The following is a 44,377-nucleotide window of genomic DNA, read 5'->3' on the forward strand; positions in this document are numbered from 1 at the left end:
CCGCCGCCCACCCCGCCGCCCACCGCCCGCGCCACGCCGCGCTCGACGGCACCACCCCCGACGACCACGCGACCGCGGTGGGTGCAGAGGACGCGCCCGCCGCCGAGGCCGCCAAGGACCGACTGCTGGGCGTGCTGCTGCCCGACCCGCAGGCCGCCGTCCGCGCGCTCACCGACACGCCGGGCGACGGCCGGGGCGACGTCACCGCGCTGCTGCGCGCCGGGCTGACCCCCGCGCAGGTCGCGCGGCTGGTCGGCGTGGACGAGCGCGTGCTGGCCACCGTCGTCGCCCGAGGCCTCGGGCTGATCCCGGCCGATCAGGCACCTGATCAGGCGTCCGGGGCCGGCGTCGCCACCGGCGAGAACCGCACGGACGACCCCGGCCGCAGCTGGGCGAACACCGCCAGCTCCCCGGGGTCGACGACGCCGACGACGGGGTAGCCGCCCGTGGTCGGGTGGTCGGCGAGGAAGACGACCGGCTGCCCGTCCGGCGGGACCTGCACCGCCCCGCCGACCAGGCCCTCGCTGCGCAGCTCCTCGCCCCGACGGTCGGCGGCCCTCTCCAGCGCCGGGCCCTCGAGGCGCACGCCGACGCGGTCGCCGGTCGGCGCGACCGTCCACGTCCCCGCGCGCAGGCGTCCCGCGGCGTCGTCCACCCAGTCCGGCCGCGGCCCCAGGTGCACGCGCACCGTCACCGCGTCGGGCGCCGCCGAGACGCCGAGCGCCCCGGTGCCCACCGGCGGGATGGTCGTCGGCGGACCGAGCGGCAGGCGCGTCCCCACCTCGAGCGGCGCCGGCCCGAGCCCCGAGAGCGTGTCGGCGCTGCGGCTACCGAGCACCGGGTCGACGGCGATCCCCCCGCCGACCGCGAGGTAGCCGCGCAGCCCGGAGGTCGGCGACGGCACGACCACCTCGTCGCCGGCGGCCACGTGGACCGGCTGGTGCGACGGCGCGGTCCGCTCCCCGCCGGCCGCGCGCCGGATGCGCAGGCCGCCGGGCGGGCCGGTCAGCGCCACGGTCGCCGCGGCGCTCACCCGCACGGCGAGCCCGCCGAGGAGCACCTCGAGCCCCGCGTCGTCGGGCCCGTTGCCGACGAGGCGCTGCGCCAGCGCGTGGGCGGGCCCGTCGAGCGCGCCGGCGGACGGCACGCCGATGTGCGCCCAGCCGGGCCGGCCGCGGTCGACCACCAGCGCCTGCGGTCCGACGGCGGTGACCTCGAGCTCGCGGCTCACCCGGCGTCCCGGAAGCGCACGGTGGTGCCGGGGACGAGCAGGGCGGGCGGGTCGCGGTCGGGGTCGAAGAGGGTCGGCGCGTCCTGGGCGAGCCGGCCGATGAGCCGCCAGCCGCCGGGGGAGGTGCGCGGGTAGACCCCGCCGAACTCGCCGGCCACCCCCACCGCGCCGGCCGGGATGCGCGGGCGCGGGGTGTCGAGCCGCGGCTGGTGCAGGGCCTCGGGCAGTCCCGTGAGGTAGGCGAACCCCGGCGCGAAGCCGCCGAACGCGACGGTGAGCTCGGCGCCGGTGTGCGCGGCGACGACGTCGGCGGTCGACCAGCCCGCGTCCCGCGCGACGAGCTCGAGGTCCTCGCCGTCGTAGTGCACCGGCAGCTCCACGGTGCCCGCCGCGCCGCGATCGGGGGTGGCGGTCAGGTCCACGCCGTCGAGCAGCGCGCGCACCGCCCGCAGCGCCTCGCGCGCTCCGGGTGCCGTGACCAGCACCGTCCGGGCGGCCGGCACGACGTCGACGACGCCCGGGAGCTCGCCGCGGTCCAGGGCCTCGCGCAGCGCCGCGCCCGCCACGGCGACCTGGTCGAGGCCGTCGAGGTCGACGACCAGCGCCTCCGGACCCACCGGCCGGACGTCCACGGACTCCTCCGCCCCCTCCGCCGCCTCAGCCGACGATGCGGCGCAGCCGGGCGGAGGTGTGCGGCTGGAGCGGCTGGCCCTCCATCGCGCGCTCCTCGACGTAGGCGAGGTCGCCGTCCTCGACGATGCCGTAGAGCCGCGTCGCCCCGTTGACCTCCTTGGCGCTGGAGGTCCGGGCGATGGCGTCGGTCTGCAGCTCCCAGGACGTCTGGGTGCGGCTCGCGCCGTAGTAGAGCTCGATGATCCCGGTGTGGTGGGCGAGCAGGAGCTCGATCGTCCCGTCGGCCTGCGCGCGCCACCAGCCGACCTCGCGGGCCGCGGGGCGCACGACCGTGCCGCCCGGCCCGTCGAGGATCCACGAGCGCGCCTCCCACGACAGGAACGGCCGCCCGTCGTGCGCCACGGTGATCTGCTGGCCGAAGTGGAACGGGCCGTCGATCGTCGGGTAGACGACCTCGCCCTCCCCGCGCCACACCCCGACCAGCGGGAGCAGGCCCAGGAGGGCGTCGTTGAGGTCGGGGCCCAGCCGCAGGTTCGCGGTGTCGTTCTCGACGGGCAGGTCGGGCCACGGCGGCAGGTTGGCGTCGCGCGTGTGCTGGGCGCGCTCGCTCGCGGCCCGGATGGCCTCGTTGCCGCTGGTGCCCTCGGGCACCTCGCCGCCCTCGTCGGCGAAGGGGGCGTCGCTCATCGTTCCTCCTCGACCGTGAGCAGCTCGTCGCGGAACAGCCGCCGGGTCAGCACGACGCCGCCGCCGAGGATCCCGGCGCTGCACGCGGCGAGCAGGACCGTGTAGAACCACGCCACCGGACCACCCTAACGACACCGCCCGCCCGCCCCGCCGCGACGGGCGGGACGAGCGGGCGGCGTGGTCGTCGAGTGATCGACGTACCGATACGGACGTCGAGTGTCAGCGACGGCACGTCGCTGACACGGCGTCAGGCGACCTGGACCTCGGTGGTGAAGAGGCCGGGCCCGCCGACGGACACCTCGGTCTGGCCGTTGCCCGAGCGCGAGAGCGCGCGGACGGTCCAGGTGCCCGGGCGGGCGAAGAAGCGGTAGTCGCCGGACGCGGACGAGACGACCTCGGCGGTGAACTCGCCGGTGCCGTCCAGGAGCCGCACGTAGGCGCCGCCGACGGGCGAGCCGCCGTTGGTCACCTTGCCGACCAGCACCGACTCCTTGGAGAGGTCGGTGCCGGCGGGCAGCTCGGCGGACTGCTCAGGGGCACTGCACATCAGGACTTCCCATCCCCGGTCTCGATCGGCACGCCGATGAGCGAGCCGTACTCGGTCCAGCTGCCGTCGTAGTTCTTGACGTCGGTCTCGCCCAGCAGCTCGTGGAGGGCGAACCAGGTGTGCGAGCTGCGCTCACCGATGCGGCAGTACGCGATGGTCGGGCGCGACGAGTCCAGGCCCTGCTCGGAGTAGAGGGCGCGCAGCTCGTCGTCCGACTTGAACGTGCCGTCCTCGTTGGCGGCCTTCGACCACGGCACGTTGAGCGCCGAGGGGATGTGGCCGCCGCGCTGCGCCTGCTCCTGCGGCAGGTGCGCCGGCGCGAGGAGCTTGCCGGAGAACTCGTCGGGCGAGCGGACGTCGACCAGGTTCTTGGTGCCGATCGCGTTGACGACCTCGTCGCGGAAGGCGCGGATCGAGGTGTCCTGCTCCTGGGCGCGGTACTGCGTCTGCGACCGCTGCGGGACCTCGGTGTCGAGCTTGCGCCCGTCGAGCTCCCACTTCTTGCGGCCGCCGTCGAGCAGCTTGACGGCCTGGTGCCCGTAGAGCTTGAAGTACCAGTAGGCGTAGGCGGCGAACCAGTTGTTGTTGCCGCCGTAGAGGATGATCGTGTCGTCGTTGCTGATGCCCTTGCCGGACAGCAGCTGCTCGAAGCCGGACTTGTCGACGAAGTCGCGGCGCACCGGGTCCTGGAGCTCGGTCTTCCAGTCGAGCTTGACCGCGCCGGGGATGTGCCCGCCCTCGTACGCGGTGGTGTCCTCGTCGACCTCGACGAAGACGGTGTTCGGGGCGTCGAGGTTCTGCTCGGCCCAGTCGGCACTGACCAGGGCGTCCTGGCGGCTCATGTGCGGTACTCCTCGGGGGTTCATCTCGGGATACAGGGGTCCTGCGACACGGCGACGCACGCGACCGGCACCCGTGGCCGGCGGACTCCGTCGGGGGAGGGCGACCTGGTGGACGGTCCGGGACGCGAGGTCGACCGGGAGGGTCAGCGACAGAGGCTGGAGTCGACGCGGCACAGGTCGATCGCGCGCCGCTGGGTGAGCCCTCCGTCCACGGGCGTCACGCTACCGAAGAATCGGGCAGGGACCGAGCGCTGACCGCGGGCGATGTCACCCGTTCGTTCCCCGAGGTCAGCCCGTGCGGCGCAACGGGGCCAGCGTGCCGACGAGGTCGGCCCGGCGGGGGACGCCGACGGTGCGCGCCAGCTCGACGCCCGCGGGGTCGACGACGAGCGTCGTCGGCGTGCGCCGGATGCCCAGCAGCCGCACCAGTTCCGGGCGCACCGACACGTCGACCTCGCGGACGGTGACCCCCGGGTGCTCCGAGGCGACGTCGGTGAGCACGGCGCGCGAGGCGCGGCAGTCCGCGCAGAACTGCGAGGACAGCTGCAGGAGGGCGAGGCCGCCGGGCGGGGCGACGAGGTCGCGGGGCAGCACGCCGCCGACCGGGCCGCCGGGACGGGGCGCGACCGGTCGCAGGTCGCGTCGGGTGCCCTCGGGCCCGGGGTCGGGAACGGGGTCCGGGACGGGCTCGGGGGCGACCCGGCGGCGTCGGCCGCGCAGGACCACGAGCACGAGGCCGGACAGGAGCACCACGACGACGGCCAGCACGGCCACGAGCACCCAGCCCGACACCCGATCCTCCCGACAGCCGCTGCGGACTCCCCGCGCCCTGTTCGCGCAGCGTAGCCGGGGCGTGGTGGGCGCCGACGCGCCGGGCACCGACGTGACGTGGAACGCGCGAGCGGGTGACAGCGCGGTGAACTGGTCTATCGTCCTCCCCACGATCGCGGAGGGAGACACGCGTGGAGCTGCTGCTGCTCACCGCCGACCCCGAGCCGACGTCAGTGTTGCCGTCGCTGGCCCTGCTACCCCACGGACTCCGGACCGCGGCCCCCGAGGTCGCGGCCCTGCTGGATGCCGGTCCGCACGACGCCGTGCTGGTCGACGCCCGCCACGACCTCGCCGCCGCCCGCAGCCTGTGCCGCCTGCTGGGCTCGACCGGCCTCGACGTGCCGGTCATCGCCGTGCTCACCGAGGGTGGCCTCGTCGCCGTCTCCCTCGAGTGGGGCGTCGACGAGGTGCTGTTGCCCGGTGCCGGCCCGGCGGAGATCGACGCCCGCCTGCGCCTGCTGCGGGCCCGGCGCGCCTCCGACGGCGCGGGCGCCGAGGGCGCGCTGGTGCTGGGCGAGCTCGTCATCGACGAGTCCACCTACACCGCCCGCCTGCGCGGGCGCCCGCTCGACCTCACGTACAAGGAGTTCGAGCTCCTCAAGTACCTCGCCCAGCACGCCGGCCGCGTCTTCACGCGCGCGCAGCTGCTGCAGGAGGTCTGGGGCTACGACTTCTTCGGCGGCACCCGCACCGTCGACGTCCACGTCCGGCGCCTGCGGGCGAAGCTCGGCTCCGAGCACGAGCAGCTCATCGGCACCGTGCGCAACGTCGGCTACAAGTTCGTCCGCCCGATGCGGGGCGTCCTCGGGACCTCCCGCGCCACCGCCGGCGACGACGCGGGCGCCGAGCGCCTCGAGCGCGCCGAGCCCGACGAGGAGGAGGCACCGGGCGCCCCGGCATCCCGGACCCCGGCGACACCGGTGCCGCGGTCGACCGGGTCGTGGGACGAGGCGCGGGTCGTGCGCCCCGCCGCCTGGGCCCGCGGCCTGTAGACACACCGCGGTGAGCGTCCCGGAGCGGGCCCGCACGACGACGGGCGGGCCCGCTACGGTCGGCGGCGTGCTGACCAGCCGGTGGATCACGGGGGCGACCAGCGCGGCGGACGCCGACGCCGTGCGCGCCCTGGTCGGCGCCGTCGCCACCGCCGACGGCGTCGACGCCTACGCCGAGCCGGCCCGCCGCGACATCGCGGCCCTGGGCTCCGGCGGCGGGCGCCCCGGCACGCGGCACCTGCTCGTCCACGACGAGGACTCCCTCGTCGGCCACGCGCTGCTGGACACCGAGCACCCCGACGACCCGGTCGCCGAGCTCGCCGTCGTCCCCGCGCGGCGCCGGGAGGGCGTCGGGGCGGTGCTCGTCGACGCCGTCGTCGAGGCGGCCCCGCAGGCGCGGTTCTGGGCGCACGGCGACCACCCGGGAGCCGCGCACCTGGCCGAGCGCGTCGGGCGCCGCCGCGTCCGCGAGCTCTGGCGGATGCGCCGGCCCGCCCCCGGGCACGAGGCCCCGCCGCTGCCCGAGCTCGTCGCCCCCGACGGGACCGTCATCCGCCCGCTGCGGGTCGGCCGCGACGAGGACGCCGTCGTCGCGGTCAACAACCGCGCGTTCTCCTGGCACCCCGAGCAGGGCGGCTGGACCACCGCCGACGTCGCCGAGATCGAGGCGGAGTCGTGGTTCGACGCGGCGGGCGTGCTGCTCGCGTGGGACACGGCCACCGAGGAGCTCCTCGGCTTCCACTTCACGAAGGTGCACGCGGTGTCGGCCACGGTCGCCGAGCCGCTGGGCGAGGTCTACGTCGTCGGCGTCGACCCGTCCGCCCAGGGGCGGGGCCTCGGCAAGGCCCTCACGCTCGCCGGCCTGCACCACCTGACCGACCGCGGGCTGCGCACGACCATCCTCTACGTCGAGGGCGACAACGCTGCGGCCATCGCCACATACCGGGCGCTGGGCTTCGAGCGCGACGCGGTGGACGTCTCCTACCAGCGCTGACGTGCCCGGCAGCGCGTGATGATGCTCTCTTCAACGACCCTGTTCACCTCGCGTTCATACGCGCAGCTCCGGGCGTTCCCCCGGTCTCCTTAGGGTCCGCGTCCGGCGTCGACGCCGGCGCCGCGACGGCCCACCGCGGTCTACACCGGCCACGGAGGGCACGACCCAGACACGGAGGAACCCTGTGAGGTATCAGCGGCGCGCAGCGGCGGTCGGTCTGATCGCCGCCGGAACGCTCCTGTTCAGCGCCTGCGGCAGCGACAACGCCGGGGGCGGCGGCGAGCAGGGTGGAGCCAACGCCGCGGCCTGCGGTGGCAAGCAGAACCTGCGGGCCAGCGGCTCGTCGGCCCAGGCGAACGCGATCACCCGCTTCGTCACCTCCTTCGAGCAGGCCTGCCAGGGCCAGACGCTCGCCTACACCCCCAGCGGGTCGGGCGCGGGCCGCAACGAGTTCATCGGCGGCCAGACCGACTTCGCCGGCTCGGACTCGGCCCTGTCGGGCGAGGAGGCCCCGCGCGCCGAGCAGCGCTGCGCGTCGCCGGCGTGGAACCTCCCGCTGGTCTTCGGTCCCATCGCGGTCGCCTACAACGTGCCCGGCGTGACCGACCTGGCGCTCGACGGCCCGACCCTGGGCCGCATCTTCAACGGCGGCATCACCACCTGGAACGACCCGGCCATCGCCGCCCTCAACCAGGGCCGCCAGCTCCCGGCCGCCCCGATCATCGTGAACTTCCGTTCCGACGAGTCGGGCACCACGCAGAACTTCCAGCGCTACCTCAACGCCGCCTCGAACGGCTCGTACCCGCAGGAGGCCGAGCAGACCTTCTCCGGTGGCGTCGGCGCGGGTGCGCGCGGCAGCCAGGGCGTCGCCGACGCGACCCGCAACACCCCGAACTCGATCACCTACGTCGAGTCGTCGTTCGCCACGCGCGCCGGACTGGGCGTCGCGAACATCATCAACGCCGGCGGCGGTGCCCCGGTGCCGCTGAACCCGCAGACCGTGGGCGCGGCCATCGAGGGCGTGCAGGTCTCCGGCCAGGGCAACGACCTGAAGCTGGACCTGAACTCGCTGTACACCACCTCGACGCCCAACGCCTACCCGATCGCGCTGGCGACCTACGAGATCGTCTGCTCGAACTACCAGGACGACGCCACCGCCCAGGGCGTCAAGGCGTTCCTCACCACGGCACTGTCGCCGGACGCCCAGGCGGGTCTCCCGGACGCCGGTTACGTGCCGCTGCCCGATCGCTTCAAGCAGCGTCTGACCGACGCCGTCAACGCGATCCAGTGACGTCCCGGCCGCGGCCCGCCGGCGATCCCGGCGGGTCGCGGCCCCGTCGCCCGCACCGAACCGAGAAGGGTATGCGAGCGTGAGCGAGCGCATCGAGCAACGAGCTCCCGGCTCCGAGGGCGAGGAGGACCAGATCGTCCCCTCCCCGAGCCCCGTGCCGGAGCCTCCCGAGCGGAAGGCGCGGTCGAGCCGACGTGGTGAGTCGGTCTTCCGCTTCCTCGCCTCGGGCTCCGGTGTCCTCGTCGTCGCGGCGGTCGCGCTGATCGGTCTGTTCCTGCTGATCCAGGCCGTCCCGTCGCTGATGGCCAACAACGCCAACTTCTTCACCTCGCCCGAGTTCAGCACCGGCGACGAGAACAACCTCTCGTTCGGTATCCGCGACCTCTTCCTGGTCACGGTGTTCTCGTCGGTGTTCGCGCTCGTGCTGGCCATGCCGGTCGCGCTCGGCGTCGCGCTGTTCCTCACGAACTACGCGCCCAGGCAGCTGTCCCGGCCCTTCGCCTACGTCGTCGACCTGCTCGCCGCCGTGCCGTCGATCATCTACGGCCTCTGGGGCATCCTCGTGCTGGCGCCGGCGATCGAGCCGATCGCGCGCTGGCTCAACACCGACCTCGGCTGGATCTTCCTCTTCCGCACCGGCAACCTCCCGGTCCTCTCCGGCACGATCTTCACCGGCGGCGTGGTCCTCGCGGTGATGATCCTGCCGATCATCACCGCGGTCAGCCGCGAGGTCTTCGCCCAGACGCCGCGCTTCCAGATCGAGGCCGCCAAGGCCCTGGGGGCGACGCGCTGGGAGGTCATCCGCATGGCCACGCTGCCCTACGGGCGCAGCGGCTACATCGCCGGCTCGATGCTCGGTCTCGGGCGCGCGCTCGGCGAGACGATCGCGGTCCTCATCGTCATCCGCGCCTCGACCTCGCCGATGACCTTCAGCCTCTTCGACGGCGGCTACACGTTCGCGTCGCTGATCGCCTCGGCGGCCTCGGAGTTCAGCCAGCCGCTGCCGACCGGCGCCTACATCTCGGCCGGCCTCGTGCTCTTCGTCCTGACCTTCGTCGTCAACGCGCTGGCGCGCGTCATCGCCGGCGGGAAGGTGAACGGCTGATGACCACCGCGACCGGGACCGACCTCGATCGGCCCGCCTCCGAGCCGCCGACCCGGCAGATCGCCCTCGGCCGGCGGATCAAGGACCACGTCGCCACGGTGCTCGTGAGCCTCGCGTTCCTCATCGCCGTCGTGCCCCTGGTGTGGGTGCTCGTCACGGTGATCGCCCGGGGACTGCCCGCCATCCTCTCGGCGGACTGGTGGGGCTACTCGCTCTCGGGCGTCCTGCCCGAGGAGTACGAGGGCGGCGTCTACCACGCGATCTACGGCACGCTGATCCAGGCGTTCATCGCGACCGTCATCGCGGTGCCGGTCGGCATCCTCGCCGCGATCTACCTCGTCGAGTACGGCCGCGGCCCGCTCGCACGTGCCGTCAGCTTCATGGTCGACATCCTCGCCGGTGTCCCGTCGATCGTCGCCGCGCTGTTCGTCTTCGCCGCGTTCATCTCGATCCTCGGGGCGCCGCAGAGCGCCTTCATGGTGTCGCTGGCCCTCGTGCTGCTGATGCTCCCGGTGGTCATCCGCAACACCGAGGAGATGCTGCGGCTGGTGCCCGACCGGCTGCGGGAGTCCGCCTACGCGCTGGGCATCCCGAAGTGGAAGACGATCCTGCGGATCGTCCTGCCGACCGCGCTGTCCGGCACGGTCACCGGCGTCATGCTGGCGATCGCGCGCATCATGGGGGAGACGGCGCCGGTGCTCGTGCTGGTCGGGTACGCGCGCGCCATCAACTACGACCCCTTCGAGGGCAACATGGCGTCGCTGCCGCTGCTCATGTACAGCGAGCTCTCGAACCCCGAGGCGGCCGGCCAGTACCGGATCTGGGGCGCGGCGCTGACCCTGATCATCATCATCATGATCTTCCAGGTGGGTGCGAGCCTGATCTCGCGCTTCTCCGCGATCCCCAAGTAGAACGGGCGGACAGGACAGCGATGGCCAAGCGCATCGACCTCAAGGACGTCGACATCTACTACGGCGCCTTCCACGCCGTGCAGAACGTCAACCTGACGGTGATCCCGCGCAGCGTCACGGCCTTCATCGGCCCGTCGGGCTGCGGCAAGTCCACCGTGCTGCGCACGCTCAACCGCATGCACGAGGAGATCGCCGGGGCGCGCGTCGAGGGCGAGATCCTCCTCGACGGCGAGAACATCTACGACCGCGGCACCGACGCCGTCGCCGTGCGCCGCACGATCGGCATGGTGTTCCAGATGCCGAACCCGTTCCCGACGATGTCCGTGCGGGACAACGTCGTCGCGGGCCTGAAGCTCCAGGGCGTGCGGGACAAGAAGAAGCTCGACGAGGTCGCCGAGGCCTCGCTGCGCGGCGCCAACCTGTGGAAGGAGGTCAAGGACCGGCTCGACAAGCCGGGCGGCGGCCTCTCCGGGGGTCAGCAGCAGCGCCTCTGCATCGCCCGCGCGATCGCGGTGCAGCCCGACGTGCTCCTCATGGACGAGCCGTGCTCGGCCCTCGACCCGATCTCCACGCTGGCGATCGAGGACCTCATCGCGGACCTCAAGAAGCAGTACACGATCGTCATCGTCACCCACAACATGCAGCAGGCCGCGCGGGTGAGCGACCAGACCGGGTTCTTCAACCTCGAGGCCACGGGCAAGCCGGGCCACCTGGTCGAGATCGACGACACCGAGAAGATCTTCTCGAACCCGACCGAGCAGGCCACCGAGGACTACATCTCGGGCCGCTTCGGCTGAGCGGCTCGCCGTGGATGCAGCGAACGCGCTGTTCGCTGCTTCTACGCGCGCGATGTCCCCGTCGATCACGGGGCCCGGACACACGAGAGCCCCTCCCGCACCGTGCGGGAGGGGCTCTCGTGCGTCCGGACGGCTCAGGCCTCGGGGGTGTTGGGCATCTTGCCGGTGACCATGTAGACGACGCGGCGGGCGACGGCCACGGCGTGGTCGGCGAACCGCTCGTAGAAGCGGCCCAGCAGCGTCACGTCGATCGCCGGCGCGACCCCGCTCGGCCACTCCTTGCTCAGCAGGAGCGTGAAGAGGTGGCGGTGCAGGTCGTCCATGGCGTCGTCGTCGGACTCCATGGTGAAGGCGAGCTCGACGTCGCGGGTGAGGATGACCTGGCGGGCGTCCTGCGCGAGGTCGAGGGCCACGCGGCCCATCTCGGCGAAGTAGGGGGTGACGTCCTCCGGCAGCACCTTCTGCGGGTGGCGACGGCGGGCCGCCTTGGCGACGTGGAGGGCGAGGTCGCCCATCCGCTCGAGATCACCCGCGGAGTGGATCGCGGCGATGACGGACCGCAGGTCGCCCGCGACCGGCGCCTGGAGCGCGAGGAGGCCGAACGCCTGCTCCTCCGCCGCGCTGCGCAGGGCGTCGATCTTGGTGTCGTCCGAGATGACTTCCTCGGCGAGGTCGAGGTCGCCCTCGAGCAGGGCGGTCGTCGCCTTCTTCATGGCCTCGCCGGCCATGAGGGACATCTCGGCCAGCTCCCCGGACAGGGCATCGAGCTTCTCGTGATAGGCCGTGCGCATACCGCGCAACCTACGCGGAGCCGCCGTCGCTCATCCGACCGCGACGTGAACCAGGGATGAACGCGATCTCGAAAGGCCTCGTCAGGGGCGTGACGTCGGTCCTAGGTGCAGGAGGCGTCGGCAGCGGTGATGGTCGGGTTGACCGGCGCCGACGGCGTGCTGCCGGTCGGGCCCTCGCCGGAGCGGACGCCGTCGAAGTCGTCGCCGAGGACGAGCGTCAGGACCCCGGTGCCGGAGCCGCTCGGCTCCAGGGTCGCGGTGGGCACGGCGGCGGCGAGCGTCTGCGCCGCGACGGCCTGGTCGGGCGAGTAGCGGATCGTCGTTGCGCCGCCGGTGGGGGTCGCGGAGCCGGCGGGCTCGGTGACGACGCCGAAGCCCGCGGCGCGGAGTCGCTCGGCGATCGACAGGGCCGTCGGACCGGCCGCCGCCGCCCAGTCGCTGCGCCGGTCGTCGTCGGAGTCGCCGTCGTCCTCGTCGTCCCGGTCCTCCTCGGAACGGGCGTCGGCGCTCTCCCCGGAGCGCTCGTCGTCGCCCCCGTCGTCCGCCGAGCGCGCGTCGACGAGGCGCACCTCGGCGGCCATCGGCGCCGGGGCGGCGGGCGCCCCCGGGTCGCCGGGGAGCGGACGGTCCTCGATGATCGCCGAGAACAGCGCGCGCTCCTCGCCGGGCCGCAGCACCTCGTTGCCGCGGTCGTTGGCGATGCCCGTGGTGGGCACGGTGACGAAGGTGACCGTCCGCGGGTCGAGGCTGCCGAGCGACTGTGTCAGCGTCAGCAGCTGGTCCGAGCCGATGTTCTCGCCGAACGTCGAGCGCGACACCGCCGCGACGAGACCCTCGAGGCGGCTCGGGTCGAGCAGCGTGCCCGCGGAGAGCACCGAGCGCAGCAGCGCGCCGAGGAACCGCTGCTGGCGCTGGATGCGGCCGTAGTCGCTGGACGGGTCACCCTGCACGTGCCGCGCCCGGACGTAGTCGAGCGCCTGCTGACCGGTCAGCACCGTCGGGCCGGCCTGCGGGAGGATCTCGCCGAGCACCGAGTCGCGCACCGGGCGCTCCGTGCAGATCGGCACGCCGCCCACCGCGTCCACCATGCCCTGGAAGCCCTGGAAGTCGACGCCGAGGAAGCGGTTGATCGCGAGGCCCGAGAGCTCCTGCACCGTCCGCGTGACGCAACGGGGGCCGCCGGCGGCGTACGCCGAGTTGAGCTTGACGCGCGGCGCGGGTGGGAGCACCTGCGGGGTGTAGGCGCCCGTGACGGGGTCCCAGCGCTCGCACGCCGGGCGGGTGATCTCCAGGTCGCGCGGGAACGACACGACGATCACGCCCGAGCGGTCCTCGGGGACGTGGACGATCATGATCGTGTCGGTGCGGGCGCCCGGGACGTCGGCCGTGTCACCCGCGTCCTCCGAGGCCGGGGCCCCGGCGCGGGTGTCGGAGCCGACGACGAGGAAGTTCTGGTCGCCGACCTGGGCCGCGGCGTCCTGGATCGCCGACGAGTTCGGGTCGAGCGCGCCGATCTGGCGCACGGCGGCCTCGACCCACGACGCCGCGCCCCACCCGAGCCCGCACACCACGACGACGAGCACCGCGCACGCGGCGGTCGCGAGCCGCGCGACCCGGCGCCAGGTCCAGCGACGCCGCCAGGTGGCGAGGCGCGAGCCCGCGGCGGCGAGGACGGCGGACGTCGCCGCCCAGTCGGCCTCCCGCGCCGGCGCCGCGACCGCGCGCTGGCGTTCCTCGGCCGGGGCGGCGGTGGTGGCCGGGGCAGGCACGTCGTCGGGCCCGGCGTCGCGCGGAGCCGGGTCCGCGGGCGAGGTCGGCGGTGCCGGAGCGGTCGGGGCCCCCGGAGAGGCGGACGTGGAGGCCGCGGCCGACGCGGCGCCGGACCGGGGTGCCGGTGGCGGCGTGCCCTCGGAGTCGCGCGGCGCGGGCGCCAGCGGCACGGGCGGGTGGGGCCGCTCGAGCTGCGCAGGAGGCGGGGCCGGCGGGACGACGGGCGGCACCGGCCGTGTCGGGGGCACCGACGGGTCGTCCGCCTCGGCCGCTGGCGGCGTCGCGGCCGTCGCCACCCCCGCCGTCGGCTCCGGCTCGTCTCGCTCGCCGTCGGGCGGACCGGGCTCGCGGACCGTCGTCGGCACGCGCCGGACCGGCACCCGGCCCGCGGGCAGGGTGACGGCGTCGACCGGCGACCGCGTCGACGGCGGGTCGGCGGCCGCGGGCGACGGGATGCCGGACGAGGGCGTGCTCGGGGCCGCCGGCGCACCGGACCCGGCCGTGGCCGTCGGTGCCGTGACCAGCGCGGCGCCCGGCGGCCGCAGCCCCAGGCGCGGACCGCGCCGGCGCGTCAGCGGCACCATCGTCGGGCGACGCCCGTGGTGCGGCGCCGCGACCGGGATGCGGAAGGGCGCCGAGGCCGGACCGGAGACGGGGGGACGGGCCGCGTCGCCACCGGTCGTCGCGGGGCGGGGGCCCCGGACCGGATCACCGGCGCGGTCGTCGGTCACGCATCTCCTCGAGGGTGGGCCCCCGGCCGTCGCCCACGGTGGTCCGGGCAGGGTCCGGGCTGGTCAGCAGCGGGATACTACGGCGTAGCCCGGGTCCTCCGGCGCGGGGTCCACTACGCCACGCGGACACGCGGGCACAAGACGGACACGGCGACCGCCACACGACCGGGCGACACGACCGACCCGGTCGGCCACCCGGGGGTTCGGCCGGTCAGCCGGTCGGGAACGCGCGACGGGCGGCGGCCGCGATGCCCCGTCGAGCCGCGGCCGCGCCCGCGAGTCGGACGGTGCCGTCGCCGTCCCGGTGGGCCACGGCGTTGCGTCCCGCGCGCTTGGCGACGTAGAGCAGCGCGTCCGCCGCGTCGAGCCCCGGCGAGCCGGGCCGACCGCTGTCGGCGGCGTCGAGGCACGCGACGCCGACGCTGACCGTCACCCGCAGGTCCTCGGCGATCTCGTGCCACGGGTACGCGTCGACGCGCGCCCGGGCCTCCTCGCACACCCGCACCGCGTCCGCGGGCGAGAGCCCGGGCAGGACGAGCGCGAACTCCTCGCCGCCGTAGCGGGCGCAGAACCCGTCGGGCGGCAGCTCCTCGCTCATGAGGTCGACGAGCCGGCGCAGCACCTCGTCGCCGAGGGCGTGGCCGTGGGTGTCGTTGACCTGCTTGAAGTGGTCGACGTCGGCGAGCGCGACGCAGACCGCGCCGCCGTTCGACGAATCGTGACGCAACGTGCTCAGTCGCTCGTCGAGGTAGCGCCGGTTCCAGGTCGCCGTGAGGCTGTCGCGACGGCTCTGCTCGCGGGCCTCCGCCCGCTCGCGGCGGAGACGATCGACCTCGACGCGTAACTGATCGGGCACACCGGCCGGCAGCGTCCGCTCGTCGCGCACGAGCGAGACGGCGGCCTTCATGTGCTGGTACGCGCGGCGCCAGTCGCCCCGGTCGGCGAGGACCTCGGCGGCGGCCTCGTGGGCGCGCGCCTGGTCGGCGCGGCCGTCCGGCGTCAGGTCGCCGGCGGGCACCGCGTCGAGGCCGACGATCGGGGAGGTGGGGAAACCGCAGGTGACGACGGTCTCGGGCGTGACGACGGGCGTCTCGGGCACCGCGACGTCCCCGTCGCGCGCCGGCTCCGCGGTCGTCACCGTGGCGCTCCCGCGTCCACTGAGCAGCCCGGCCAGCCGCACACACACCACCTCCGTCCACCTCTAGTGTCGCCCCGGACCGCCGCGGTGTAACGGTGATTCGCCGCGTCGCCGTCAACTTCAGTCGTCCGGCGCAGGTGACGCTGCGTAGACGGATCCCGCGTCGACACGTTCGGCCCTACTTGAGTCGCCCGCGCCGGTGGTCCTGCGGGGACGGCGGGTGCCGCCGGTGATGTGAGATCGACGTGACCCGCCGCGCCGAGTACGTAGAGTAGCGCCCCGGGCGGGTGTCAGCCGCCGGAGTGCATGACGTCGGCGGCCGTGGGGACGGTGTCGTCCTCGGGGTCGTCGAGCCAGCCCTCGGGCAGCGTGACGTGTGCCGGCGAGCCCTGGCGGCCGCGCGGGCCGTCGGCGTCGGCGGGGAACGGGAGATCGTGGTCGAGGCGGGCCAGCAGCTCGTCGAGCCGGTCCAGCCCGTCGATCATCCCGAGCTCGCGGCGCAGCTCGGAGCCGACCGCGAACCCGTGCAGGTACCAGGACATGTGCTTGCGCGAGTCGCGGACGCCCTTGTGGTGCCCGTGGTGGGCGATGAGCAGCTCGACGTGCCGGCGCATCACCGCCGCGACCTCGCCGAGCGTCGGCGGCGTCGGGATGGGACGTCCCGCCAGCGCCGCCTCGAGCTCGCCGAAGAGCCACGGCCGTCCGAGGCACCCGCGGCCGACGACGACCCCGTCGCAGCCGGTCTTCTCCATCATGGCGACGGCGTCCGCCGCGGCGAAGACGTCCCCGTTGCCCAGCACCGGCGTCGCGGCCGGCAGGGCGTCGCGGAGCTCGGCGATCCGGTCCCAGTCGGCGGTGCCCGAGTAGCGCTGGGAGGCGGTGCGCGCGTGCAGGGCGACGGCGGCGGCGCCCTCGTCGGCGGCGATGCGGCCCGCGTCGAGGAACGTCACGTGGTCGTCGTCGATGCCCACGCGCATCTTCACCGTCAGCGGGAGCCCGCCCCGGCCCGCGGCCTCGACGGCGGCGCGCACGATCGACGCGAACAGCCGCCGCTTGTAGGGCAGCGCCGCCCCGCCGCCGCGGCGGGTCACCTTGGGCACCGGGCAGCCGAAGTTGAGGTCGACGTGGTCGGCGAGGTCCTCGTCGACGATGCGGTCGACCGCCCGCCCGATCGTCACCGGGTCGACGCCGTAGAGCTGCATCGAGCGCGGGGACTCGTCCGCGTCGAAGGCGATCATCTCGGCGGTGCCGGGGTGCTTCTCCACCAGCGCCCGCGCCGTGATCATCTCGCAGACGTAGAGCCCGGCGCCCTGCTCGCGGCAGAGGCGGCGGAAGGCGACGTTGGTGATGCCCGCCATCGGCGCGAGCACGACCGGCGTCGGCAGCTCGAGGGGACCGATGCGGAGCACGACCTCTACTCTCCCAGCTTCTCGGCCCGGATCTCGTGGCCCGCGGACGTCAGGCAGCGACCGGTCTTCAGGTTGAACTTCCAGTTGTGCAGCGTGCAGGTGAGCACGTCGCCGTCGACGGCGCCGAACTTCGAGAGGTCGGCCGACAGGTGCGGGCAGCGGGCCTGCACCTTCCAGCCGTCGAGCTCGATGTCGCGGCCGTCGTCGTTCTGGGCGTCGTACCAGTTCTCCACGTAGTCCATCCGCTCCTCGGACAGACACTTGAAGAACGTGTACAGGTACTCGTTGTACTGGCCGACGCGCGTCGCCGAGAACCGCACCGAGAGGAACAGCGAGTTCGACCAGTCGACCTCGCCGCTCGCGATGTTCGTCGCCACCAGCGTCGCCGGCACACCCCAGCGGTAGCGGCACTGCTCGCCGTTCCAGACGCGGATCTCGCGGGCGGTGAAGTCGAAGGCGAGCGAGAGCGTGCCGTCGGAGTCGACGCCCGGCGTGTCCTCCGGCATGCCCTGCAGGTCCATGCGGACCGGGCCGCCGATGCCGTCGCACATGTGGTCGGCGCGCTTCATCAGCGGCTCGATCCACTCCTTGAGCTGGCGCAGGATGTCCGGCTGCGGGGCCGCCCACTGCGCCTTCTGGGCCTCGATCGCCGGACGCGCCCGCTCGGCGAAGTCGCGCAGGTAGCGCTCCTTGTCGAGGAAGATCGTCTCGATCTCGGCGTCGCTCACCGGGTGCGTCAGGTCGTCGACGGTGCCGTGGCCGATCTCGGCGGTGGTGCCGGGCAGCAGCAGGTGGCCCTGCTGACCCGATCCGGCCGAGTGCCCGAGCTCCCGCATCCGCCCCAGGAACTCCCACTGGTCGGTGAAGATCGACTCGCCCTCGACGCCCTCGTAGCCCAGGCCGTTCCACTTGAACAGCTCGTCGTCGAGGAAGCAGGGCGGGCCGGCGGTCGGGAAGACGTGCGGCGCGCCGACCTCGCGGATGTAGCGCATGGCCCGGTCCTCCTGGCCGATGCGCTTGCGGCGCGCGAACTCGCGCTTGGCGGCCTTCGGCAGGTCGTAGACCATCGGCCACCAGATCGCGCCGGAGAACTGCGTGAAGTGGGCGTCGTAGGCGCCGAACTCCAGCAGCTTCGGGATGTCCAGCGGGTGCGCGTCGTTCTGGTTGACGATCCGCGCGGTGCCGTCGTCCAGCGAGAGCGCGGAGTCGCCGATCGGGCCGTCACCCGGGCCCTTCAGCGACGTGATCATGAACCGCAGGCCGCCGTCGAGCTCTTGCGGCACACCCGTCTCGGTCCGGATGAAGTGCCGGAACCCCAGCGCGCGCAGCTCGTGCTCGAGCTCGTCGGTGGGGTAGTCCGGCAGCAGGACGCGCGCGTCCTTCGAGACGTGGTTGCGCAGGTTCTCCGCGTCGAAGTGGTCGCGGTGCAGGTGGGAGACGTAGAGGTAGTCGCAGTCGCCCAGCGCGTCCCAGTCCAGCTGCGTGTTGTCGGGGAACGGCACCCACGACGCGAAGAACGTCGGGTTCACCCACGGGTCGCACAGCACGCTGCCGGCCGTGGTGTCGAAGCGCATTCCCGCGTGCCCGACTCCGGTCACCCGCACGAGCAGACCACCTCCATGACGTCGCTCGTCACCGATTGTCCGTGGTGGCGTGGCCCACGGCCGCCTCGGGTGGGGTATCCCTGACCAGGTGACCGCCCGACCCGTCGGCAGACCCATCGGCAGAGACCCGATCGCCGCACTGCGTGCCGTCGCCTTCTACCTCGAGCGTGAGCGGGCCGAGACCTACCGAGTGAAGGCGTACCGCTCCGCGGCCGAACGGCTGGCCGAGCTGGACCCCGACGAGGTTGCCACCCGCGCCCGCACCGGAACCCTCACCGACCTCAAGGGCGTCGGGAAGAAGACGGCCGCCGTGGTCACCGAGGTCCTCGACGGCGGCACCTCGGCCACGCTCGCCGAGCTCGAGGCCCGCCACACCGAGCCGGTCGGGGGCGGGGCGGCGATCCGCGCCGCGCTGCGGGGCGACTGCCACACGCACTCGACCTGGTCCGACGGCGGCAGCGACGTCCTCGAGATGGCCCGCACCGCCCGCGACCTCGGTCACGAGTGGATGGTGCTCACCGACCACTCGGAGAACCTCACCGTCGCCAACGGCCTCACCCCCGAGCGGCGCCGGCGGCAGTTCGACGTCATCGCCGAGGTCAACGAGGAGCTCGCGCCGTTCCGCCTGCTGCGGGGCATCGAGGTCGACATCCTCGAGGACGGCGACATCGACGCCCCCGACGACCTCCTCGACGAGCTCGACTTCGTCGTGGCCAGCGTGCACTCCAAGCTGCGGGCGCCGAGCGAGCTGATGACCGCTCGCATGATCGCCGGGGTGTCGCACCCGCTGGTCGACGTGCTCGGGCACTGCACGGGCCGTCTGGTCACCGGAGGGCGCGGCACCCGGCCGCCGTCGACCTTCGACGCCGAGGCCGTCTTCGACGCCTGCATCGAGAACGGCGTGGCCGTCGAGATCAACTCACGGCCGGAGCGCCTCGACCCGCCGCGGGACCTGCTGCGCCAGGCCCTGGCGGCGGGCTGCGAGTTCGTCGTCGACACCGACGCCCACGCCCCCGGCCAGCTCGACTGGCAGCCCTACGGCTGCGAGCGCGCCGAGGAGTGCGAGGTGCCGATCGACCGCATCGTCAACACCCGCTCCGCCGCCGACCTGGCCGCCTGGCGCACCCGGGGTCAGTAAGCCTGGCGTCCACGCTGTCACTGGACGTCAGGAAAGCCCCCACGATCACGCGATGCCGACGACCTCGCCGGTCTCCAGCACCGACTTGAGGTTCGACAGGATGCCCGGCCAGCCCTGCGAGACGCCGCGCAGCATCTCGCTGTCGGGCACGAAGTCGTCGTGGGTGACGGTCAGCTTGACGGCCTGACCGGCCGGCTCGATGTCGAAGGTGACCTTCGAGCGCTTCTCCTGCTGCAGCTCGGCCAGGCGCTCGTCGCTCCAGCCGAACATCTCCGCCATCTCGGGCTGGTAGTTGTGCCAGGTGTAGGAGAGCCGACGCGGCGGGTCGGCCTCGAGCACGTGCTGGTCCCAGTCGTGGTGGGGCTCGCCCTGCATCGACCAGAGCACCTTCGAGCCCTCCCGCCAGTCCGAGCTCGGCCCGCCGCCCTCGAAGTACCGGGTGATGAACGCCGGGTCGGTGAGCGCCTGCCAGAGCTTCTCGGGCGTCGTGCGGATGTAGGTCACGTAGACGAAGTCGTCGGACATCTCGGTCTCCTCGAGCGCCTGTCGGAGGTCGGCGAGGGTCTGCGCCCGCGCCCGGTCGTACCGCCGGATCCACCGGTCGGCGACGTCGTTGATCGGCGCGGCGTTGAGGTGGTGGTGCTTCTCCCGCCCGTGCCACGAGGTGACGACGAGCCCGGCGGCCTCGAGCACGCCCAGGTGCTTCGCGACGGCCTGCCGCGTCATGTCCAGGCCCTCGCCCAGCTCCCGCAACGACTGACCGCCACGGGCGTGCAGGCCGTCGAGCAGCGCCCGCCGACTGGGGTCGGCGAGGGCGCGGAACACCTCGTCCATCACCACTCCGATCGAGCAACCATCCGGTTGCGCGACCAAGATAGGCAACCTGAAGGTTGCTCGTCAACCGTGTGGCGGAACCCGTTTGCGGGGTGATCGCCGCGCGCCTAACTTGGAGGTACACGGGAGAGGAGGTGGTCCAGCGTTGATGAACGACAGGACTCGTGAGGTGTCCGTCAGCTAGCCGTTCGAAGGCCGTGGAATGGCCGGTCCGCGGGCAGTGATCCCGCGGCAGGGCGGCCAGCGAATCCAGGCAGGACACCAGCCCCCGGAGCCCTCGACCCTCGTCCAGTCGAGGCCCGGTCGCCAGTGCGACCGGGAGGACGCTCCGGGGGCCTTCCTGTCTCTCGGCCCTGTACCTGCATCAGGGTCACCAGCGCGCGGCGTGCACCTGGTCGTCTACACCGAACGACGCGCCGTACGGGGCGTCGAACGTCGAGCCGTAGGGACGCTCGCCGGTCACCGCCGCGCCGGCCGTCTCGCCGCGCGGGTCGCCCGCGAGGGGACGGTCGTCGAGCGCGCTCGGCGCGGACGTCGGCGCGGCCCAGCCGCCGGAGGCGGGGAACGGCGCGGCCCAGTCGCCGGTCGCGGGCAGGGAGGTCGACCCCGTCCAGGGACCGTCCTGCGGCGGCGGCGAGGGCCGGGCGATCGGCCCCGACGAGAGCGCGTCACGGGACGCGTCGCGGGCCGGCTCCGGCGGGGTCATGCGGGTCCGGCTCGGTCCGGGGCCGTGCGGGCCGGTGCCCGGCAGGCCGCCCTCGGCGACCCACTTGGCCTCCTGGGCGATGCGGTAGGTCTGGCACGGCCAGCTCGCGCGCCCCCCGGCGTGGAAGCACTCGCGGCAGTGGTGGCGCTCGTCGGGCACGTGCTCGGCGAGCACCTTGCGCCAGACGTCGGGCATCTCGGACATGACCACGGCCATCGACATCTCGGTGGCCTCCTCTCCTGGCGGCCGGCGCGCCGGGTGGTCCAGCGCCCCGTCGGGGCCCGCGGGCTTCCGTGGCGGCGGTCGAGGCGTGGGATCGGGGAGTGCCCGGCCGCTGCTCCGGTCGTGCGTGCCGGAGATCGGGCCTCCGGCGTCTGTTGTTCGTACTCGTTCCCGGCCCGCAGCACGACAGTGACCGGTCCGTGACATCCGGTGACGGTGCGTCAGAGCTGCCCTCGGCGTTTCGCTCCGGCGTGTCGCGGCCGTGCCGCTGTCCCATGGTCAACCGCTTGGCTGACCAGGGGAAACGATGCGCGGGCGTCACGGCGACTCACTCGTCCAGGACCGGTGGCTGCACCGAGTGGGGTCACGGTCCGGGAGCGCGCCGACGTGCTCGAGGTTCCCGCCTGCTCGCCGAACGCACCCCTGGATGCGCTGAACGGACCAATCCGAGGTGCTCTTCGGGCGCTCCCCGGGCCGGCGAGGGACGCGCGGCTAGGCTCGTCCCCGCGGCTCGTGCTGGCCGCCGGGCCTCTAGCTCAATCGGTCAGAGCTACGGACTTTTAATCCGTTGGTTGTGGGTTCGAGTCCCACGGGGCCCACCACTCATGACCTGCAAGTATGAGTCGAACGAACCCTTCCGACGAGCGTCCTCGCGACTCTCGTGGAGCAGATCGTGGAGCATGGCGCGCTGTACTCTTCACGTTATGGCCGCGGGGAGGGGCCGGCGTAGCGCCCGGCGAGGGACGATCGAGGAGCTGCCGAGCGGGTCGTTGCGCGTCTCGCTCTTCGCTGGCACTGACCCAGTCACCGGCCGTCGCATGTACTTGCGCGAGGTCGTTCCGCCAGGTCCGCGTGCTGCTCGGGAAGCGGAAAAGGCCGCGCGCCGGCTCGGGACCCAGCTCGACGAGCGCCGCAGCCCTCGGACCGCGGCGACGGTCAACCAGATGCTCGACAAATACTTCGAGGTCCTCGACCGGGATACGAGCACGATCGGCACGTATGTGGGTTACGCCGACAACCACATCCGGCCCCTCATCGGCTCGGTGAAGGTCGGCGCTCTCGACGGGAACGTCTTCGACTCCTTCTACGCAGAACTCCGACGGTGCCGGGCTCACTGTGACCGAAAGCCGCGCGTTGATCACCGCACGGGCCGCGATCACACCTGCGACCACCGCTGCCGCGCCCATGTGTGTCGGCCCCTAGCGCCCTCGAGCGTCCGCCAGATCCACTTCATCCTCAGCGGCGCCTTGAAGCGCGCTGTTCGATGGGGCTGGATTGCGACGAATCCGATCGACGCAGCTGAGCCGCCCACCGCCCCGAAGCCGAATCCGACGCCACCCTCGCCCGACGAGGCGGCGCGCATCCTCAACGAGGCGTGGAAGGACCCCGACTGGGGCCTGCTCGTGTGGCTCGTGATGGTGACGGGACTGCGGCGGGGCGAGCTATGCAGCGTGCGGTGGCGCGACCTCGACCTCAAGCGCGGATCCCTCACGTTGGCGCGCAGTATCGGGCAACGCGGTCAGCAGCGATGGGAGAAGGACACCAAGTCTCACCAGCAGAGGCGGCTCGCCCTCGACGACGAAACGGTCGCCCTCTTGCTCGCTCATCGTGGACAGTGCGAGGCGCATGCAGCCGCCGTGGCCGTCGCCCTGTCCGAGGACGCCTTCGTCTTCTCGCGAGCGCCCGACGGCTCCACTCACCTCCTGCCTGACTCCGTGTCGCAGCGCTACGCCAAGCTCGTCGCTCGGCTCGGAATAAGGACATCGATCCACAAGCTGCGGCACTACTCGGCAACCGAGCTCATCGCCGGAGGCGTCGATATCCGGACGGTGGCCGGAAGGCTTGGCCATGGAGGAGGGGGGACGACCACCCTCCGCGTGTACACCGCGTGGGTGTCCGAGTCCGATCAGCGGGCGTCGTCGACCCTCTTCTCTCGCATGCCCGCGCGGTCGACGACGACGTCTCGGGCCCGGCCGGAGTCAGACCATCCGAGGTATCCCTACGAGCGCGTCGCCCACGCGATGGTTGAAGAGATCGATGTTGGCCATCTGAGCGTCGGCGAGCTGCTGCCGTCGCTTCCCCGCCTCGCCCAACAGCGTGGCGTATCGATCTCAACTGTCCAACGCGCTGTGAAGCTGCTCGAGGGCTGGGGCTACGTCGAAGTCGTGGCCGGACGAGGCGCGCGCGTCCTGCCGTGAGTCGTGACGGCGCAGTCAAGGTGGACGACCTTGACCAACTGAGCGGGGCATCGGCGACGACGTCGCGTCTAAGCTGCTCGGGATGGGCCTCGAGCCGGCCGACGCCGAAGAAGATGCGCAACGGCTACTTGCCGAGGCCATCCCGCGTCGTTGGTCACACGTTGTAGCTGTCGCTCAGAAGGCGAGACTCATCGGTCGGGAACTCGGCGAGGACGGCGAGCTCCTCGAGACAACGGCTTGGCTGCACGACGTGGGCTACGCACCGAGCCTCGCGGCCATCGGCTTCCATCCGCTTGACGGTGCCCACTATCTCCGCGCCCACGGCGCCCCGCGGCGTGTCGTGGACCTCATCGCCTTTCATTCGTCCGCTTGGGCCGAGGCCCAGGAGTTTGGGGTGGCTGACGAGCTCGCGGAGTTCCACGACGAGCGGACGCGTACCCGCGACCTGCTCTGGTACTGCGACATGACAACCGGCCCGGACGGCACCGACATGAAGTTCGAGGACCGCATGGCCGAGGTTCGCGAGCGCTACGGGCCCGACCACTACGTGACGCGCGCGCTCGACGCCGGCATGGACGAGCGGCTTGCGGCGGTCCAACGGTCCAGAAACTGGCTGACGTCGGTCGGGCTCGCCGATCAGGTGTAGTACGGCGGCGCGTCAGTACGGAATCCGTGGTCGATGCGGAGCCGGATCGAGGGGTGGACGTCGATGTCGCTCAGCCCCGCCCGGGGCACCCATACGACCTCGCTCGACTCGTCGCTCGTCCGAGGTGCACCGGCGACGGCACGCGCTCGGAAGCAGATGGAGAACTCCTGACGGACCTCGCCGTCGTCGTAGGCCATGACATGGTCGGGATTGGAATAGATGCCGACGAGCCCCGTCACCTCGACGACGATCCCGGTCTCTTCCTTGGTTTCGCGAACGACCGTCTGAGTCATCGTCTCGCCGAGCTCATGGCGCCCACCTGGAAGCGCGTAGTAACCGTTGTCGGTACGACGGATCATCAGCAGCCGCTCCTCGTCGTCGAGAACGAAAGCGCTGACGGCGATGACGATGCTGTTTGGTCGAGGGGCGTCCGGGTCGTTGAAGTAATCGGTTCTGGTCACGCCGCTACCACTCGGCCGAGTGCGACTGTTCCCATACGTCCCCAAAGCTACCCTCGTACGTCTCGAAGACGTCGCCTGCCGACAGTCTTCGCACATGCATTGCTGGCGCGTGCGGACCGGGGACGCCGAAGACGTGCATGTTGACGATCATCTCATCGTCGAACCGGAAGATCGAGTTGTACAGCGTGGTCTCGTGGAAGCGGAACTCGACGCCCTTGGTGTTGAGGAGCGGCCGGTAGCTAACGAGGCCGTACCGGATGCGGGCACCCAGCACTCCGGGGCCGAGCTTCTCCTCCGCGCTCCGGCGCTCAGTGGCCTCGCTCTCAGGAGCCCCGAAAGCGACCCGCACCGCGACGCCGGCCTCGGCCTTGGCCTTCATAGTGGTGATGAAGCCGGGCCGCTCATGCAGGAACTGGCCAGCGTGCACCAGCACGTCGATCCGTGCTGACGCCCGCTGCAGCAGGTCGTCCCACAGGCGGCTGGGCACGTCGCTGCGGTGTGGGAACGTCTCGACGATCTCCGAGGTCGCGGCAATCTTCTGCCGCTGAGCCGGCACGGCGTTAGGCCACAGGTACGACTCGCTCCGTCCGACCAGGGCGGCCAGAGCGCCCCGATGTCGGGGGTAGGGAACCCGATCTTGCGTGAGCCACCGCTCGACGGTCTTCGCGTCGACCCCGACCTGGTCGGCTGCCGTGGAGGTCGAGTGCCCAGCGTGCATCAGGGCATCACGGAGACGTTCGTTGGCCATCTCGGACCTCCAGGCCTTGCCTAGGGACGACTTTATTCTAGCGAAGACGTCCCTAGTTGTCCCGCCTGATGGTGTAGGCGTCCCCTGCTTTTTCCGCACTCTTGCGTTGCCTCGCCGCCACTCGGTGAGCACGGAGGAGCTTCGGAGGAAACCGTGACGCTCAACGAAGGGACTGCGACAGCGCCGACGTTCTACGACGTGGCCGAGGTCGCTGCAATGTTCAAGATGTCGCGCATGACGGTGTACCGCGCGATCAATTCTGGTGAGCTGCGGGCGATCCGCATCCGCGGGCGTTTGCTGATCCCGGCAGCGGTGATCGACGGACTCGTCGCGGAGGCGACCGCGGAGCGTTCGGACAGCGACTCGTCGCTGCTCGGGATGTTCGGTGGTGGGCGGCGGTGAGCGTCGGACTACTGATCCTCTTTGCGATTCTCGGTGCATTCATCTGCGCCAAGACGAGGTCAGCAGCCGGTGCGGTGGTGTTCTCCCTCGTTGCCCTGGTGCTATTCATCGGCACTCCGGTCGGGCAGGGCCTGCCAGCGGCCATTGGCGGGTTGATGTCGGCCGTCGATCAAGCCGCGACTCCCGCCCTCTTGGGCGATTCCGGGGCACCAAGGGGCGGCTGAGAACAGCTCCAGCGAGGCCGCTCAAGGCCGCGTGGCCGAGAAATCGAAGCGAGTCACCCGAGGCGACGCAGAACAGACGTGGCCCGCCGAGCGTGAGCCGGCCGTTCCTCCGGCTTCAAGGGCGCCGGTGGCGCCGCTGCGCGGCCGGACGAGTCCGGCCCTTGACCCCGGAGACCTCGACGGCCGGCGGCGCCCGCACGCGGGGTGGAGGCAGCCGGGACGCCTCCACCCGCCATCCGGCGGGACCCATCAACAAACAGCTGCGCGACGGACGCGGCTGACCAACCTCTGAGGAGACCGTCATGAACGAGACGACGTTGACCATCGTCGGGAACCTGACCGATGCCCCGGAGCTGCGGTACCTGCCCAGTGGGGCGGCTCGGGCGGGGTTCACGGTGGCGTCGACGCCTCGGCGCTTCGATCGACAGGCGGGCGAGTGGACCGACGGCGATGCGCTGTTCCTGCGTGGTGTGGCTTGGGGGCCGCTCGCGGAGCACATCGCGGAGTCGCTGAACAAGGGCGACCGGGTGGTGGTGAACGGCCGGCTTCGGCAGCGGTCGTTCGAGACCGCGGAGGGGCAGCGCCGGCAGGTGATCGAGCTCGAGGTCGACGAGCTTGGGGTGTCGCTGCGCTACGCCACGGCCCGCCCTGTGCGTGCGACATCGCCCGCCTCTGCCAGCCACGACGACAGGGCGCCGGAGATCGGGTCGGGCTCGGAGGACGAGCTGGTGGGCGGTCATGGCTGACACGCATTGGCAGGCTCGCGCTGCGTGCCGGGGTGTCGACCCCGAGCTGTTCTTCCCCGAGAGCATTGACGAGGCGGTGGACGAGCCGCTGGTGGGCCGGCAGGTCGAGGCGGCGAAGGCGGTGTGCCGCCGCTGCCCGGTGCGCGAGCAGTGCCTGGAGGAGGCGCTGGAGCGGCTGCCGCACGGGGTCGCGGGCGGGATGACCGAGCTCGAGCGCCGACGAGCCCGCGCGCAACGCGAGCGACTCGGCGAACGCTCCGCGCCGCGCAAGCCGCAGTGGCTGGCGCTGCTCGAGGCGGGCTCCTCGCCGCCGGAGGTCGCCGCGGAGTACGGGGTGAGTGCCCGCACCGTCGCCCGCTGGGCGGCCCGCCTGCCCTCCGAGCTCGCCGCGCCGTCGACCGACCCGCCGACCAGGGTTCGGCGAGGTGGCTCCCGGTGAGCGCGCTCGAGGTGAGTCGACGCGAGCGGGCGGCGTGGTCGACGCGCGCGCATGTGCGGCGGGTCGCGGTGGCCGCGTTCGACACGATCGAGCAGCAGGAGCCGGTTGAGGGCTTCCATGGGCTGTCCCGTCCGGTGCTGGCCGACCCGCTGGCCGGTGTGCGGGCTGGGCGTCTGGTCGCCGAGGTGGCGGCGGGTGCGCTGCGGGACTGGGCCCTTCGAGCCCGCGGTGCCGGACACAGCTGGGACGCCGTCGGCCAGGCCCTCGAGCTTCCCCAGGAGTCAGGGAGTTCCCGCGCGGAGGCGGCGTGGGAGTGGCTCATCGAGCACCGGCCTCCACCGCCCATGGCGAGCACCGCGCCGGGCTCGGCGGTGTGGGTCTGTACGACCTGCCGTGCCCGGGTGCGCGACAGCGGCCCGTTCGCCTCGCACCCAGACGACCGGGAGACGGGCCATCTCGCTGACTGCGCCCGCCGCGCGGCGGCGCTCGACATGTGGCGGATCGACGACGGGCGCCAGGACGAGGAGGGAGACGGCGATGCATAGCTCTCATGGGAAGGCCTCGGTCGCGATGACGGCGGGCACGACCATGCCGCTGCTGCTGGGGATCGAACTGGTCCGCGCCGACATCGCCACCAGGGTGCTCGGGTTCGAGCTCGGGGAGGCGCCGTGCGGCGGGCCGATCACCTGGGCCCTGTTCATCGATGGGACCGTGGCCGGGCGGACCGACGAGCCGATGACCGACGACACCGCGCAGGCGTGGGCGCGCCGGATCACCGGCGAGGGCGTGGGGTTCCAGCTCGCCCACCCGGCCGGTGGCTACTGGCTGGCCGACGCCGCCGAGCTGGTCAATCCGCCCGGTCGCGAGGGCGGGTGGTCCCGGTGATCACCACCGTGCTGATTCTCGGGCTGCTGGTCGGCGCCACCGCCGTGCAACTGCTGCGCGGCGCGCGCCGCTCCGCGCTCGTGTGCGCCTCAGTGGCACTGTTGCCGGCGATCACGTTGGTGCAGGCGCTGTCGTGGCCAGTACTGCTGGTCGCCGCCGCGGTCCTCGCACTGGTGGGATGGCACCGCTGGTCGCGTTCGCGGTCGATCGTGTCGCGCTGGTCGGCCCGCTCACGGCGCCGCGCCGGCGTCGCGTCCAGCCTCGATGTGGCCCGCCACGCGGGCACTCTCGCCACGCGCCGGCGGGCGGGGACGGTGCGGCCGTCGCTGGGCTCGTTGACCCGCCGGGAGGGGTGGGCGACCCCGACGTCGTCGGTGGGGGTGGAGCTGTGCCGGGTCGGGTTGCAGCGGGTGTGGTCCTCGGTCGAGGACGTGACCCTGGTCTTCGGCGGCCCACGGACCGGCAAGACCGGCTGGCTGGCCGGCCGGGTCCTCGACGCTCCCGGCGCCGCGGTGGTCACGTCCACGCGGACCGACCTGCTGGAGCTGTGCGCCCCGATCCGTCAGAAGGCGCGGGGGCCGGTGTTCGTGTTCAACCCGGTCGGGCTCGGCGGGCTGCGTTCGACGATCACCTTTGACCCGCTGACCGGCTGCACCGACCCGGTGACCGCTATGGAACGGGCCACCGACATGGTCGCGGCCACCTCGCGGGCCTCGCACGGTGACGCGGAGCGGTGGGATGCCCAGGCCCGCCGCGTGCTCGCGGCGTTGCTGCACGCGGCCGCATTGGGCCGGGGGTCGATGCGCGACGTGCTCGGGTGGGTGGCCGACAACGACCGCGCCGCCCGCGAGGTCCCCGCCCTGCTCAGAAGGTCGCAGGTGGAGACGTTCGACAAGGCGGCCGAGCAGTTCGTCACCACCAACGACCGCACCCGCACCAGCATCACCAACTCGATCATGCCCGCGCTCGGATGGCTCAACCACCCCGACGCCGCAGCCGCCGCCAGCGCCACCGACCAGCCCTTCGACGTCGAGGCGCTGTTGGCGTCGCAGGCGACGGTGTTCCTGCTGGGGGCTGAGGAAGCCGACACCGGCCCCCTGGTCTGCGCGCTAACGGGCCATATCGCCCGCGAGGCCCGCCGCCTCGCCACCACCAAGCCGGCCGGACGGCTCGATCCGCCGTTGCTGCTGGCGCTCGACGAGGCGGCGCTGATCAGCCCGGTGCCGTTGGAGAACTGGACCGCGGACATGGGCGGTCGCGGGGTCACGATCATCGCCCCGTTCCAATCGAGGGCGCAGCTGCTCGCGCGGTACGGCGAGCACAAGACCGCCACGATCCTGAACAACACCGGCTCGGTGATGCTGTTCGGCGGCACCCGCGACCGCGAGGATCTGCAGTTCTCGTCGATTCTGGCCGGCGAGCGCGACGAGCGGATCACCACCACCGACCTGCACGGGCGGGTCGCCTCGCGGACGGTGCGCAAGGTGCCGGTGCTCGCCCCGGCGCAGATCGCGAACTTGCCCGCCGGGAAGGTCGTCGTCTACCGGCGCGGCATCGCCCCAGTCATCGGCCGGGCCCGCATGGCGTGGGCCCGCAGCGACGTTCGCGCTCTGCACGCGCAGCCCGCCGTGGGCTGGCGGGGAAGTCAGCAGCGGGCGCGCGCCTGGGTCGAGGTCGGGCTTGCGGCGGTGCTACGAAGAGTTGCCGCCCCGCGCCGACACACCTGGCGCTCCCGTGTCGCGGGCCTTTGGCCGCGGATGACCATCCGACGGGACAGCACGAGCGTGCCGGCGCCGCGCCCGCCCTCGGAGGCTGGGCCGCCGCTGGTGATCGACGTCGACCCGGTCGCCCCGCCCGTCCTCGGCGACCACGACCACGGCGTGGACGAGCGGTGGCTGCGATGAGCGTCAGGGGCCTCCAGACCGAGATCGACCACGACCCCAACGGCGACGGCTGCCAGCTCGCCGCGTCCGGCGACGTCCGCGCAAGGGCCGACGCCTTCAGGACCAGGAGCCCTCGATGAGCGACCAGACACCCAACAACGAACCCGGTTCCCGCGAGGTCGTCATCACGGGCCCCGCGTGGCGGGCGCCGGAGCCGGAGCTGCCGGCTCAGCGGCTCACGACCCGGGAGCTGATCGCGCGCGCCGAGTACCTCGACCAGATCGCCCACACCGGCAGCCCCGCCGACCGTGCCGACGCGGTCCGCGAGCTCGACGCGGTGTGGGACGAAGCCGAGCGCCGCGCCGAGAGCCACCCCGCGACGAGCATGCCCGCGCAGGTCGCCGGCTACATCGGGCTGGTCCGTGAGGACGACGACTACGCTCTGGCCGCTGAGACCGCGACCTGGCGCGCCCAGCTCGACGCCCTGCTCCAACCCGTCGACATCCTCGCCGAGGACCGCGAGCCCGCCAGCATCCCGACCGCGCACGACCTCGACGCCGACCGCGCGACGGCCGACCCCGTACGGCCGTGGGGACGCGACGCCGCGCATGAACTGACCTTGGAAGAGCGAGCCGACCGGGCGCAGAGCCTGACCCAGGCCGCCGGGGTCGACGCGGCCGGCCCCGCCATTGCCACGGACCCGGACACCGACATCTACACCGACCCCACCACCGGAGACACCGTCCGTCTCGACGGCCAACCGGGCGCCCCCGCGACGTCGGCTCCGCCGTCGACGTCGGCATCGTCGGCGACGTCGACAGCTACCGAAGCGTCCGACGTCGTTGAGCTGCGCGCATCGGACGAGGCCGCCCACGAGGCAACGGGCGATTGGGACAAGGCGTCCACGATCGCCGAGCGCGACGGCTACGTCGTCTTCGACCCGGCCACCCCCGGCGGGTTCCGCGCCCTCCACACCGACGAGCGTGACGCCCTGGTCGCGGACGCCCGCACCGCACCGCCTCGGTGGACTGCTGACGATCATGAGGCCTACCTCGACAGTCGACGTGGCGCGACCACGGCGTACAACCCGGCCGCGGAGTACGGCGACCCCGGCTGGCGTGAGCCTGCGTCCGACGCCGAAGCCGCCGCCCGCACCGCGTGGCTCGCCGAGAGCACGCCTCCTGCGCCGGGCTGGCCGAGTCGGCCCCTGACCCCGGTCGAGGACGCGCTCGCGCACGCCCAGGAGCGGGGCGTGCTGTCCAACCGCGCGCACGACTCCGACCCCTACGCCTGGGTTGAGTACCAGCGGCTCCACGCCTTGGACCGGCTTGCGCCGCTTCCGGTCTACGACGCGCTCGACGGCCTCCCGCTCGACGAGCACGGCCAGCCCGACACCCTCGCCGGCCCGGACCGGCACGAGGGGGAGCAGGTCGCCCGCGAGCCCCGGGCCGACGAGGCGGCCTTCGACGACCGGGACGCCAGCACTCAGCGCGAGGCCCTCGACGACCCCGACCGGCTGCGCCAACGCATCGAGAACCTGCGTGACTCCCTCGCAGGAGAAGCCCAGAAGAGCGTGCCGGACGAGGACGAGCAGCGGCGCGAGCAGCTCGCCCGCTGGTACGACGACGACCACCGCGTCCAGAGCGACCCCGATCTCGACTCGGGGCAGGACACCCACAGCGGCCACAGCGGCGAAGGCGGCGCGGACGAGCTGGGGTGGGGTCGGTGACTCGCCGCCCACCCGGGCAGCCGGGGCCCGGTGACGGCGAGGACGCGTTCGCGCGGGTCGAGGCCCTGGCCGGGCTGGCTCGTGAGGTCGACGGGTTGCGCCGTGGCCTGGACGCCGTGATCTGCACCCCGACGCGGGTGGACGACCTTGCCCGCACCGTGGCCCAGCTCGCCGACGCCGTCGCCGCTACTCCGGCGCGGCCCGGCCCGACCGTCGCGCCCTCCTGGCTGACCGCGCCGGCCGACAGCGAAGCGCTCGCGGGTCTGGTCGAGGAGCTGTGTCGGTGGCTGCACGCGGTGTTCCTGCGCTATCCCGACGGGGTCGCGGTGCTGCCCGAGTGCTGGCTCTGGCACCCCGACGTCGTCGAGGAGCTCCTCTGGCTCCAGCACGCATGGCGCGCCGCCTACGAAGGCCGCGGCGCGTCGGTCCAGTTGGCGGGGGACTGGCACGACCGTCAACGGCCCGGGGTGGTGCGCCGGCTGAAGACCGCGGTCGGGTCCTGTTCGCGCGAGCGGCACCAGACCCGCCCCGGCTGGGCCACAGCTCCTCTTGGTGCCGCGCCGGTGCCGGGTGTCGAGGCCGCGCCGTCGATCGTCTGGTGGTGGGCCGGCGCCCGCGACCAAGCACCCCCGGAGCCGACCACCGAGGGCACGTCGACCCGCGACGGTTCGGGGATCGGCGCCGCGGCGAACGGCGCCGAGCGCGGGCGGTGGTCGCGGTGACCGCCGCCGAGCAGGCCGAGACCCGCGCGCAGCAGCGAGCCCGCGAAGCCGCCGAGCGCGCCGAGTGGGACCGCCTGACCGCCCGCCTCGGGGTCCTATGGCCGACCTACGACTGCTTCTGCGGCACCCTCGACGACCTGCGCCGCACCGTCGACGACCTCGAGCGCAAGGCCGGCATCCCGCCCACGCAGCGGACCACGCCCCCGGGATCGGTCCGCCGCGAGGGCGATCCAGCGGACCACGCTCGGATGGCCACCGCCCACGCCGCCCAACGCGTATCGGGTGACCTCGACCAGGACCAGAACCGCCGGCAGCAACTGGTCAGCTGGCATGCCGCCGACCGCGGCCACGAGCTCCGCGCCGACGACGCCGTTGCGGAGTGATGGTCATGGGCGACGACGACACCGGGCGCGTCCCGAACGCCTCGGTGACGACCGGTCCGGCGTCAGCCCGGGCGTCGAGCAGAGCGCTGCTGTGGCTGCCGGGCCTGGCGGTCGCGCTCGGCGCCGCCATCGCCACCGCGCACGGGCTGTTCGAGGTCGCCGTCGCCGCGCGGGTGCCGAGCGGGATCGCGTGGCTCTATCCGCTGATCACTGACGGGCTCGCTCTGGTCGCCTACGGCGCCACCGCCCGCCTGCGTGACGGCGCGGCCCGCTACGCGTGGGCCGTCGTCGTCACCGCGGCCGGTCTGTCCGGGCTCGCCCAAGCCGCCTACCTCGCCGGCGGGCCCACCGTCGAGGTCGCCCCCGCGCTGCGGTTCGGGGTCGGTGCGTGGCCGGCCGTCGCGGCCGCGGTCGTCGCCCACCTGCTCTACCTCCTCGCCACCGCCGAGCCAGCGAATGTCGTTCAGCCTGGCAGCGTTCAACCCAGCGGCATTCTGCCCGGGCCGTTCACTGCCCCGACTGTTCAGCCTGAGGTCCTTCCGGCGCCTGTACAGCCGTCGCCGAGTAGTGCCGCTGAGCAGGGCGGCGACGGCGACACCGAGGACGGCCCGGACGACGCACCGCGGGCGCGGACCGCGTCCTCGCCGGCCCGCGACCGGGCCGAGGCCGCCGCGTCGCGGCACGCCCAGCGCCACGGCGCCTGGCCGACCGTGACCGAGCTCGAGACCGCCGCCGAAGTGTCCCGCGGCACCGCCGCCGCCGCGCTCAAAGCGCTCCGCGAGCGACCGCTGCCCCTGCATCTGATCAACACCAGCGACAACGACCCCACCGACGAGGCCCAACCATGACCACCCAGCAGCCGACCACGAGCAAGAACAAGACCCAAGACGAAGAGCAAGAACCAAGAACAGCAACCGACACCGATCACTACACCGAACAGACGACAAGACACGAGCAACAAGACCCAAGAACGAAAAGATCAAGGGAAAGATCAGAAGACGCACACCTAGGCATCACGATCCGAGGGTCCGGGCCGGCCTCCGGCCGGCCCGAATGGCCGCGCGGTGCTAATCATCGCGTACGGCGACCGTTAAAGGTCTTCTCTAGGTCGTCCGGATGCTGAGCGTTGCGGCGGGCTACTCCCCGGACTACCTGCTCAAGGAGGTCGCCACTGGCCGCGAGTCCTACTACACGGGCGCGGTCACCGACGGCGAGCCGCCCGGCCGGTGGTGGGGCGCCGGCGCGGAGAAGCTCGGGCTGAGCGGGCTCGTCGACGCCCAGGACATGCGCGGGATCTACGAGCGCTTCCTCGATCCACGCCACGAGAGCTTCGTCGACCCCAATCGGTGGGACGAGGTCCCGACCCTCGGCCACACCGGACGGCGGTACGCGACCGAGGACGAGTTGTACGCCGCCGCGCTTGAACGCGAGCCTGACGCCCCGGCTGAACGCCGCGCTGAACTCCAGGTCGAGGCGGGCAAGCAGGCCCGGCACAACGTCGCCTTCCTCGACGCCACGTTCAGCGTTCAGAAGAGCGTCACCGTCCTGCACACCGCGTTCGAGGCCGAGGAAGTCAAGGCCCGCACCGCGGGCCACGAGGACGCCGCGGCAGCGTGGGGCGAGTACCGCCAGGCGGTCGAGGACGCCATCTGGGCAGGCAACAACGCGGCGCTGTCCTACCTGCAGGACAAGGCCGGCTACGCCCGGGTCGGGCACCACGGCGGCGCCGCCGGGCGCTGGGTCGACGCGCACGGCTGGGTCGTGGCGTCGTTCTTCCAGCACGACTCCCGCGACCACGACCCGCAGCTGCACATCCACAACCCGATCCTCAACCGCGCCCCGGGCGACACCGACGACGAGTGGCGCACCCTCGACTCCCGCGCGATCCACAAATTCCGGCCCGCCGCGGCCGCCGTCGGCGAGCGCACCACCGAGGAACACCTCGCCCACGCGCTCGGGCTCCGGATGGCCATGCGCCCCGACGGGAAGGCCCGCGAGGTCGTCGGCATCGACGACACAGTCACCGACCTGTTCTCTTCGCGCCGCCGCGCGGTCACTGAGAAGGCCGCCGAGCTCATCGCCGAGTTCGAGGCCCACCACGACCGCGAGGCCAACGGCCTCGAGCGCGATCGGCTCTCCCGTCAGGCCACCATGGCCACCCGCAAGGCGAAGTCCCACGAGGGCGAGACCCGCTCCCAGTTCCTCGACCGGGTCGACGCTCAGCTGCGCGGCGAGGTCGCCGGTGGCCTGCGCTCGGTTGCCGAGGACGTTCTCGCCGCTCGGAACGAGGACCCTCCCGCTGCCGGGGAGTGGTCACCGAAAGAGGTCCTCGAGACCGCGCTGGCCGACGTACAGACCCGCAAAGCCGCCTGGACCCGCGCCGACCTCACCCGCGCGATCAACGACGCCCTGCCCGACACCCTCGGGCTGACTGACGGTCAGGACGTCGCGGGCCTGCTGGACTGGCTCACCGACGAGGGCATCGCCCTCGCGACGCCGCTCGACGCGGCCCGTCCCGGCGACGACGCACTACCTGACGAGCTGCGGCTCGCGAACGGGCGCTCGGCCTACGACGCCCCCGGCGCGAGGGTGTACGCCACCCCCGAGCACGTCCACACCGAGCGAGCCATGGCCGCCGCCACCCGCCGCGGGGACGCCAGCGCAGTCCCGGCCACGCTCGCGAACCGCTTCCTGGGGCAGCTCCGCGAGTCCGGCCTCGAACTCGGTGTCGATCAGGCCGCCGCCGTCCGCGGCGTGCTCACCTCCGGCGCGCGGATCGAGACGCTGGTTGGCCCGGCAGGTACCGGCAAGAGCTTCGTCGTCGGCACCCTCGCCAAGGGGTGGTCCGACCCGCAGCTGCGGGGCAGCGCTGCGGGGCGAGTGGTCGGGCTGGCCACCAGCCAGATCGCCACCGGCGTCCTCGCCGACGAGGGCCTCGACGCTCGCAACGTCAAGCGCTGGCTCGACACCCAGGACCGCCTCGCTCGAGGGGGTGAGGTCGACGACGCCTCGACGTGGCGGCTGCGATTCGGAGACCTGGTCGTGGTCGACGAGTCCGCCATGGCCGACACCACGGCCCTGGCCGCCATCTATGCGCACGTCGAGGCTGCCGACGCCAAGTTGCTCCTGGTCGGCGACCACCGCCAGCTCGCCTCCGTCGGCGCAGGTGGGGCGATGGATCTGCTTTCTCAGGCGGGCGCTCGCTACGAGCTCACCGAGACCCGCCGCTTTCGCGAGGACTGGGAGGGGCCTGCCTCGCTGCGGCTGCGCGACGGCGACCAGACCGTGCTTCGCGACTACCACCGCCACGGGCGGGTTATAGACGCCGGCACCCTTGAGGACGCCGAGGCCTCCGCCAGTAGGGCCTGGCTGGCCGACACCCTCGCCGGGCGCCGGTCGGTGCTCGTGGTTGACACCAACGATCAGGCCGACCGCCTCTCCGCCGCGCTACGCGCCGAGCTCGTCCGTCTCGGCCAGGTGGCCGAGCACGGCGTTCGCCTCGGGCGCGACGGCAACTACGCCGGGGTCGGCGACCTGGTGGCCGCGCGCAGGAACGGCTGGGAGCTGGCGGGCCACGAGGGGAACAAGCAGGGCCCGATCAATCGCGAGACCTACCGAGTCACCGCCATCAGCGAGGACGGTGGGTTCACCGTCGCGCGCGTGCACGGCCGCGAACCCGATGGTCGGGAGGTCCTCGGCGAACCGATCTCGCTTCCGAGCGACTACGTCGCCGCCGATGTCTCCTTGGCCTACGCCGGCACCGTCCACGCCACCCAAGGCGCGACGGTCGAGACCAGCCACCTCGTCGCGGGACCCGGAACCAGCCGCGCTGCAAGCTATGTGGGGCTCACTCGCGGCCGGGACGCCAACACCGCCCACGTCGCCACTATCGGCGGTCCTACCGACCCCGCACAGGGGCTCACCGCCGACCACTCGCTGCACCGGGACCCCGTCGCCGTTCTCGCCAGCGTCATCGCCAGAGACGACCACGCAGACTCCGCCTCCGCGCTCGCCACCGCGACGGAGTCCGCGGCTGACTCCGGCAGCACCCGTACCGCCGGTGAGCTGTTCGCCGACGCGGCCCACCTCGCTGCGACCGAGCGCACCGGCCGCTGGCTCGACGCCCTCGCCGCCGACGGCACCATCACCGACCACGACCGCGCACGGCTCGCCGCCGAGGACGGCGCCGCCTCGCTCACCCGCATCCTGCGCCGTGCCGAGATCGCCGGCGATGCTCCCGACGCCGTGCTGCGCGAGGCCGTCGCCGACCGGCCCCTTGAGGGAGCGCGCAACCTCACCAACGTCATCCACGGCCGCATCCGCGACGCCCACACCTTCGACCCGGCCGGGCGGACCTGGGCCGATTGGGTCCCCGACACCGGACACGCCGACTGGGACCGCTACCTCACCTCCCTCGCCCAGGCCGCCGACCGACGCAGCGCCGAACTCGGCCGGCAGCTCGCGGCCACCCCGCCGCGCTGGCTCACCGACGCCCTCGGTCCCATCCCCGAATCCCTCGCAGACCGCGGGCAGTGGCAAGACCGAGCCAGCGCGGTCGCCGCCTGGCGCGAACTCAGCGGCCACGACGACGCCGAGGACGCCCTCGGCCCCGCACCTGGGCCGGGCAAGGTCGAGGCATACGCCGCCTACCGCTCCGCCTGGCGCGCCCTCGGCCGGCCCGAGATCGACCGCGAAGAACACGAGCTCTCCGACGGCCAGCTCCGCGTCCGCGTCCGTGCCCACGAACGCGAAGCCGCGTGGGCACCCCGCTACGTCGCCAACGAGCTCGCCGGCACCCACCAAGCCGCCACCCGCGCCGGGCACGACGCCCAGCTCCGACGCGCCGTAGCCGACGCCGCCACCGAGCCCGAGGAGCAGACTCGCCTCAGCGCGGAGGCGGAACAGACCGCGACTCTCGCCTCCATCCTCAAAGCACGCGCCGCCGAGCTCAGCGATGTCGACGAAGCCCGCTCCCGGTGGCTCGCCCACACCGCCGGCACCCGATCCGCCGCCGAACGAGCCAAGGCCGAGCTCGCCGCCCGTCACGCCGACGACGAACCCGAGCAGCGCACCACCGCTGCCGAATGGCTCGCCGCCCACCGATCCGCCGTCGCTGACGACGAGGCCCACCGAGACGTCACCGAGGACGACGTCACCGATCGGCCACACGACCTCGACGAGCAGACTCCCGAAGAGAAGCAGCCCGACGATGAACAGGCGAGGGCCGAGCCAGCCGAGGTCGAAACAGCCGAGGACGTCCACGCCGACGACGTCCAAGCCGAGCAGCCGACCGAGGTCGAGCCGGCCGGACCCGACATCCGCGAGGTGGCGTCATCGGAGCCGAGGCCCGTCGCCGAGGACCACGTCCGCGTGCCCACCGCCGACGAGACCTCGGCCGCGGTCGAGAAGGCCAACCGGGCCTTGGCCGAGATCCGTGCTCGCGATGAGGCCGACGCAAAGGCCGAGGCCGACCAGCGCACGGAGCAGCTCGCACAGTGGCGAACCCGTGACGAACTGGTCGAGACCTCGGACGACACCACCGAGCCGACCGACCATGTCGGGTCGGACGATGTCGGGGACCTCGACGAAGTCGACACATAGTCGCCCGAGGTCAGAGTTCGGCCGGGACCTCGGCGTCGAGGGGCGGAGGGCCCTGGCGACGCCATGCCCATCGCAAGGTCGCCCGGACCCCCTCACACCATCCGGGCCGCGATCGCGTGAGCTCTGGCCGCGTCTCCGCGAGCCGCTCAGCAGCGAGGAACTCCGCCTCGATTAACTCCTCATACGCCAAGGCCGTCCGATGAGTCGCCGGCGCCGGCGTCGGGTCAGTCAGGCCGTTCGCCAACCGTGACGGTGCCGTCGCGAGCCACCGGCACGTCGTGGCCACCCCGGCCGCGTACCAGCCCTGGCCACCGCGGGAGAAGTCCTCGTGGTCCCGGTCGGACGCCGCGCGCCACACGGCCACGAAATCGGCGTGTGGCACGCAGATGTTGCCTACCGGGATCGCCGCCACGTCCGCGTCGGTCACGTCCATGCTCGACACGGTGACACTCGGGACTGACAGGCGGAAGCACGAGAGCCTCGAGTACGTCCGGGCGGCGCAGCTCGCGTCGATCGACGCAGCGGGTCCGGACCGTCGAAGAGCGCCATGGCGCGAGTCCGGCGCACTATTCGAGCGGCCGGCGACGCGGGTTGAACAAGGAGCGCGGCATCAGGCCGGACGAGCGCCTGGGCGCGACCTTGGGCACCGCCAATTGGGTGCTCCTTGCGGCCTCTAGTCCGTTTGGACGCGTAACAACTTCGACGTCATGCCCGATATGATTGCGGCACACCACTTGATCAAGGGGGGCTCTTCCCGGGATGCCGAAGTCGACGACTTGGGAACTGCCAGCCCACACTCGCGCGAAACACGACCTGTTGAAGTACTACCTCGGGGGTTGGTTTCCCATCCTCAGCAGGTACAACGAACGTGTGGTGTTTCTCGACGGTTTTGCCGGACCTGGTGTCTACCAAGGAGGCGAACCGGGGTCGCCGCAGATTGCGCTCGACGCACTACTCAAGCACAACTACTTTCCGCAGATGTCAAACAAGCACTTTGTCTTCATCTTCAACGAAATGCAGGCCGACCGATGCGAGAGCCTCGCCGAGATCGTTGCGGAGTTCCAGCGTCAGAACAGCCCCTGGCCCAATAATGTGGGCGTCTCCGTTAACAACTCCAGCTTTGAGGAAGTTGCCAGCGAGATGCTCCAGTACCTGGAGCAACAAAAGGCAAATCTGGCGCCCACCTTCGCCTTTGTCGATCCATTTGGCGTCAAGGGCATCCCCATGGCGTTGCTGGCGCGCCTGCTTGCGTTCCGGCAATGCGAACTGTTCGTCTACTTCGACTTCAACACGGTCAATCGTTTCGCCGCAGCCGGCAACATTGACGATCGCCTGACCGAGCTGTTCGGCATTGACCTCTACAAGAACGCCCGCGATCTGGCGGGTACAGACCGGAAGCTCTTCCTGCACAACCTCTATCAAGATCAGCTCAGAAGTGTGTGCGGCTTCCCCTACGTGCACAGCTTTGAGATGATCAGAGAGGACGGCAAGACCGGGTACTTCCTCTTCTACGGGACCCGCAGCGTCACAGGACTTCGAGTGATGAAGGACGCGATGTGGCGGGTCGATCCCGGTGGAGGGCAAAAGTTCTCTGACTTCTTCGCGGGCCAAGACGTACTCTTCGACGTCGAGGTTGATACCTATCCGCTGAGACTTGAGTTGCAGAGCCACTTTGCGGGGAAGTTGGTGAGTGTAGAGGAGCTTGAGCAGTATGTCCTCGTGAACACACCTTACGCAGCGTCTCATCTCAAGAGGCTCACCCTAAAGCCAATGCAGACTGACGGGCTCATCGCTTCCCCGAATCAGAAGAGGAAAGGGACCTATCCCGCAGGGACTATGATCCAATTCTAGCTGGGGAGTTGGTCCCAGGTCTCGCCATCGAGGACCCGGCCGCCGGCCTTCGGTGTTCGCCCACCCCACTGCTTAAAGAAGAAGGCGACATTTGCGTCAAGTGCTTGATCGCGTATGTTTCTGACCCACCCTTCTTCCATCGGTCGAGCCGATCGCCCACTCTCCCCGCCTGCAATGATCCAGTGGATTTCATGCAGGTCAAGCTCGCCAAGATCGCCCAGAAGGGGCTCGGCCGAGATGAATCGCACACGCGCGGGGACCGAGCGCAAGTGATTCATTCGATCAACGTGGCTGCTCGACTCTACAGTCACGCCTAGCCATAAATTGTCTGGCCATGACAGCCTATCGGCCACGCGAGCGAGGCGCAGCGATCGCTTGGTGAGAACCTGATAGGTGTGCTGTGGAGTCTCGGCGATCACGTCGAAGACGTCCTGGACGTAACTAAGGGGTACTTTGGCGTGGAACAGGTCACTCATGCTGTTGACGAAGATGAGCCGTGACCGCTTCCACTTCTTCGGAGCGTCGAGCGAGTCTGGGTGAAGCGCCAGGCCGAAACCAGGGCCAGACGTGCGCGGGTGCCCGTCTGTCTGATATCGGGGTTGGCCCATCGCTTTCAGTCGACTGGCAAGGGTCAGTGCGTAGCAATTGTCGCAACCATCGCTAACGCGGTCGCAACCTGTAGTCGGGTTCCAGGTTGCTTCCGTCCACTCGATAGTTGAGGCGCCTGCCATGATCGAAGCGTACTCCCTTATTTGATCCTTGTCGAACATGTGTTCGACTTAGCCCCACGCGGGTCGTGCCATTGCAAGGGTGCCCGCCGGGCTTCGTGCACCCAGCACCGGCGGACGCCGTGCCCGGTCACCGCGAGGGGCTCGCGGTCGTCTCGTCCGGGCCGCTGGCGCATGTGGTCGCGCGGGTGGTCGAGTACTACGCGTGCCTGTCGCTGGCTGGCACGATCACCTGCTGCCGAACCGCGCGGGCTGCGCGAGGTCTTCGCGCCCTACATCAATGCCGCCAGGGCGGACTGGTGGTCGCGCCCGAACCGGCACCAGCAGCCGGCGCCGCTCCCCGAGCAGCGGCTATGGCGCCTCGAGCGAGGGAGGCCGGCGCCGCGAAACGCTGAAGGCGATCCGCGATGGGGCCAAGAGCAGCGGATGGGCGGTGGCGACCGTGGGCGCCTGCTGAGCAGCGGTAGGCCGCTGCCCGGTCACGCCGCTCGTTCGCTCATGCGCGTGCCGCTGATCGTGTCCCTCCGGAGCTCGCCGCGCAGCCTCCCGTCGTGCCAGGAGCTGGCAGGACCCCAGCAGGTACGCCCACCCCGATCAGGTTCATCAATCGACATCTCCCGCCGGCCGGTTCCCGACCTGATCGCCGACCGGCTGATGGAGCTGGTGCGCACGGACCCGGCCGAACGGGAGAACCACACACCAGCGTCACGTCAGGACGCCAGCGACCGGCTCGGGCACCGAGATCGGCGGCGGTGCCTGATCTTCGGTTCAGCGGGACCGAGACGCGCAGTGGCCCGAGCCCCGTGCTGAACCTGATGCCCATCCAGCCCCCGCCTCGGCGACAGTTCGAAGGTCCGAGCCAACTGCCGGTCCTGTCGTCATCACCCCTCGTGCTCGTTATCGCTGGCGCCTGAGGGCTGCTTCGAGCCTCGGCTCACGCGGCGTCCTTGTGGCTCGGTGGCGAGAGCGGGGCGCGAGGGGAGCCACCGGGAGGTGCTGGCAGTGCCGAGGCACGCCGCGTGGCACGAAACGACGACGACCGGCGATGCCAGGGAACTGCGAGTGACGGCCCACGAGGACGTTGTCCCTGGTAGAGGCAACGTTCAAGACGATCGTCCAACCCCGCAAGGTGGTGCTCGTTCGAGGTGTGTTGATCGGGTCGGTGCGCTTGTGCCATGCCTACCGAAGCAAGGCGCGGTCAGAGTTCTCGGAAACGGCTGACCGGTGTGGTCGGGGACGCGCACCATCGTGCGGATGGGAGATGAGCACAGCGGCGCGTCGGGCGCGGAGCGGCCCGTGGGGGCGACCGAAGAGATGAGGCAGCCGGCGCCGGACGAGGTGGGGGACGGGTTGCCGTCGGGGGTGACCGAGTTGGCTTGGGGGGACCCGGAGCAGTTCTACGAGAGCTTCTTGGCACACCTCGAGGCAGACGCGGAGCGGTTCCGGGCCTACCGGCAGCAAGGGTCCGAAGCATGAGAGCTGTGGCGTCGAGAGCGGCGATACGGAGGGGTGAACAGCGAAGACGACGCGAGTACGACGACGTCGTCGGCTGCCCGCCCCGCGGACGTGGTGAGGGCGCCGCGCCGCCACGGTTCTCGAGGCCCCAGCGTCCCCACCCCCGGTCGACTCGTCGGGTGGGACAGAGCGAGGCGTACACCAACGCGTCGGACAGGTAGGAGTTGGCTGCCGGGTTCAGGTCGACGGCGAGGTCGCACCGGCTGACGACGCCTCTGAGCCCCGGCCCAGTCGGCACCCAGACGGGCGACCAGGGCCGTGGCGAAGCCGACGTCGCACACCGGACGAAGAGCAGCTCGCCGGGGTCGTTCTCGCCGAGCACCGGGGGAACCACGAGCAGACCGCGCCGCTCCGCGTAGTCGCGCAGCGGTGGGCGGCAGCGGCCGGTGCACTCCATGCGTTCGCGGCGAACGAGCGCCTCCGCGCCACCGTGGAGGCGCTCCCGCACCCACCTGCCACCCTCCCTGGCTTGACCCTCGCTCGGCTGGCCTTCGACGCTCGCCCGCCGTGCTGTTTGAGCGGGTGGCTGCTGGTGCTCCCGGCACCAAATTGGCAAGGTCCGGTGCCACGCTTCGTTTCAATCGCACTGGCGGTCGGGTCACGCGCTGCGGCTCATCCCGCGCGCCTTCCCACGGCCGGTCGCTCGTGGCGTGAGGGGAAAGCATGACGGAGGCAGAAGTAGCCGAACGCGCCAGGCGATACATCCTCGACGGCGGCGATGATGACCTCCAGTGCCTCTTGAGGAACTCCGAGGTTACCGCGGGCATGGCGCGGGGCGCGTTCCGCAGGATCGGGGTCGGCAACGGGTGGAGTGCCATTGACTGCGGCTGCGGCCCGATCGGCGGCCTCGCGGTCTGGCCGAGATGGTGGGGCTCCGCCGGCCGCGTCGTCGGGGTCGACGCCAACGAAGCGGCGGGTGTCTCGTGCCCTCGACCAACGTCTCCGGTCAGCACACTCAGTCAGCACCGGCGCCAATTCCCCGCCGTCGAGCGTGGCGCGTCACCCGATTGGCGTAGAACCTAGCTCTCGTAGACCTTGCTGTGGTCACCATCTGAGAGGACCCTCATCTCAGAGAGGTGTGCACTGCCTCAAAAGTCGAGGGGTGGCCAGAATGCTGATCGCGCCGAATTCCTGGGCTTGCGGTGCTTTGACATATTAGCCCTGCGGAAGGCTGCGTCATGCTACAGCGAGTAGCGACCTTTGTACTAGCTGGTGTGTCTGTGCTAGCCGTCGCAGCGGGATCGATCAGTGGGGTGACGCCTAGTGCCTCTACATCGTCGATGAGTGGCTTGACGCCCGCTGCCTCTGCCTCTGCGCCCATCGGTAGCGAACCCAACTGCCCTGGCGGTTTTGTTCCAGGTACCGATGAGTGCTTCGTCGTCCTTGGTCCGGGATCGGCAGGAGCGCCCGCTAATGAAGGCGAGCCCGATACTCCAGATGAGTTGGCCGATTTCTGTAAAGCGGCAATAGTGCGTGGGGCCACATCCGAGGCGATAGGCGCAATGATAGGTGTTTTGGGTGATGCCGTCGCTAGGGTAGGCGTTCCTAATGGGAAGGAGCTCGGCGACTTGTTCATGGCTGCTGGTGGTGGTGCGGAGCTCATCCCACTCGCTGTGCAGTTGCAATCCGAGCTCGACGCCGGTTCGATCGGCAACGCGACATTTACCTTGGGTCGCCTGGTCGCATTGAATGGCGGTCTGATCCCGGGCCCGGTAGGGCGTGCTTTCGGTCTTACTCGCAACGGCATCGACTGTTTGCAGTCCGGCTTCATATACACACAGCGCCTAGGGCAAGGCCTCGGAGGTGATTTGCGGCGTCAGTACATTGAGAGGAACGGAATTACTCCGGAGGAGGACCTTCGGAACGCCTGGCGTCATTGGTTCACTTTGCCGGCACATAGAGGCGGTGGCGACCAGCCCGGAGGGTCCGGCGCGCGAGCCGGCAACGGTCAGCCCAACAACGGTCAGCCCAACAACGGTCAGCCCAACAACGGTCAGCCCAACAACGGTCAG

At 71.8% G+C, this 44,377-nt stretch carries 40 protein-coding genes and 1 tRNA gene; 24 read left to right on the forward strand and 17 right to left on the reverse strand.

Annotated features, from left to right (window positions below):
- Nucleotides 1–440, forward strand: a 440-nt coding sequence (locus tag PH190_RS29165) for a hypothetical protein (protein ID WP_274235051.1), incomplete at its 5' end; no start/stop codon positions are given.
- Here PH190_RS29165 and PH190_RS29170 read toward each other — a convergent pair.
- From PH190_RS29170 to PH190_RS29195, 6 genes are all read right to left on the reverse strand, one after another.
- On the reverse strand, nucleotides 329–1,231 hold the full coding sequence (locus PH190_RS29170; protein ID WP_274235052.1) for a 5-oxoprolinase subunit C family protein: 903 nt from the start codon (nucleotides 1,229–1,231) through the stop codon (nucleotides 329–331). The two genes, PH190_RS29165 and PH190_RS29170, sit on opposite strands and share 112 nt — an antisense overlap.
- Complete coding sequence (locus tag PH190_RS29175; RefSeq protein WP_274235053.1) at nucleotides 1,228–1,863, reverse strand: 5-oxoprolinase subunit B family protein; 636 nt, start codon at nucleotides 1,861–1,863, stop codon at nucleotides 1,228–1,230. Before PH190_RS29175 ends, PH190_RS29170 begins: the two co-directional genes overlap by 4 nt.
- A 25-nt stretch (nucleotides 1,864–1,888) precedes the next feature.
- Nucleotides 1,889–2,551 (reverse strand): heme-binding beta-barrel domain-containing protein, encoded by a 663-nt coding sequence (locus PH190_RS29180; RefSeq protein ID WP_274235054.1) that lies wholly within the window; start codon nucleotides 2,549–2,551, stop codon nucleotides 1,889–1,891.
- A 247-nt stretch (nucleotides 2,552–2,798) separates the two neighbouring features.
- Nucleotides 2,799–3,098, reverse strand: coding sequence for a DUF1416 domain-containing protein (locus PH190_RS29185; RefSeq protein WP_274235055.1), 300 nt, complete (start codon nucleotides 3,096–3,098; stop codon nucleotides 2,799–2,801).
- On the reverse strand, nucleotides 3,098–3,940 hold the full coding sequence (locus tag PH190_RS29190) for a sulfurtransferase (protein ID WP_274235056.1): 843 nt from the start codon (nucleotides 3,938–3,940) through the stop codon (nucleotides 3,098–3,100). The genes PH190_RS29185 and PH190_RS29190 overlap by 1 nt, the downstream gene beginning before the upstream one ends.
- A 288-nt stretch (nucleotides 3,941–4,228) precedes the next feature.
- Complete coding sequence (locus tag PH190_RS29195) at nucleotides 4,229–4,732, reverse strand: TlpA family protein disulfide reductase (protein ID WP_274235057.1); 504 nt, start codon at nucleotides 4,730–4,732, stop codon at nucleotides 4,229–4,231.
- Between the two features lie 170 nt (nucleotides 4,733–4,902).
- On the opposite strand from PH190_RS29195, the gene PH190_RS29200 reads away from it, so the two are divergent.
- From PH190_RS29200 to pstB, 6 genes are all read left to right on the forward strand, one after another.
- On the forward strand, nucleotides 4,903–5,763 hold the full coding sequence (locus tag PH190_RS29200) for a winged helix-turn-helix transcriptional regulator (protein WP_274235058.1): 861 nt from the start codon (nucleotides 4,903–4,905) through the stop codon (nucleotides 5,761–5,763).
- Between the two features lie 67 nt (nucleotides 5,764–5,830).
- A complete protein-coding gene (gene mshD, locus PH190_RS29205) occupies nucleotides 5,831–6,757 on the forward strand; it encodes a mycothiol synthase (protein ID WP_274235059.1) in 927 nt (308 codons plus the stop codon).
- Between the two features lie 184 nt (nucleotides 6,758–6,941).
- Nucleotides 6,942–8,048, forward strand: coding sequence for a phosphate ABC transporter substrate-binding protein PstS (gene pstS / locus PH190_RS29210; protein ID WP_274235060.1), 1,107 nt, complete (start codon nucleotides 6,942–6,944; stop codon nucleotides 8,046–8,048).
- Nucleotides 8,049–8,181: 133 nt separating this feature from the next.
- Nucleotides 8,182–9,153: a phosphate ABC transporter permease subunit PstC gene (gene pstC / locus PH190_RS29215; protein WP_420791722.1), complete on the forward strand. Its 972-nt coding sequence runs from the start codon at nucleotides 8,182–8,184 to the stop codon at nucleotides 9,151–9,153.
- Nucleotides 9,153–10,064 (forward strand): phosphate ABC transporter permease PstA, encoded by a 912-nt coding sequence (gene pstA / locus PH190_RS29220; RefSeq protein WP_274235061.1) that lies wholly within the window; start codon nucleotides 9,153–9,155, stop codon nucleotides 10,062–10,064. The genes pstC and pstA overlap by 1 nt, the downstream gene beginning before the upstream one ends.
- A 20-nt stretch (nucleotides 10,065–10,084) precedes the next feature.
- Nucleotides 10,085–10,861, forward strand: coding sequence for a phosphate ABC transporter ATP-binding protein PstB (gene pstB, locus PH190_RS29225; protein ID WP_274235062.1), 777 nt, complete (start codon nucleotides 10,085–10,087; stop codon nucleotides 10,859–10,861).
- 134 nt (nucleotides 10,862–10,995) lie between these two features.
- On the opposite strand, the gene phoU is transcribed toward pstB, so the two are convergent.
- The 5 genes from phoU to PH190_RS29250 all read right to left on the reverse strand — a co-directional run bounded on the left by phoU (nucleotide 10,996) and on the right by PH190_RS29250 (nucleotide 18,304).
- Entirely contained in the window at nucleotides 10,996–11,652 is a 657-nt protein-coding gene (gene phoU / locus PH190_RS29230; RefSeq protein WP_274235063.1) for a phosphate signaling complex protein PhoU, read from the reverse strand.
- A 101-nt stretch (nucleotides 11,653–11,753) separates the two neighbouring features.
- Nucleotides 11,754–14,153, reverse strand: coding sequence for an LCP family glycopolymer transferase (locus PH190_RS29235; protein WP_274235064.1), 2,400 nt, complete (start codon nucleotides 14,151–14,153; stop codon nucleotides 11,754–11,756).
- 211 nt (nucleotides 14,154–14,364) lie between these two features.
- Nucleotides 14,365–15,291: a GGDEF domain-containing protein gene (locus PH190_RS29240; protein WP_274235065.1), complete on the reverse strand. Its 927-nt coding sequence runs from the start codon at nucleotides 15,289–15,291 to the stop codon at nucleotides 14,365–14,367.
- 290 nt (nucleotides 15,292–15,581) lie between these two features.
- Nucleotides 15,582–16,700 carry a tRNA dihydrouridine synthase DusB gene (dusB, locus tag PH190_RS29245; protein WP_274235066.1) on the reverse strand — a complete coding sequence of 373 codons (1,119 nt, stop codon included), beginning with the start codon at nucleotides 16,698–16,700 and terminating at the stop codon, nucleotides 15,582–15,584.
- A gap of 5 nt (nucleotides 16,701–16,705) precedes the next feature.
- Complete coding sequence (locus PH190_RS29250) at nucleotides 16,706–18,304, reverse strand: Rieske 2Fe-2S domain-containing protein (protein WP_274235067.1); 1,599 nt, start codon at nucleotides 18,302–18,304, stop codon at nucleotides 16,706–16,708.
- Between the two features lie 88 nt (nucleotides 18,305–18,392).
- On the opposite strand from PH190_RS29250, the gene PH190_RS29255 reads away from it, so the two are divergent.
- Nucleotides 18,393–19,442, forward strand: a complete 1,050-nt coding sequence (locus PH190_RS29255) for a PHP domain-containing protein (RefSeq protein ID WP_274235068.1) — start codon at nucleotides 18,393–18,395, stop codon at nucleotides 19,440–19,442.
- Between the two features lie 45 nt (nucleotides 19,443–19,487).
- Here PH190_RS29255 and PH190_RS29260 read toward each other — a convergent pair whose 3' ends face one another.
- Nucleotides 19,488–20,276 (reverse strand): ArsR/SmtB family transcription factor, encoded by a 789-nt coding sequence (locus PH190_RS29260; RefSeq protein ID WP_274235069.1) that lies wholly within the window; start codon nucleotides 20,274–20,276, stop codon nucleotides 19,488–19,490.
- Nucleotides 20,277–20,646: 370 nt separating this feature from the next.
- On the reverse strand, nucleotides 20,647–21,204 hold the full coding sequence (locus tag PH190_RS29265) for a hypothetical protein (protein WP_274235070.1): 558 nt from the start codon (nucleotides 21,202–21,204) through the stop codon (nucleotides 20,647–20,649).
- Nucleotides 21,205–21,729: 525 nt separating this feature from the next.
- On the opposite strand from PH190_RS29265, the gene PH190_RS29270 reads away from it, so the two are divergent.
- The 3 genes from PH190_RS29270 to PH190_RS29280 all read left to right on the forward strand — a co-directional run bounded on the left by PH190_RS29270 (nucleotide 21,730) and on the right by PH190_RS29280 (nucleotide 24,048).
- Nucleotides 21,730–21,806: transfer RNA gene (locus PH190_RS29270), tRNA-Lys, on the forward strand.
- A 216-nt stretch (nucleotides 21,807–22,022) separates the two neighbouring features.
- A complete protein-coding gene (locus PH190_RS29275) occupies nucleotides 22,023–23,402 on the forward strand; it encodes a tyrosine-type recombinase/integrase (protein WP_274235071.1) in 1,380 nt (459 codons plus the stop codon).
- An 82-nt stretch (nucleotides 23,403–23,484) separates the two neighbouring features.
- A complete protein-coding gene (locus tag PH190_RS29280) occupies nucleotides 23,485–24,048 on the forward strand; it encodes an HD domain-containing protein (protein ID WP_274235072.1) in 564 nt (187 codons plus the stop codon).
- Here PH190_RS29280 and PH190_RS29285 read toward each other — a convergent pair.
- Nucleotides 24,039–24,509, reverse strand: a complete 471-nt coding sequence (locus tag PH190_RS29285; protein ID WP_274235073.1) for an NUDIX hydrolase — start codon at nucleotides 24,507–24,509, stop codon at nucleotides 24,039–24,041. The genes PH190_RS29280 and PH190_RS29285 overlap by 10 nt on opposite strands.
- A 4-nt stretch (nucleotides 24,510–24,513) precedes the next feature.
- Nucleotides 24,514–25,257 (reverse strand): XRE family transcriptional regulator, encoded by a 744-nt coding sequence (locus PH190_RS29290; RefSeq protein ID WP_274235074.1) that lies wholly within the window; start codon nucleotides 25,255–25,257, stop codon nucleotides 24,514–24,516.
- Nucleotides 25,258–25,410: 153 nt separating this feature from the next.
- On the opposite strand from PH190_RS29290, the gene PH190_RS29295 reads away from it, so the two are divergent.
- The 11 genes from PH190_RS29295 (at nucleotide 25,411) to mobF (ending at nucleotide 38,271) form a co-directional block, all read left to right on the forward strand.
- Entirely contained in the window at nucleotides 25,411–25,659 is a 249-nt protein-coding gene (locus PH190_RS29295; RefSeq protein ID WP_274235075.1) for a helix-turn-helix domain-containing protein, read from the forward strand.
- Nucleotides 25,660–26,185: 526 nt separating this feature from the next.
- Complete coding sequence (ssb, locus tag PH190_RS29300) at nucleotides 26,186–26,629, forward strand: single-stranded DNA-binding protein (RefSeq protein WP_274235076.1); 444 nt, start codon at nucleotides 26,186–26,188, stop codon at nucleotides 26,627–26,629.
- Nucleotides 26,622–27,068, forward strand: a complete 447-nt coding sequence (locus PH190_RS30680) for a WhiB family transcriptional regulator (RefSeq protein ID WP_337993867.1) — start codon at nucleotides 26,622–26,624, stop codon at nucleotides 27,066–27,068. The genes ssb and PH190_RS30680 overlap by 8 nt, the downstream gene beginning before the upstream one ends.
- Nucleotides 27,065–27,613: a hypothetical protein gene (locus PH190_RS29315; RefSeq protein WP_274235077.1), complete on the forward strand. Its 549-nt coding sequence runs from the start codon at nucleotides 27,065–27,067 to the stop codon at nucleotides 27,611–27,613. Before PH190_RS30680 ends, PH190_RS29315 begins: the two co-directional genes overlap by 4 nt.
- 25 nt (nucleotides 27,614–27,638) lie before the next feature.
- Nucleotides 27,639–27,953, forward strand: a complete 315-nt coding sequence (locus PH190_RS29320) for a hypothetical protein (RefSeq protein ID WP_274235078.1) — start codon at nucleotides 27,639–27,641, stop codon at nucleotides 27,951–27,953.
- Complete coding sequence (locus PH190_RS29325; protein ID WP_274235079.1) at nucleotides 27,950–29,857, forward strand: type IV secretory system conjugative DNA transfer family protein; 1,908 nt, start codon at nucleotides 27,950–27,952, stop codon at nucleotides 29,855–29,857. Before PH190_RS29320 ends, PH190_RS29325 begins: the two co-directional genes overlap by 4 nt.
- Nucleotides 29,858–29,972: 115 nt before the next feature.
- Nucleotides 29,973–31,565 carry a hypothetical protein gene (locus tag PH190_RS29330; RefSeq protein WP_274235080.1) on the forward strand — a complete coding sequence of 531 codons (1,593 nt, stop codon included), beginning with the start codon at nucleotides 29,973–29,975 and terminating at the stop codon, nucleotides 31,563–31,565.
- Nucleotides 31,562–32,287, forward strand: coding sequence for a hypothetical protein (locus tag PH190_RS29335; protein ID WP_274235081.1), 726 nt, complete (start codon nucleotides 31,562–31,564; stop codon nucleotides 32,285–32,287). The genes PH190_RS29330 and PH190_RS29335 overlap by 4 nt, the downstream gene beginning before the upstream one ends.
- Complete coding sequence (locus PH190_RS29340; protein ID WP_274235082.1) at nucleotides 32,284–32,670, forward strand: hypothetical protein; 387 nt, start codon at nucleotides 32,284–32,286, stop codon at nucleotides 32,668–32,670. Before PH190_RS29335 ends, PH190_RS29340 begins: the two co-directional genes overlap by 4 nt.
- A 5-nt stretch (nucleotides 32,671–32,675) precedes the next feature.
- A complete protein-coding gene (locus PH190_RS29345; protein ID WP_274235083.1) occupies nucleotides 32,676–33,518 on the forward strand; it encodes a serine/threonine-protein kinase in 843 nt (280 codons plus the stop codon).
- 268 nt (nucleotides 33,519–33,786) lie between these two features.
- The gene (mobF, locus tag PH190_RS29350; RefSeq protein WP_274235084.1) at nucleotides 33,787–38,271 is read left to right on the forward strand and encodes a MobF family relaxase; all 4,485 of its coding nucleotides are present in this window, start codon (nucleotides 33,787–33,789) and stop codon (nucleotides 38,269–38,271) included.
- Nucleotides 38,272–38,281: 10 nt separating this feature from the next.
- Here the strand turns inward: mobF and PH190_RS29355 are convergent, their stop codons facing one another.
- Nucleotides 38,282–38,704 carry a hypothetical protein gene (locus tag PH190_RS29355; protein ID WP_274235085.1) on the reverse strand — a complete coding sequence of 141 codons (423 nt, stop codon included), beginning with the start codon at nucleotides 38,702–38,704 and terminating at the stop codon, nucleotides 38,282–38,284.
- Nucleotides 38,705–39,030: 326 nt separating this feature from the next.
- On the opposite strand from PH190_RS29355, the gene PH190_RS29360 reads away from it, so the two are divergent.
- Entirely contained in the window at nucleotides 39,031–40,122 is a 1,092-nt protein-coding gene (locus tag PH190_RS29360; RefSeq protein ID WP_274235086.1) for a three-Cys-motif partner protein TcmP, read from the forward strand.
- Here PH190_RS29360 and PH190_RS29365 read toward each other — a convergent pair.
- Nucleotides 40,119–40,892, reverse strand: a complete 774-nt coding sequence (locus PH190_RS29365) for a DUF5131 family protein (RefSeq protein ID WP_274235087.1) — start codon at nucleotides 40,890–40,892, stop codon at nucleotides 40,119–40,121. The two genes, PH190_RS29360 and PH190_RS29365, sit on opposite strands and share 4 nt — an antisense overlap.
- Nucleotides 40,893–43,933: 3,041 nt before the next feature.
- Between PH190_RS29365 and PH190_RS29370 the strand changes: the two genes are divergently transcribed.
- On the forward strand, nucleotides 43,934–44,377 hold a 444-nt coding region (locus PH190_RS29370), incomplete at its 3' end, for a hypothetical protein (RefSeq protein ID WP_274235088.1).

Source organism: Actinomycetospora straminea (assembly GCF_028737255.1).
GTDB lineage: Bacteria > Actinomycetota > Actinomycetes > Mycobacteriales > Pseudonocardiaceae > Actinomycetospora > Actinomycetospora straminea.

Excerpts from the sequence above, each read along its gene's own strand:
- PH190_RS29180 (WP_274235054.1), bottom strand. The coding sequence starts at position 2,551 with ATGAGCGACGCCCCCTTCGCCGACGAGGGCGGCGAGGTGCCCGAGGGC.
- PH190_RS29185 (WP_274235055.1), bottom strand. The coding sequence starts at position 3,098 with ATGTGCAGTGCCCCTGAGCAGTCCGCCGAGCTGCCCGCCGGCACCGAC.
- PH190_RS29190 (WP_274235056.1), bottom strand. The coding sequence starts at position 3,940 with ATGAGCCGCCAGGACGCCCTGGTCAGTGCCGACTGGGCCGAGCAGAAC.
- pstA (WP_274235061.1), top strand. The coding sequence starts at position 9,153 with ATGACCACCGCGACCGGGACCGACCTCGATCGGCCCGCCTCCGAGCCG.
- pstB (WP_274235062.1), top strand. The coding sequence starts at position 10,085 with ATGGCCAAGCGCATCGACCTCAAGGACGTCGACATCTACTACGGCGCC.
- phoU (WP_274235063.1), bottom strand. The coding sequence starts at position 11,652 with ATGCGCACGGCCTATCACGAGAAGCTCGATGCCCTGTCCGGGGAGCTG.
- PH190_RS29260 (WP_274235069.1), bottom strand. The coding sequence starts at position 20,276 with ATGGACGAGGTGTTCCGCGCCCTCGCCGACCCCAGTCGGCGGGCGCTG.
- PH190_RS29265 (WP_274235070.1), bottom strand. The coding sequence starts at position 21,204 with ATGTCGATGGCCGTGGTCATGTCCGAGATGCCCGACGTCTGGCGCAAG.
- PH190_RS29275 (WP_274235071.1), top strand. The coding sequence starts at position 22,023 with ATGTACTTGCGCGAGGTCGTTCCGCCAGGTCCGCGTGCTGCTCGGGAA.
- PH190_RS29280 (WP_274235072.1), top strand. The coding sequence starts at position 23,485 with ATGGGCCTCGAGCCGGCCGACGCCGAAGAAGATGCGCAACGGCTACTT.
- PH190_RS29290 (WP_274235074.1), bottom strand. The coding sequence starts at position 25,257 with ATGGCCAACGAACGTCTCCGTGATGCCCTGATGCACGCTGGGCACTCG.
- ssb (WP_274235076.1), top strand. The coding sequence starts at position 26,186 with ATGAACGAGACGACGTTGACCATCGTCGGGAACCTGACCGATGCCCCG.
- PH190_RS30680 (WP_337993867.1), top strand. The coding sequence starts at position 26,622 with ATGGCTGACACGCATTGGCAGGCTCGCGCTGCGTGCCGGGGTGTCGAC.
- PH190_RS29320 (WP_274235078.1), top strand. The coding sequence starts at position 27,639 with ATGACGGCGGGCACGACCATGCCGCTGCTGCTGGGGATCGAACTGGTC.
- PH190_RS29330 (WP_274235080.1), top strand. The coding sequence starts at position 29,973 with ATGAGCGACCAGACACCCAACAACGAACCCGGTTCCCGCGAGGTCGTC.
- PH190_RS29345 (WP_274235083.1), top strand. The coding sequence starts at position 32,676 with ATGGGCGACGACGACACCGGGCGCGTCCCGAACGCCTCGGTGACGACC.
- mobF (WP_274235084.1), top strand. The coding sequence starts at position 33,787 with ATGCTGAGCGTTGCGGCGGGCTACTCCCCGGACTACCTGCTCAAGGAG.
- PH190_RS29355 (WP_274235085.1), bottom strand. The coding sequence starts at position 38,704 with ATGGACGTGACCGACGCGGACGTGGCGGCGATCCCGGTAGGCAACATC.
- PH190_RS29360 (WP_274235086.1), top strand. The coding sequence starts at position 39,031 with ATGCCGAAGTCGACGACTTGGGAACTGCCAGCCCACACTCGCGCGAAA.
- PH190_RS29365 (WP_274235087.1), bottom strand. The coding sequence starts at position 40,892 with ATGTTCGACAAGGATCAAATAAGGGAGTACGCTTCGATCATGGCAGGC.